A 57,671-nucleotide genomic window follows, 5' to 3' on the forward strand; every position below is an offset into this window, starting at 1 on the left:
GGATGCCTCAGATTTTTTAAAGGAATTTATCGAGCAAGCTCGATAAATTCTGGGCGCAAATACGTCAAGGCGAATTTGATTAACGTAAGAAAAAGACTGAACCAGGAGGATCAGTCTTTTTCTTACGTTATCTTACAATCGGGATAGCATTTTCGATTAATTTAAAGGGATCTTCCTTGTCAATATGATCATAAAACATAATTCCGTTTAGATGGTCAATCTCATGTTGGAATACAATGGAAAGAAGCCCTTTTAGACGAAGCTTAACTTCATTTCCCTCCAGTGTTGTTCCCTTCACTGTTATTCGTGCATACCTTGGAACAAATCCAGGTATCGCTTCATCTACAGATAAACAGCCTTCACCTGATGTCAAATAGGCACGTTCTACTGAATGGCTAATGATTTTTGGATTGAAAAGCGGATAACTATTAAGCACCCCGTTTTCATCCCAAACATGAACGGCGATCATTCTTTTTGAAATATTTATTTGCGGAGCGGCGAGTCCAATACCAGAGCGAAGACCGTATTTTTCCGCTATTTGTGGATTTTGGCTATTTTTCACATATTCTAATAAGCGCGTTAATGTTTGTTTATCACTTTCTGAAGGGGGAAGGGCTACTTCCTTAGCTACTTCCCTAAGTGTCGGATGACCATCCCGGATAATATCCTCCATTGTTATCATGAAACTCACTCCTGTAGTTATAAATATATTCATAAGTCTATCAGAGAGTATGTAAAAAGTTAATAAAAGAGAAGGTACTTTTTTGCACCTTCCCTAAAAATAAACTAAAATCTTATGCAAGTACAACCAATAATGATGAGAAGGATGAAGAGGACTACAATTATCGCGAAGCCTCCGCCGAATCCCACTCCGCCACATCCAACGCCGCCTACTGGATAGCCACATCCAACGCCGCCTACTGGATAGCCGCAGCCAAAACCGTATCCGCCATATCCGTACATGAAAGATAACCTCCCTAAAATTAGATTATCGTCGACATATGATTTATTTTGTATCGGACGATTAATACAGCCTATGTAGAAGGCAATTTATTTGTGTAGGCTCTCGCCCAAGTCATATCCGAAAAGTATCAGAATAGACTAACTGTATGGACAGGCTTATACCCCAGTCGTAATAATGCCTCTAAGTGTTGACCATTGTCAAAAACATAAACTACCGATATAGTAAGAATTGTTATTATAAGGAGGTTTCAACGTGTCGATTTTCCGCAAAAGCTACCTAGTTTTTATGTGTATTATTGGTATTCTTTTATTTTCAGGTTGTTCCAACAAGCAAACGCCCGTTGAAAAAATGTATGAAGTCCTAGAAAAAGTAGTATCTACTGAAAAAGCGTTTGAAGATCAGCAAGTTCCACTTGTCGAATTGGAAAAAAAGGAGAAGGGAATTTATGATCATATCATTTCCCTTGGAATGAAAGAATTTGAAGAAATCACCAAACTTTCAAATGAAGCTTCCGTAATTGTTGGTAAAAGGAAAAAACATATGGACATTGAGCAGGAAAGCATAGAAGCATCAAAAGCAGAATTTCAAACATTATCTGCCATAATAGAAGAAGTGGAAGAGCCTCTTCTTAAAGAAAAATCACTGGAATTATACGATATTATGATGGAAAGATATAATATTCATAATGATTTGTATCAACATTATTCGAATGCACTTAAATTAGATAAAGGGCTTTACGAGATGTTCAAAAAAGAAGACCTCCAGTTAGAACAACTCGAAAATCAAATTTCAAAAATTAATGAAGAATATGCAAAAGTATTAGAAGCAAATGAAATGTTTAATGAAAAAACAAATCAATATAATGAAACGAAATTATCCTTCTATAAAGAAGCTGGACTCGAAATTAAAACGAAGAAATAGGTATCCAAGTCAGCATTAATTGGTGCTGGCTTTTATTATTTTTAGGAAACTTAAGGCTTTAGCTTAGGCTATCTTCTTTTAGCTCAAACGCTACTGTTCCTTTCTATTCTCAAAGGCAAGGATCGTTAATATTTCTTTAATATAATAAAAGTTGTGACCTTTCTCACAAAGTTGTTATAACACATCTCGTAAATCTTCTTTATTTTATAATACAGTAAGCTGTGTTGAGTTAATACAGTATAAATAATAGGTGCATACATAAAAAATGTGAAAACAGTGTAAAACAAGAACCTTAGTAATTGGGGAGAGTGAATTCATCATGGAAACTAAAATTAACCAATTAATTCTGTATCAATTTTGTTGCAAAATTCATTGATACAGAATATGATGGTATTGGAAAAACAATAAAGACGTTTTTATTATGGATAAATGAAAAACTATTAAATTCAGCCCACCCGTTATCAAAGAATTAAACAAGAAAGGTTTTTGTCAATAATAGAAAACTTTCTAATTTGAATAAAGTTTGGGCAACCTATAATTTGTGGTATTTAACTCTTAAATAACGTCTTTTTAAAGAAAGGAAAGGGTGACTCACATGGCTTCTAAAACAAAGAATGTACAATTCGATGCGAAGAAACAGTTCGAAAAAATTGCAGAACAATTCCAAACGCTACAAATCCTAAATGAAGAAGGCAAAGTTGTTAATGAGTCAGCAATGCCGGATTTAAGTGATGATCAGCTACAAGAATTAATGAGTCGTATGGTCTATACGCGTATTTTGGATCAACGTTCGATTTCATTAAATAGACAAGGAAGACTTGGCTTCTATGCACCTACTGCTGGACAGGAAGCATCCCAATTAGCATCCCAATTTGCGTTAGAAAAAGAAGATTTCATTCTTCCTGGTTACCGTGATGTTCCACAAATGATTTGGCACGGCTTGCCGCTTTCACAGGCTTTCTTATGGTCTCGAGGCCATTTTGAAGGTGGAAATATTCCTGAAGGAGTAAATGTAATTGCTCCGCAAATTATTATTGGTGCTCAATACATTCAAGCTGCAGGTGTTGCGCTTGGAATGAAAAAACGTGGCGCAAAAGCAGTTGCGATTACGTATACAGGTGACGGAGGAGCTTCACAAGGTGATTTCTACGAAGGAATTAACTTTGCAGGTGCTTATAAAGCTCCGGCTATCTTTATTGTTCAGAATAACCGATTTGCTATTTCTACACCAGTTGAAAAGCAATCTGCAGCTCAGACAATCGCTCAAAAGGCTGTTGCAGCAGGAATTCCTGGTGTCCAAGTTGATGGAATGGATCCGCTTGCAGTATATGTTGCTGTTCGTGAAGCTCGTGAACGTGCATTAAATGGTGAAGGTCCAACATTAATTGAAACACTTACTTACCGTTACGGACCACATACAATGGCCGGTGATGATCCTACGAGATACCGTACATCTGACCTAGATAATGAGTGGGAGAAAAAAGATCCGCTTGTTCGCTTCCGTAAATTCCTAGAAGATAAAGGACTTTGGAACGAAGAGAAGGAAAATGAAATTATTGAAAAAGCAAAAGAAGATATTAAAGATGCAATTAAAAAGGCTGATGAAGCACCAAAGCAAAAGGTGACGGACTTAATTTCGATCATGTACGAAGAAATGCCTTATAACTTAAAAGAACAATATGAAATTTATAAAGAAAAGGAGTCGAAGTAAGCCATGGCGCAAATGACAATGATACAAGCAATCACAGATGCCCTACGCACTGAATTGCGAAATGATCCGAATGTTTTAATATTCGGTGAAGACGTGGGTGTTAACGGTGGTGTATTCCGTGCAACTGAAGGCCTTCAACAAGAATTTGGCGAAGAACGCGTATTTGATACACCACTTGCAGAATCTGGTATCGGTGGCTTAGCGGTGGGTCTTACTTTACAAGGTTACCGCCCGGTTCCTGAAATTCAGTTTTTCGGCTTTGTTTACGAAGTAATGGACTCTATTTCTGGACAGTTGGCACGTATGCGTTACCGTTCAGGAGGCCGCTACAATTCTCCTGTAACGATCCGCTCTCCGTTCGGAGGCGGCGTGCATACGCCTGAAATGCATGCTGACAGCTTAGAAGGACTAATGGCCCAACAACCTGGATTAAAGGTTGTCATCCCATCAACTCCATATGATGCAAAAGGTTTGCTGATCTCAGCAATTCGCGATAATGATCCAGTAATTTTCCTTGAGCATATGAAATTATATCGTTCTTTCCGTCAAGAAGTGCCTGAAGAGGAATACACGATTCCATTAGGAAAAGCGGAAGTGAAACGCGAAGGCTCTGACTTAACAATCATTACTTATGGTGCAATGGTTCACGAGTCACTAAAAGCGGCAGAGGAACTAGAAAAAGAAGGTCATTCTGCGGAAGTAATTGATTTACGTACGGTATCCCCAATTGATATCGAAACAATTATTGCATCGGTTGAGAAAACAGGTCGTGCAATTGTTGTTCAAGAGGCACAAAAACAAGCTGGGATTGCTGCAAATGTTGTCGCTGAAATCAGTGATCGTGCGATTTTAAGTCTTGAAGCCCCAGTTCTACGTGTAGCGGCTCCAGATACAGTATTCGCGTTCCCACAAGCGGAAACAGTCTGGCTTCCAAACTACAAAGACATCATTGAAACAAGTAAAAAAGTTTTAACTTTTTAATTGTTGGCTGTGTTAAAGATTAATCTTAATAATTGCACTTGTTGATTGTAGCGGAAGGCACGAGACTCCTGCGGGAAAAGCGTGTCAGGGGAGACCCCACAGGAGCGTTAGCGACGAGGAGGCTCCCCGACCGCCCGCGGAAAGCGAGTGCCTGCAGCGGAAATCAACAGCTACGTTTTACACAGCCTAATTGTTTACGGTAAAAGCAGGGGGTATGAATAAATTTGCCCCTGCTTATTTTCGGATAAGAAAGTATTAAATCAACGTAGGAGGGTGATTCCAAGTGTCATTTCAATTTAAATTGCCTGACATTGGTGAAGGTATTCATGAAGGTGAAATCGTCAAGTGGTTTGTGAAGCCAGGGGAAGAAGTCCAAGAAGACGACGTTTTATGTGAAGTGCAAAATGATAAAGCGGTAGTAGAAATTCCCTCTCCAGTTAAGGGTACTGTTGAAGAAATCTTAGTTGGTGAAGGAACAGTTGCAACGGTAGGACAAGTATTAATCACATTTGATGCACCGGGATATGAGAATATTAAGTTTAAAGGTGACGAAGAAACGGACGTTAAAGCTGAAGAAGTGGCTGCTGAGGCTCCTAAGCAGGAGAGTACGAATGCGAATACTGCAATTGCTCAGACTGAAGTAGACCAAGCTCGCCGCATCATCGCAATGCCTTCTGTTCGGAAATTTGCACGTGATAAAGGCGTAGAAATCCGCCTTGTCGCAGGAAGTGGCAAAAATGGCCGAATCTTAAAAGACGATATTGAGTCCTTCTTAAATGGCGGTGCTGTAGTTCAAACAGAAGTTGTTTCGAATCAAGAAGAAACAACGACTGCACAAGCAGAACCTAAAGCAGCAGCTCCTGCAGCAGCACAAGTCGTTCCACAAGGTCAATATCCTGAAACACGTGAAAAAATGAGCGGGATTCGCAAAGCGATTGCAAAAGCAATGGTTAACTCTAAACATACAGCTCCACATGTTACGTTAATGGATGAGATTGATGTTACAAAACTAGTCGCTCATCGCAAAAAGTTCAAAGAAGTGGCTGCAAGTAAAGGAATTAAACTTACTTTCCTTCCATATGTTGTGAAAGCATTAACAAGCGCACTGCGTGAGTTCCCTGCTTTGAATACATCCATTGATGACGCTGCAAGCGAAATTATCCAAAAGCATTATTATAATATCGGAATTGCTGCGGATACTGAAAAAGGACTATTAGTTCCTGTCATCAAAGATGCTGACCGCAAATCAACTTTTGCGATTTCTAATGAAATTAATGAACTAGCAACTAAGGCCCGTGATGGTAAATTAGCCCCTGATGAAATGAAAGGTGCTTCTTGCACAATCACAAATATCGGCTCTGCTGGCGGACAATGGTTTACTCCGGTTATTAACCATCCTGAGGTAGCTATTTTAGGAATTGGCCGGATCGCTGAAAAGCCAATTGTTAAAGATGGTGAGATTATTGCTGCACCAGTATTAGCATTATCATTAAGCTTTGACCACCGTATTATTGATGGAGCAACAGCTCAAAATGCGTTGAACCACATTAAACGTTTACTGAACGATCCAGAACTTTTGTTAATGGAGGCGTAAAAAATGGTTGTAGGAGATTTTCCAATTGATACTGATACAATCGTCATCGGTTCAGGCCCTGGCGGATATGTAGCTGCAATTCGGGCAGCGCAGCTTGGCCAAAAGGTGACTATCGTAGAAAAAGCAAACCTTGGTGGTGTTTGTTTAAACGTAGGATGTATTCCATCCAAGGCATTAATTGCTGCTGGCCACCGTTACGAAGTTGCTAAGCATTCCGATTCGATCGGGATAACAGCTGAAAATGTGAAGGTTGATTTTACAAAAGTACAAGAATTTAAAGCTGGTGTAGTTAAGAAATTGACAGGTGGGGTAGAAGGCCTGTTAAAAGGAAATAAGGTTGACATCGTACGCGGTGAAGCTTACTTTGTTGATGCGAATACACTTAGGGTAATGGATGAAAACTCAGCACAAACGTATACGTTTAAAAATGCAATTATTGCAACTGGTTCACGTCCAATCGAACTTCCTGCTTTTAAATACTCCAAACGTGTGCTCGATTCAACAGGTGCACTTGCACTTCAAGAGATACCGGAAAAAATCGTTGTTATTGGCGGCGGCGTAATCGGACTTGAGCTTGGTGGTGCTTACGCTAACTTCGGTACACAAGTAACCGTTCTTGAAGGTGCGGATGATATCCTTATTGGTTTTGAGAAGCAAATGAGTTCTCTCGTAAAACGTAATCTTAAGAAAAAAGGCGCCGAAATCATCACGAAAGCACTTGCAAAAGGTGTAGAAGAGAACGAAAATGGCGTAACGGTTAAATATGAAGTAAAAGGCGAAGAGATAGCAGTTGAGGCTGATTATGTATTCGTAATGGTTGGCAGACGCCCTAATACAGACGAATTAGGACTAGAACAAGTCGGCATTAACATGAGCGACCGCGGTGTTATTGAAATTGATAAGCAATGCCGAACAAATATCAACAATATTTATGCAATCGGTGATATTGTTCAAGGTCCTCAATTAGCGCATAAGGCTTCCTACGAAGGAAAAATTGCAGCGGAAGTAATAGCTGGCCATAGCTCTGAGATTGACTATTTAGGAATTCCAGCAGTTGTATTCTCGGATCCTGAACTTGCTTCAGTCGGCTACACGGAAAAGCAGGCTAAAGAAGAAGGAATAGAAGTTACAGCTGCCAAATTCCCATTTGCAGCCAATGGCCGTGCACTAGCCCTTGATAATACAGAAGGCTTTTTGAAGCTTGTTACACGCAAGGAAGATGGTCTGATCATTGGTGGCCAAATTGCCGGTGCCAGTGCATCAGATATGATTGCGGAAATAGGTTTAGCGATTGAAGCTGGAATGACAGCAGAAGACTTAGCAATGACCATTCATGCACATCCAACATTAGGTGAAATTACGATGGAAGCTGCAGAAGTCGCACTTGGAAGTCCCATTCATATTGTTAAATAACAAACAAAAAAGTCCTTTTCCAAGCGGAAAGGACTTTTTTGTTTTGATTAGGAATATTCCCCGTTATAATCCATTCCCAAGGGCATGAGAAAATGGCTGTACAATTTGGCTTTTTGTGGCTTCGCCTTTTATTTTAACAAGTATTTTTTCTTGGTAAATCAGTAAAATAGCCGGGCAATTTTGAATTTCAAACGTATTATAATATTTTTGGGCATTGGAGGCCGTAATGATTTTCATATTTTTGATTTCGTTCGGGAAATCTTTTTTAAGTTCAATAATCGCATCATAATAGGAAACTTCTTGCTCGTAATCTTTACCGTCCGTAAAAAAGATGATTTGTTTTGTGTTCTGATCAAAAATCAATTCTTCTTTCGTCTCAGTATTGACACATGAGGAGGTCACAAATAAGAGAGAAGCAATGAATAAAAGTGGCAACCCTTTCATTTACAATTCCTCACTTTACGATGTTATAAAAGTATTATTCAATAAAATCAAAATGCTCTTTTCGCATATATTGTCGTTTTTATCCTTCCAAGTTTGCCCGTTGCTTTCCGCGGGGAGGGACGGGAGCCCCCTCGGCTTAACCGCATGCGGGGGCTCCCGCTTCCCTCTATTCTCGCAGGATACTGAATTTACATCCTTGAATCTACCCACACACGAAGGAAATGCGATAGCATTTTCGAGGAGTCAAGTGCCCTCCGCTTCAATCAACCCAGATAGTTATATAAAAATCACACTAAAAAAGCAACAAACAAACTTTATGAAAATAGTCAATTGAAAAAATAGTCTGTATTTTCATCGGGTGATATTGAGTATTTTATCACATGAACAAATAAAAACATGGCTTGTCACCTAAATGTTACAGAAATGAAAAATAAGATTTCCGTTTTCTACATATATTACATAGACACCATGTTTTAGCAAAAAGGTAGGACGAAGGGATAAAATAACTGGTGGTGGAATGATGAAGATATATACAGCACTGCTTCTGCAGCTAATGATTTGGAGTGGCTACACCTTTATTGAATGGTTATCAAAATATGATCAGCCTGTCTATAAAATAATGATGTTCTTCGTTTTTTTTTATATCGCTGTCATTATTGGCAATAATATAATGAAATCAGTCAAGAAAACATTTTTTATTACTGCCCTAAGTCTAACTTTATATGGCTCTTTTCAATTCACAATGGCATTAATAGGCGTATAATGATAAAAAAATAGAAGAACAGCTAATTGCTGTTCTTCTATCGAAAATATTATTTCCTAGGATAGAAATACATAATTCTTCCATTAAATAAATGTAATTCTCCTTGAAGCTTTTGTGCTAAAAATCGGCAAAATTCATTTGCTTTTCCTTTGTCACCAAATGTAGATGATTCGGGTAGGGTTATTTGTATGTACGATTGTTCGCGTTCTAAACCATCATCTTCACGGATCGTTTCCTTATCTATTCCGAGTAAGATTGCATGATAGCGATCATGGTCGGAATGCAGGTAGAACCATTTGCCTTTTCCTTCTGGTTTCTCTTTCATTTCATATGGAAAAGCGGCTTCGTTATATTTCCAATCAATTTGGCTGCCAGTTTTTGCTGTTATTTTTTTAAAGTACTGAAATAATTCTTTTACCTCATCTGTGGTAATATTTTCTTTTGCTGATGAAGGCACGAGCTTAATGTATGCGTTACTTGCCAACATCCATCCCCCCATATTCCATTTATACTATCATCCCCATTCTAGCACTGAATAAAAACTTATGACAACTTAAATTGAGAATTTTCCTAAAAACACTTGTTAAATCGTAAATTATAAATTATAATAAGATTCTAAATATTCGAATAAAGGGAGGAGTAAAATGGAACTTTTCGAAAAGCTCTATGACGAGCACGAAAACGTTAAAGTTCGTTTTGTTGGTTTTACAACGGAGCTAACACGTTATGATTTTGGGATTGTATATACAAATCTTTTTTTTGGAAAACCCCTTGTCGTTTGTATGCAGACAGGCCGCTCAACACTCCTCGACCCTAATGACCTCGAAGATATTGAATATTTACAAAAAGTCTTTAAAATGGATAATTACCAACAGGCAGAAGATTTATGTGAATTCTTTAGAGAAGCCCTCCCAGGTTCTTATTTCGAAACCCAATATGAATAATTAAAAAATAAAACAGGCCGATTTTAGCCTGTTTTATTTTTATGTGCCATACTATTTTAACCGTATTTTTAAGGGGAGAGGGGTTTTTAAGAGATTTCTTTTAATAGGTTATACAATTAGGCTTGAAATTCTAATTGTGTTATATTATTATGTAATTAAAGATAAATAAACCGCTTTCAAAAATTGTGACTCAATGAAAAGGAGATTGAAAAGATGGGTACGATTGTATGCCAAGCTTGTAATTCCACTATTGATCATTTTGAAGATGAAAAAGTAACTGTGTTATATTCTAAATCCAAATGTAAATGCTGCGATGGAGAGCATCTTCCTTTGTCAGAGCAAAAATAATGTAGACGCTTTCTTCTAAATCATAAAAGAGCCTTCTCTCGACTCAGAGAAGGCTCTTTCCTTATCTAATTGCTCTATGCTCTTTAATGACCCGAAGATATTTAAAGTCGTAATCTTCAGGGCCCTGCACGGGTAACCCCGCTTCCATATTTGTTTTGATATAACGAAGATTTTCGCTCGTAATAATTTCTCCAGGAATAAAGATCGGGATACCAGGAGGGTAAACCATAATAAATTCTGCGATGATTCTTCCTTCTGATTCATCAAAAAGGACAAGTTCAGTTTCTGCATAAAAAGCGTCACGAGGCGAAACGGCTAAAACGGGAATATCCGGCAGAAGTACTTGAGCCTCAAGCTTTTCGGCATGGCCGTGGCGTTCATCGGATAATTCTTCTAGGGCAGTGATTAGAATATCAGCTTCTTTTTCCGTATCCCCTGGCGTAATAATACAAAGGATATTATATAAATCTGACATTTCAACCTCGATATGGTATTTTTTTCGCAGCCATTTTTCCACATCAAACCCGCTTAATCCTAAATCCTTAACAGAGATGATCAATTTTGTTGGATCGTAATCATAGGCAGCTTTAGTCTCCAAGATTTCTTCCCCAACGCAATAAATGTGCTCGATATTATTAATCCGACGTCTCATTGATTGGGCAAGAGCAATCGTCCTGTCAATTAGTTCCTTTCCTTCTGTCGCCAGGCGTTTCCTTGTTACATCCAAAGAGGCCAGCAACAAATAGGATGTAGAAGTTGTTGTTAGCATGCTAAGAATGGATTGTACCCTCTTTGGCGATACTAAATTGCCCCTCATATTTAAAATGGAACTTTGAGTCATGGAACCGCCGAGTTTATGCACGCTAGTTGCAGCCATATCTGCTCCTGCTTGCATAGCAGATAATGGCAGGTCATCATGGAAATGAATATGCACGCCGTGTGCTTCATCAACTAACACTGGAACATGATATGAATGAGCAATTTCGACAATCTTTTTTAAATCTGCTGAAACGCCGAAATAGGTCGGATTAATGACTAGAACCCCTTTTGCATCTGGATGCTGTTCAAGAGCTCTTGCTACCGAATCTGTCGTAATTCCATGTGAAATTCCTAGATTTACATCAATTTCAGGATGAATAAAGATCGGTGTTGCACCAGAAAAAACAATCGCTGACATGACTGATTTATGAACATTTCTCGGTACAATTATTTTATCCCCAGGTCCGCAAACAGCCATTACCATTGTCATGATAGCCCCACTTGTTCCCTGAACAGAGAAGAATGTTCGATCCGCTCCAAACGCTTCAGCTGCTAAATCCTGTGCCTCTTTAATGATTCCGCTTGGCTGATGAAGATCATCGAGCGGACCAATATTGATTAAATCGATTGCAAGGGCATTATCGCCAATATATTCTCTGAATTCCGGATCAATTCCCGCCCCTTTCTTATGACCGGGTATATGGAATTGAACAGGATTTTTTTTCGCGTGTGCCAGTAAACCGCTGAATAACGGTGTTTCATATTGAGACAATTGTTCCCCACACCTCTTTATATTAAGTTATCAACAAAACTGTCTAACAAAGTCAAATCATAAAACATTGAAATTATAGCATTATTCCTTTCCTTTGCATAGAAATTTTAAAATGAAAAAACATGAAAAATGCATTGTCTTATCCATTAGTTTAAGATTATAACAGGAAAATAACCCATTGAAATAGAAGATAAGAAGGGAATAGATGGATAGGGGGAATTAAATTGGACTGGAACACCCGAGTGACAGAGTTATTAAATATTAAGTATCCCATAATACAAGGAGGTCTCGCCCATCTTGCTTATTCGGATTTAGCTGCTGCTGTTTCAAATGCAGGAGGATTAGGGCAAGTGACCGCAATGTCGTTAGAAAGTCCGGAAGCTTTGCGGGAAGAGATTCAAAAAGTGAAGGCAATGACAGATAAGCCATTTGGTGTAAATTTTGCGATTGGACAGCACGGAAGGCCCTTTTCGCATTACTTAGATATTGCGATCGAAGAAGAAGTACCAGTCATCTCTATGACAGGTGGCAATCCCACGCCAATTTTTGACCAATTAAAGGGTGTAAACGTGAAAAAGCTCGTTCTTGTTGCTGCAAAACGACAAGCGATGAAAGCAGAAGAACTTGGGGCAGATGCAGTAATGGTCGTTGGCCAAGAAGGGGGCGGACACTTGGGCAGAGAGGATATCGGAACTTTTGTATTGATCCCGCAAGTAGTCGATGCCGTTTCTATTCCAGTCATTGCATCAGGTGGGATTGGAGATGGCAGAGGGTTAATGGCGGCACTCTCTTTAGGTGCGGAAGGAATTGAAATGGGGACAAGATTCATTGCTACGAAGGAATGTGTGCACGCAAGTGAAGCTTATAAAACAAGACTTGTGAACGGCAGTGAAAGTGATACAGTTGTTATTAAAAGATCAATAGGCGCACCTGCTAGGGTAATTGCAAATTCTTGGACAGATCGCATATTAGAAATTGAAAAAGAAAATGGCGGGTATGAACAATTAAAAGCCTATATTAGTGGGGAGGCTAATAAAAAATATATATATGAAGGGAAAGAAAATGAGGGATTTGCTTGGGCAGGTCAAGTTATGGGGCTTATAAAAGATGTTCCGACCGTTCAAGAGCTTTTTGATCGAATCATAACAGATTGCAAGAAAATTCGCCAAAATTGGGCCGATTCATAAGGTAACAGCGAAAAAACTTCAAGAACAACTATACGAGGTGGAGTAAAATGGAATATCAATATCCAATGGAACCAGATTGGTCAACCGATGAAATCATTGATGTCATCAACTATTTTCAAGTGATTGAAAGAGCTTATGAAAAAGGGGTAGATAGAGACTATTTTCTGGAAGTATATAGACGATTTAAGGAAATTGTCCCCGGGAAATCACAAGAAAAGAAAATTTGCGATGAGTTTGAAAGTATTAGCGGCTATTCATCTTATCGTACGGTTAAAACCGTCAAAGAAACAGAATCAGGCGGAAGAATAAAAATGAAAAAATGAGAGTACCGGAAAGCAATAAACCTCCTTAGCTAGGAGGTTTATTGCTTTAACTTTATCCAGCGGAAGTCACCCACATCAATAAGTGGCGAGATGAATGCAAAAAAGGTATTCAATTCATTGGGGGTTAAACCCCGGTTGAATAAAGTCAAGCCTTCGGCGGATGCCTCAGATTTTTTAAAGGAATTTTTCGAGAAAGCTAAGGTAAAAATCTGGGCGCAAATACGCCAAGGCGTATTTGATTGTTAATAAAAAGTACTTTAGGCAAAAGCACAAATTTGTTGCAACTATACAATATTCCTCATAATATAATAGTAAAAATAATCAGAAAACTAAAATTAGATTATTTGGAAGGGGTGTACTGTCAATGAAACAACTTATGAAATCAGTCAAGAATAAAGCTGGGGAGAAAGAAAGAACAGCTGTTCTTCGATTGGAAATGGATTATGAGCTTGCAACATTGTTTGATGCCATGAATGAACAAAATGAAGACTTAAAGACTGTAAGTAAACAAAAACTAGAAAAAATCAGGCAGGAACTTCTAAGACTTAAAGCACTTTAAGCGATTATTATATTCCGAACAACTAGCTAAAGGAGAAAGCTTGATCAGATGCATAATAAAAAAAGACTTAACCAATAATAACGAACGCCAAATTCAAATTTGGGGTTCGTTTATTTATTTGGCTGTTTTTTAAATGATTGCAGTTTTTAAATTTTGTATCAAGTTGATTGGAGCGGAAATCAACTATACCTCTTAAATAGCAACAAAGTTAGAGATAACTTGAAGAGAAATCCTTTTTACATTAAGCTAGTGTTAATTCTAATATGAATAGATCTGTCAATTTTTGGACGCTGGCAGCAAAGATGGAAGCGGAGGGGAACGAATGACGAATTGGTTTGAGATTGATAATTATGCAAAAAAGTGGATAAAAGAAGCTGGACAAAAGATAAAGCAATCATTCAGTAAAACCTTAATCATTCAAACAAAATCAAATGCAAACGATTTAGTTACCGACATTGATAAAAAAACGGAACAATTTTTCATCGAGAAAATTAAAGAAATATATCCGGATCATAAAATTCTAGGTGAAGAGGGTTTTGGGGATGACGTAACGGATCTTACGGGAGTTGTTTGGATCATCGATCCGATTGATGGAACGATGAATTTTATCCATCAGCAGCGAAATTTTGCAATATCCATTGGGATTTATGAAGAGGGAGTAGGGAAAATTGGTTTAATCTATGATGTTGTTCATGATGAACTATATCATGCGGTTAAAGGAAATGGGGCATTCTTTAATGATCTGCCGCTCCCCCAGCTAACAGAAGTGAATGTTTCTGAAGCGATTATTGGAATGAATGCGACGTGGGTGTCTGAAAATAAACATATTGATCGAACATTATTGGCACCGCTAGTAAGGAATGCACGTGGAACAAGATCCTACGGGTCGGCAGCAATCGAAATGGCCTATATCGCTTCCGGGAGAATCGATGCTTATATTACCCTGCGCCTTGCCCCATGGGATATTGCTGGAGGCATCATATTGATTGAGGAACTTGGTGGAATCGCTACTAACCTGAAAGGGGAACCGCTAAATCTATTAGAGAAAAATTCAGTTTTTGTCTCAAGGCCAGGCCTTCATCAAGAAGTCATGAAAGAATATTTGAAGGATGGAAAATGGTAATCCGCCATCATGGCAATCTCAACATGCAAATAATTTAACTTTATTTAGCAGAAGTCTTAAAACGATGTAAGTGGCGAGATGAATGCAAATAGGTATCTAATTCAGTGGGGGTTCTAACCTCGGCTGAATAAAGTTAAGCCTCCGGCGATCCTTTAGTTTTTTTAAAGGAATTTATCGAGCAAGCTAAGGTAAAAGTCTGCGTGCAAATACGCCAAGGCGAATTTGATAAAAAGATGACCGCCTAATTTTAGACGATCATCTTTTTGCGTTTGTCTCCTCTATAACAAACCATTTTCCCGCATTTTCTTTTTTGTTTTAAAGCCAAATCCCATGACAAATATTAATGCGAAAATGGACGCGGTAATTCCTAAGATGCTTCTTTCTGCCACAGCAACCCCGATCCCCATCATGCATAGTGCTGCGCCAATCGCAAAAGCTAATAAGGGCCATTTAATTTTTTTCATTTTAGAATCCCTCCCACCCGGAGAAAAATGATTGTTGTTAATAAATAGGTTTGTATGTAGTTGATTGGAGCGGAAGGTGCGAGACTCCAGCGGGAGCAGCGGGTCAGGTGAGACCCCACAGGCGCATGACGCCGAGGAGGCTCACCGCCCGCCCCGCGGAAAGCGAGCATCCTGGAGCGGAAATCAACTAGACCACTTTAAGCTTAAATAGCAACAAAGTTTACGATAACAGTCTAAATAAAAATATTTCCCTGTTTGATCCTATTTTACACAAAAAGCTTTTAGGTTTCCAGTTTATTTGTGGTATAATGTTTCAGTTATAGATTGTTTATAAAGCAGAAATGCTCTAGATTGTTAAATACAGGTAGGAGGAACTTGCTTGAAACTTAGAGAAGATCTACGTAATATTGCTATCATTGCTCACGTTGACCACGGGAAAACGACTATGGTTGACCAGCTTTTGAAACAAGCCGGGACATTCCGGACAAACGAGCACGTGGAAGAGCGTGCGATGGATTCAAATGATATCGAAAGAGAACGCGGTATTACTATTTTGGCAAAAAATACAGCGATCCAATATAAAGATACAAGAATTAATATTCTTGATACACCAGGTCATGCCGACTTTGGTGGAGAAGTAGAACGGATTATGAAAATGGTTGATGGGGTATTGCTTATCGTTGATGCATATGAAGGCTGTATGCCACAAACTCGTTTTGTATTGAAGAAAGCACTAGAACAGAAAATAACGCCAATCGTGGTTGTTAATAAAATTGACCGTGATTTTGCACGGCCTGAAGAAGTTGTTGACGAAGTATTGGATTTATTTATTGAGCTTGGTGCAAATGAAGAACAGCTTGAGTTCCCGGTCATTTACGCATCAGGAATTAACGGAACTGCAAGTACAGATCCTGATCCATCCAAACAGGATGACAACATGCAGTCACTATATGATGCGATTGTTGAGCATATTCCAGCTCCGATCGATAATCGTGACGAGCCGCTGCAATTTCAAGTATCATTGCTCGATTACAATGATTATGTTGGCAGAATTGGAATTGGCCGTGTTTTCCGGGGAACGATCCACGTTGGACAACAAGTGGCATTAATGAAACAGGATGGCTCTGTAAAGCAATTCCGTGTAACGAAAATTTTTGGTTTCTTTGGTCTTAAACGCCAAGAGATTCAAGAAGCACATGCAGGAGATTTAATTGCATTATCAGGCATGGAAGATATCAATGTAGGGGAAACCGTTTGTCCAGTTGAACATCAGGAGGCACTCCCGGTCCTTCATATCGATGAACCTACTTTACAGATGACATTCCTTGTCAATAACAGTCCTTTTGCTGGTAGAGAAGGAAAATATCTTACTTCAAGAAAAATCGAAGAGCGTTTACGTGCGCAACTGCAAACAGACGTCAGCCTTCGTGTTGATAACACGGATTCTCCTGATGCGTGGATTGTATCTGGACGCGGTGAACTTCACTTATCGATCTTAATTGAAAATATGCGCCGGGAAGGCTATGAGTTGCAAGTATCAAAGCCGGAAGTTATCGTAAGAGAAATTGATGGGGTTCGTTGTGAACCAATCGAACGTGTGCAAATTGATGTACCTGAAGAACATACTGGAGCTATTATGGAATCAATCGGTGCCCGTAAAGGTGAAATGCTCGATATGATTAATAATGGTAGCGGCCAAGTTCGTTTGATTTTTAATGTACCTGCTCGTGGATTAATTGGGTATTCTACGGAATTCTTAACATTGACACGTGGATACGGTATTATCAATCACACGTTTGACAGCTATCAGCCGATGGCTCAAGGTCAGGTTGGCGGAAGACGTCAAGGCGTGTTAGTATCAATGGAGAGTGGAAAATCGTCCACATATGGTATTATGCAGGTAGAAGATAGAGGAATCATCTTTGTTGAAGCAGGGACTGAAATTTACGAAGGTATGATTGTTGGTGAGCATACACGTGAAAATGACATCACAGTCAATATCACAAAAGTAAAACATGCGACAAATATCCGTTCAGCAAATAAAGATCAAACAGCAACAATGAAAAAACCTCGTATAATGACGCTAGAAGAGGCTTTAGAATACTTGAATGAAGATGAGTATTGCGAAATTACGCCTGAGACAATTCGTCTCCGCAAAAAAATTCTTGATAAAAGTGAACGTGAAAGAGTAGCTAAAAAGAAAAAGCTTGCAGAAATAAGCTAACGGCAGAAGGGAGAAGAGAAGGAGAAGAATGGATATAACAGAGCGTTTGTCTTTTTTCGCCGCTTTATTCAGAGTTGAACAAAATTCAACATTGGGGATGTGGCTCCTTTATTTAACAATCGTCGGTTTATCGATCCTTGTTTTTAAATTAGGATTTGCTAAAAAGCTGCCATTTGCGAAGTCAGTGGTTATTTATCTTTTTCTAATTCTTGGATGTACAGTCTTAACCTTTTTCGCCGTATTTCTCCCAATTGCGGAAGGTTTAGTTGTCGCAGCGTTAATTTTAATCACCTACAAAATCCGCCTTCATCAGCATAAAAAGAACGGATAAATACGGATAGTTTGGAGAGACCGTTATGAGATCATTGCAGGATGCCTTATATAATTGGTTAACGATTAAAATTGTCAGTGATGAACGACTGGAGGACCTTGCTGCAGCAGAAACGGAAAAAACGTTTTTGGAAATGCTGACCGAAGATCATGGTCTTTCAAATATTGAAATTGAGAAAGACGAAATTATGTATTATGTACACTATGATCAAGATGGGGAAAGAAAAAAGTCCCGCTTTCCACGGGAACTTATCGAAGTCATGCTGGATCAGATGAATGCAGAGCCGGAAAAGTTTGTGAATTATCCCCAAGAATAAAGACACAAACACGTGCCATTTGTTTTGTGTTCCGCATAATAAAAGAAAAGTCGCTCGTACTAAACGTACGAACGACTTTTTTTATATAACTTTTTTCAAGTTAGAGAACTGTCTAGCTCCAGGTGCCATCGGCTCGAGGTCATAATCCAATCCGTCAAGAAGGTTAAAGAACAACCTTCCTGCCGGCTCGTCTTATGCTTGTCGCCGATAAGCGGGCACCTTGCGCTTTTCTTTTTACCAGTCTTCTTCCTGTTTTTTACTCTGGTACAGTTTAAAGTGGCCTGTTTCCATTCTTTTTTGTGTTTTGTCGGTAATTCTTGCTTCACATTCCTTGCACATGTATGTGTGAATAGGACGGTTCCGAAGCTTCTTTGCTTGAAGAGATTCATTTTCAATGGATTCAATTTTATCACATAATACACATTTTACTCTAATTTCGGACACCTCAATTCTAGAAAATAACAGTTCTCGCTGCTTTAATAAATATTACTATCGCATCTAATAACAATAGCTGATAATTGAGCATATTTTTACGTCATTGCTTTATTATATACGATGTTCTGCATCTAATCGAATTTCTTTTTAACTTTCGATAAAGTATATTGGTTGAAAGTTCATGTCGGGCATACTATGATGAAACTATAAAGGAGTGAATAATATGGCAAATCAGGTAGAACCAAAATTGATTAAAGCGTTATATGATGAACTGCAGCATGAACGATTTGTTACATTGGCAACAATTGACCATGAATCAGGTGGTCCGAATGTAAGTGCAATATCATGGGTACTTGCAAAAAATGAGGAAACGATCTATTTCGCTGTTGATAATCGATCCCGAATTGTTCAAAACATAAATCAAAATAATAAAGTTGTTATTAATGTGATTGCAAACGAATCTACATACTCAATTGGCGGGGAAGCTACAGTAAAAGTAGAGAAAATGGATGGTGTTCCATTAAAGCTTGCCCTTATAGAAATTAGCATTAAAGAAGTAAGGGACGTTATGTTCTATGGTTCGAAAATAACTACTGAACCACAATACGACAAAACATACGATAAAGAAGCAGCTGCACGTTTAGATAAACAAGTTATGGATGCAATGAAAAAAGCTTAGTCTCCGGACTAAGCTTTTTATTGGCTAGTAGGAAAGTATAACTTTTATTGCGGGTAAAAGTAATTACTTCATGAAAGAAGCATTCTTTGTTATTGACCCCTATCCTTTTGAAAGTTTGACTGTTTATCTTGCTGGTTTTCTAATTCCCGATCCTCTTTGCTATTCAATTGCTTTTTAGGTTCTTGTGGAGCATTGTTATGTTTTGGTTCAATGATGTCTGCGGGAACTTCAGGCATAAGCCGGCCAGCGATATCAGCAAGCTCATTCATTATCCCTTGGATTGGTTTTCCGTTTCGGATATCATCTGAAATTTCTCTTAAACGTGCATTCATATCAGGATCTGCTATCACAATTGCCCTTGCCCCATATGGATCTTTTCTTAAGCTTTCGGCAACAGAATATTTAAGGGATCCTACTTCTGATCTATCCAGGTTTTTATTTACATCAATTCCGACAATCGCATATCTCCCTAAAACGACTGCGGTTGCATCATTGATACCAGGAATACTCGATGCTAAGCTTACGAGGTGTCTCGAGACTTCTTGTCCGGTTATCCTGTCAGTCTGCTGGATCGCACTATTTTTGACATGGACTAAATTTCGATTTTGACTTTCTTGCACTTGCTTGTTATTTACTCCGCAACCAGTTAATACAACTGCTCCAATAAGCATAAAAAGCCACTTTTTCACGTTATGAGCCGCCCCCTTAGGATTCTTTATCGTTATTGTGTAAAATTTCTTCTATCTTTATTCGGAAAAACATATATTTAAGCAAAAGTGCTATTCGTTCCACTGTTGGCAAAAGGCATTTATTATGACCCAAGAGGAGCAGGAGGCATCGGATTGAGTAGAATATATGTGTTAGATACCAACGTCTTGTTACAAGACCCAAATTCGATTTTCTCATTTGAAGAAAATGAAGTGGTTATTCCAGCCGTCGTATTAGAAGAGGTTGATTCAAAGAAAAGGTATATGGACGAGATAGGCAGGAATGCAAGACAAGTATCGAGACTGATCGACAGCCTAAGGGAGACAGGCAAACTGCATGAAAAAATCCCGCTGGAAAATGGCGGAAGTTTGCGAATCGAATTAAATCATCGATCCTTCCAACAATTACAGGATATATTTGTAGAAAAAACAAATGACAACCGAATTCTTGCCGTAGCCAAAAACCTTTCGCTGGAAGAAGATACGAAAGAAAATGGACGAACCGTCATCTTAGTAAGCAAAGATGCGCTTGTTAGGGTAAAAGCTGATGCAATCGGTTTGCTTAGTGAAGATTTCCTAAGTGATCGTGTCATTGAAAACGATCACTTATATACAGGGTTTTTGGAAGTTTTTATTGGGTTAGATTTATTAAATCGTTTTTATGAAAAGGGGGAACTGCCCCTTAAAGATGTCGCAAATCACCACTTCTATCCAAATCAATTCCTTGTGATGAAAGATGCTTTAGGATCTTCTTCTTCCGCAATTGGAGTTGTTGAAAAAACGGGGAAAAAGGTAAAGAAACTCACTTTTGCTTACGAACATATTTGGGGAATCAAGCCTCGTAATGTTCAACAAACAATTGCATTGGAGCTTTTATTGAGAAAGGATTTGCCTTTAGTAACATTAACAGGAAAAGCAGGTACGGGAAAAACCCTTATTGCGTTGGCATCTGGTTTAATGCAAACAGAGGATTTTGGATATTATAAAAAACTGCTTGTTGCTCGCCCGATCGTTCCTGTTGGAAAGGATCTCGGCTTTCTTCCAGGTGAAAAGGAAGAAAAGTTAAGGCCATGGATGCAGCCTATTTTTGATAACTTAGAGTATTTATTTAATGCGAAAAAGCCAGGGGAATTGGATGCGATATTAGCAGGGATGGGCTCAATTGAGGTCGAAGCCTTAACCTATATTCGGGGCAGGAGCATACCGGATCAATTTATTATCATTGATGAAGCCCAGAATTTGACGAAGCATGAAGTGAAAACAATCCTTACCCGAGTAGGAGAGGGGAGTAAAATTGTCTTAATGGGAGATCCGGATCAAATTGACCATCCATATTTGGATGCCTATAATAATGGGCTGACATATGTGGTAGAGCGTTTTAAGGATCAAACAATTTCCGGCCATGTAAAGCTTGTAAAAGGAGAAAGATCAGGGCTTGCCCAATTGGCAGCTGACCTTTTATAGCAGACATGAAAATGCACTCCATCCAAATTACCCATTTTTTTGCGGCAAAAGGGCGATAAAAACATCGCCCTTATTCGGTTTAATCCACTTTAAAAGCCTTCACTTTTTTGATCGGGGTTTCTTTATTCCGTCCATCACCAAAATAAACATAAACCGGGCCATCCTCAATTAATGGTTTCCCGTTTTTTGAGAATCCTAAAATTAATTCTTCAGCTTCTTTGAGGGGCACACGCATCTCGCCTTCTTCGCAGACAATTATAAGTGTGCTCGCATTTTTTTCTGGTTCTGCATTTTGAAGAAAAGGTTTAAAAGGAATTCCAAAAGTTCCTGTCAGCACTTTTTCCTTTTCGTATTTTTTTTCTGTTTTCAGTGTTGGAGGATATATAGCTCCCTCCATAATTTCCCGATCCCAGTGTTTTGATATGGTTTTTGTGTATTCTTCCAGTTCATCTTTTTTTTGTTGTGCTGAATCGAAATACGAATTTAAATCAATGCGCCGGTCATCGAAAATCCAAACTCCAGGATCAAGCGTAATCGAATATTTAACTTTGCCGCTAAACGAAATAATATTATCCATTATAATCCTCCTTATAAGGCCCGAAAAATGTTTTATCGCAGATTAACGGGAGTAAGTCCCCACTTTGAGACTTAGAAGAAACGAATAAGGAAAGGTGGGGAACAAACTGCCCGAAAAGGCCCGTCGACGGACAGGATGTCCTAGTCAGGCGAAAGCCACAGGACGTGGCATTCTGAGCGTGATTGGTGAATCTTCTATCAGTGGGGAATGAGAACCCCCGACTGATAGAAGATTCACCTTATTTACATTGGTAAGTATACAGATTAATATTAGAATTGTCATATTTTTTCCGAAATGCTAAAGTGGAAATTCAGTACATACAGATTATTCCTGCGATGTATGCAATTGCTAACATTCGTGCTTATTGAAAAAGGAGGAGAAGTTTTTGAAATGCAACTCAAATGAAGATTTACAGCAAATTGTAAATGAGGTCCGTTTCCTTGCAAAGGAAGGTAATGTTGCGGATTATATTCCGGCATTAGCAAAGAAAAATAAGAGTGACCTTGCAGTCGCTATTTTTGATATAAATCAAACCTGTTTATATGCAGGGGATTACACAAAGAAATTTACGCTGCAAAGTATCTCAAAGGTATTGATCCTGGCCTTGGCACTTCAGGATAGAGGGGTTGACTATGTTTTCGGAAAAGTGGGTATGGAGCCGACAGGGGATCCTTTTAACTCGATCTCAAAGCTCGAAACTTCCATTCCTTCTAAGCCGCTAAACCCAATGATTAATGCAGGTGCACTTGCTGTAACGAATATGATTCAAGGGGAAAACCTTGCTGAAAAGTGGGAGCGCATCATGAGCTTTGTTCAAATGCTTGCCAATGACAAGGAAATAAACTTTGACGAGGAAGTCGCACAATCGGAACTAGAAACAGCGATGCTTAATAGGGCGCTTTGTTATTTTATGAAACAGCATAATGTGATCGAAGGAGATATTGAGGAATTAATGCAGCTATATACCCGGCAATGTGCAATCGAAATGAATTGCTTTGATTTAGCTAGGATAGGAGCTGTATTCGCATTAAACGGATTAGACCCTAAAACAGGAGAAAGGCTCATTCCTTCTCATATCGCCCGGATTTGTAAAACCTTTATGGTCACTTGTGGAATGTATAATGCATCCGGAGAATTTGCCATTAAAGTTGGGATTCCAGCGAAAAGCGGTGTTTCAGGAGGAATTCTTGGCGTCGTACCTGAAAAATATGGTATTGGCATATTTGGTCCGTCACTAGACAGCAAGGGGAACAGTATTGCTGGTCAAAAGTTGCTTGAGATAATAGCTGCCAAATATGATTTTAGTATTTTTTAAGGCTGTTTTCTAAATGATTGTTGTTTTTAAATAGGTTTTGTATGAAGTTGATTGGAGCGGAAATCAACTAAACCTCTTTTTGGATAAGCAGCAACAAAGTTTACGAAAACAGCCTTTATTAATGTTTCTTATTCCCTCATAAAACTTGCTTTTTTCTTTACTTAAGTATAAAATTTATAGATAGATAATCGCTCGGAAACGGGGGGATTGAAAATTGGCTTCTGAAACGATCTTAGATCACATGGAAAAAGCAAATGCTTTATTAAAGGCTGATGCTGCTAAAATACTGAAATTAATTAAAGTGCAGATGGACAATCTTACCATGCCTCAATGTCCTCTTTATGAAGAGGTGCTTGATACGCAAATGTTCGGATTGTCTCGTGAAATAGATTTTGCAGTCCGCCTCGGTTTAATCGAAGGAACGGAAGGGAAGGCTATTTTAGCTGAATTAGAAAGAGAGCTTTCCATTTTGCACGAAGCGTCGGTAAGAAAATAAAGAAATGAAAACTCAAACATTCTAAATTAGATTGTTTGAGTTTTTTTTTAAAAGAGTAGTGAACTTCTTTTGCTGAGGAGAAGACAACTTAATTGTGTGTCATAATTAAGTTGTTTAGTGTAACATAATTCTGGATTACATCTAAATAGTATGTTACATTTATAAAAATCTTTCTTTTCTTCCGTGCAGGATATTTTAGCGCTTTAGTCGAATAAATAAAAACGTAGAAGATAAGGGAAGATTCTAATGTTAAAAAAAATACTAAAATCATATGATTATTCTTTAATTATTGCTGTTGTCCTTTTAGCTGTTTTTGGCTTGGTTATGATTTACAGTGCAAGTATGGTAACCGCTGTACAATGGTATAAGGTTGAAAGTGACCATTTTTACATTAAACAAAAAACTCATCTAGTAAAGTCTGCTATCGCTTTTTTCTTCATGGCATTTTTTCCCTATAAGGCTATGAAGAGTAATAAAGTTCTTGTTCCGATGGTGTGCCTGTCACTATTGGGATTATTTGCCCTTTTTATTTTTGGCCATGTGGCAGGGAATGCACAAAGCTGGATAAAAGTGGGTGGGGGGAGTGTGCAGCCTTCCGAATTCGTTAAACTTAGTGTGATTATTTATTTATCTGCGGTCTATGCGAAGAAACAGCCATACATTAACGAATTTAATAAAGGGGTTATGCCTCCGCTTGTTTACTTGTTCCTTGCATGCTTTCTTATTTTTATTGAGCCGGACTTTGGAACAGCAGCGATTATTTTTTTGATTGCCGCAACAATCGTTGTTTGTTCGGGAATGAACTTGAAAAATATTTTTAGGCTTGGGATGATTGGTCTTCTTGTTGCGATTCCATTTACTCTTTTGATGTGGAATAAATTATTCTCCCCGGTTCGACTAGCGAGGGTAGAAGCATTTATAAACCCTTTTTCTTCAGAGTTGGATATTGGCTACCAGCTTGTTAATTCCTATCTCGCGATTGGTTCGGGAGGAATAAAAGGGTTAGGGATCGGTCAAAGTGTTCAGAAACTGGGATACTTACCTGAAGCACATACAGATTTTATTATGGCTGTTATTGCGGAGGAACTGGGGACATTTGGTGTTTGCTTCGTACTATTTACACTTGCATATATCGTGCTAAGAGGGTATTATATCGCATTAAGATGCAAAGATCCGTTTGGAAGCCTGTTAGCGATCGGAGTATCCAGCATGATTGGAATCCAGTCCTTTATTAATCTAGCAGGAATATCAGGAGTGATCCCATTGACTGGCGTACCACTTCCTTTCGTAAGCTACGGCGGATCATCGCTTTTGCAATTATCACTAGCGATGGGGATTTTAGTAAATGTGTCTATGTTCGTTAATTACGAACAAAAATATAAACATAAAGAAGGAAAAAAACAGCCTGATCCCGTGCAAGAACCTTCAGGAAATGTATACTACTATCGTAAATAAACGCAGAGTATCACTCTGTGTTTGTTATAAAAATTAGGGGAGTTCTCTCCCCGTTAATTCATCATCCAGAAATGCGGAAATTGGACTTATAGAACCATTCCATCATTGTCTGGCTAATCGGGTTATCCGAGAATAAAAAAATAAAAAAGACGGGGTGTTATTCTTGAGTCGACGCATTAACAAAGTGTTAGTAGCAAACAGAGGCGAGATTGCCATCAGAGTATTTCGCGCTTGTACGGAACTGAATATTCGAACAGTTGCTATTTACTCGAAAGAAGATTCTGGTTCTTTTCACAGGTATAAAGCGGATGAAGCCTATTTAACGGGCGAAGGAAAAAAACCGATCGATGCCTATTTAGATATCGAGGGTATTATAGAAATTGCCAAAAGCAGTGATGTCGATGCCATCCATCCGGGCTATGGATTTTTAGCAGAAAATATTCATTTTGCGAGACGCTGTGAAGAAGAAGGGATCATATTTATTGGACCTGAATCCCGGCATTTAGATATGTTTGGTGATAAAGTTAAAGCAAGAACTCAGGCGCAACTGGCTAATATTCCTGTTATTCCAGGAAGCGACGGTCCAATTACAGGCTTGGAAGATGTAATAGCCTTTGGAAAAAGTCATGGCTTCCCAATCATTATTAAAGCTTCACTTGGCGGCGGCGGCAGAGGAATGAGAATCGTCAATAATCTTGATGAAGTAAAGGAATCATATGATAGAGCAAGATCAGAAGCGAAAGCAGCTTTTGGAAGTGATGAAGTATATGTAGAGAAGTTTATCCAGAAACCTAAGCATATAGAGGTTCAAATTATCGGTGATAAACATGGAAATATCATTCATCTCTTTGACCGGGACTGTTCAGTTCAGCGCCGTCATCAAAAAGTAGTCGAAGTGGCACCAAGCGTCTCGTTAACAGAAAGACAGAGACAGGAAATTTGTGAGGCTGCTGTAAGACTGATGAAAAATGTAGACTACTTAAATGCGGGGACTGTTGAATTTTTAGTTTCAGGTGAAGAGTTTTATTTCATTGAAGTAAATCCGCGCATTCAAGTTGAACATACAATAACCGAGATGATTACGGGTATTGATATTGTTCAAACGCAAATTCAAGTTGCAGAAGGACATCCTTTGCACGGTGATAAAGTTGGGATTCCATCTCAGGAAAATATCCATATTAACGGGTATGCGATTCAATCCCGTGTCACGACTGAAGATCCTTTGAATAACTTCATGCCAGATACAGGGAAAATTATGGCTTATCGTTCAGGCGGCGGTTTTGGTGTTCGTCTTGACGCCGGAAATGGCTTCCAAGGAGCTGTGATTACGCCATATTATGATTCACTACTTGTAAAATTATCGACACAGGCGATGACATTTGAACAAGCGGCTGCAAAAATGGTTCGGAATCTTCAAGAGTTTCGAATTAGAGGAATAAAAACGAATATTCCTTTTCTAGAAAATGTCGTGAAACATGAAAAGTTCATTAGCGGTGAATACGATACATCATTCATAGATCAAACACCTGAACTCTTCTTATTTTCAAAACGGAAAGACCGTGGAACCAAAATGCTCACCTATATCGCCAATGTTACAGTAAACGGATTTCCTGGAGTTGAGAAGAAAAAAAGACCTGTTTTTGATGAGCCAAGGGCCCCGAAATTGAAATATAATCAGGAATATCAGAGTGGAACAAAGCAAATTCTTGATCAATATGGAGCTGATGGTCTTGTAAAATGGGTGAAAGACCAGAAAGAAGTATTGCTCACAGATACGACATTCCGTGATGCTCATCAATCGCTGCTGGCAACCCGCGTAAGAACAAATGACATTAAGCATATTGCTGAGCCAACTGCAAAACTGCTTCCTGAGATGTTCTCATTTGAAATGTGGGGTGGAGCAACATTTGATGTAGCCTACCGCTTTTTGAAAGAGGATCCATGGGAAAGATTACTTACCTTAAGAGAAAAAATGCCAAACGTGCTTTTCCAAATGCTTTTAAGGGCATCAAATGCAGTTGGTTATAAAAACTATCCTGATAATGTGATTCGAGAATTTGTTGAAAAGTCTGCCCAAGCGGGAATTGATGTTTTCCGAATCTTCGATAGTTTAAACTGGGTTAAAGGGATGGAAGTTGCCATTGATGCTGTCCGTCAAACGGGTAAAATCGCTGAAGCAGCCATTTGCTATACAGGTGACATTTCCGATCCTGCCAAAACAAAGTATGATCTAAATTATTATAAAAATTTAGCAAAAGAACTTGAAAACCAAGGAGCTCATATTTTAGGGATTAAAGACATGGCTGGACTCCTTAAGCCACAAGCAGCGTATCGATTAATTTCAGAGCTTAAAGAAACGATTGATATTCCGATCCACCTTCATACACATGATACGAGCGGAAATGGTATTTACACTTATGCAAAAGCGATTGAGGCAGGAGTGGATATCGTTGATGTAGCGTTAAGTTCAATGGCTGGTTTAACATCACAGCCAAGTGCCAATTCCCTTTACTATGCATTAGAGGGAACTGACCGGAAACCGAATGTCAATATCCATGCACTAGAACAGTTATCTTATTATTGGGAAGATGTCCGAAAATACTACCAAGATTTCGAGAGCGGCATGATGTCCCCGCATTCAGAAGTTTATCAGCACGAAATGCCTGGCGGACAATATAGCAATCTTCAACAACAAGCAAAGGGAGTCGGACTCGGGGAAAAGTGGGATGATGTAAAAGAGATGTATTCCCGGGTGAATCAAATGTTTGGGGATATCGTCAAGGTAACGCCGTCTTCAAAAGTCGTAGGTGACATGGCTCTATATATGGTGCAAAACCAATTAACCGAAGAAGATGTAATAAGCAAGGGGAACTCTCTTGATTTTCCGGATTCCGTAGTTGAACTTTTTGAAGGCTATCTCGGACAGCCATATGGCGGATTTCCGAAAGAACTCCAAAAAGTCATTCTCAAAAATAAAGAACCAATCACTGTTCGTCCAGGTGAATTATTAGAAGATGTTGATTTTGAAGGGTTGAGTGAAAAGCTATTCAACGAACTTGGAAGACAAGTGACAAGCTTTGATAAACTTGCTTATGCCCTATACCCTAAAGTGTTTATGGATTATATAAAAACGTTTGAGCAATTCGGTGATATTTCTGTCTTAGATACGCCTACATTCCTTTTTGGAATGAGACTTGGTGAGGAAATAGAAGTAGAAATTGAAACTGGAAAAACTTTGATTGTCAAGCTAGTCTCAATTGGCCAGCCGCAAGCTGACGGAAATAGGGTTGTTTATTTTGAATTAAATGGACAGCCAAGGGAAGTAGTTATAAAAGATGAAAGCATTAAAGCGACGGTAGCCTCAAAAGTAAAGGCTGACCCTCATAGTGAAAGCCATATTGGGGCAACAATGCCTGGAACAGTTGTTAAGCTTCTAGTGGAAAAAGGGGAAAAGGTCGAAAAAGGTGATCATTTAATGATTACTGAAGCCATGAAAATGGAAACAACTGTACAAGCTCCATTTTCCGGAATTGTTAAAGATTTATATGTGAAAAATGGTGAAGCGATACAAACTGGTGATCTTTTAGTAGAACTAACAAAATAGGCTGAATGAACCAAAAAGAGCTACAGCCTTTGCTGTAGCTCTTTTTTTCATAACGAAAACTTTAATGGATGGTGACTGGAGGCGAGGCAACAGCTTTATCATCTTTTCTTTCAAGTTCCTCAAGCGCCAGTGCGTTTTTCTTGCTTCGTGATGATAATAAAATAAAATAACTTAAAACCCCGAATAAACAGGAGATGAAAAAAGCATGAGCCAGTGCGATATAAAGATTTAGTTTTGAGATAACAACGAGTGCACCGGCAGCAACCTGAAGGGATACGAGGATAAAGGAAATAATCCAACCCCAGTAAATGACCTTTTGGTCTTTATATTGCTTGATTGCGATAATGGTAATATAACCGATCCAAATAAAAATGAGTCCCGCAGCAGCGCGATGCCCCATTTGTACCCATTCATACATGTTAGTCGGTAGCGTAAATGAGCCATTTATACAAAAAGGCCAATCACGGCAGACTAAGCTTGCCTTCACATGTCGAACTAAAGCACCAGTATAGACGACGATATAACTATATAATGAAACTCCGATAATATGCTTCTGCATTTTACTATCTAGAACAATGTTCTCCGCTTCAAATTTCTTGTCGACTTCAAAAATAAGCAGAGTAAGCAGTAATACAGTGGCAAACGAAATGAGAGAAATTCCGAAATGAAGGGCAAGAACAAAATCAGATTGTCCCCATTTGACGGCAGCTGCTCCGATTAAACCTTGAAGCAGAAGGAAAAAGAAAGACGTTAATGATAGAAATTTCGTTTCCCGAATATGGCCGATTGAACGCCAAGTCCAAATGGAAAGAATGAGCACCATCATACCTACTCCACCAGATACTACCCTATGGGCTAGCTCGATAATTAGTTCGGGTGTAATATCTGTCGGTACCAACTCTCCGTTACAAAGGGGCCAAGATCTTCCGCATCCCATGCCCGAGTCGGTTTTTGTCACAAGGGCTCCACCCAATAAAATCAACAGCATTCCAACTGTTGTTAAAACGGCGAACCATTTTAATGATCGCTTCAAAGTATTTCACCTTCTTTTAAATAGTTCGTAAATTTGTCTTATATAAACCTTTGCATAGTGAAAGAAATAATAAATTGAAAGGATTTCCGTAACTATCATATCGGAATTGTGAAGAAAAGAACAGCATTTCGTGTAATTTCCCAGTGGAATAACGAGCGTTCTATTGGAATAGAAGAAATTTCAGTTTAACGTTTACTAGGCGATTAGTCATTTCTCCACAATGATTATACTATTTATCACTGTGTTTATAGTAATAACGAGTCTTTTTAGGCAGACAAGCATAAAATATATAGATGTGAAGTAACATAATCTATCAGGATATTAACGTTAACTCAAAATTTCATTAACCAAAATACTTTGCTATTATATTATGGCAAAAAAACAACATTATTTTAACTGAATAATCACATTGACACAAATTAGTCATATTTTAGTCAAAAATTATACACAAAAAAGTACAAAAGTGTGATTTAATATACAGAGGAAGGTTTGTTTTTCTACATATATAATTAACAGCTTTTTTACATTAACAATAGTAGAAAACTATTATTCCCATACCAATTGGGGAAGAACCCTTCGTTTTTTATTGCAAATATAGTAATGTAAGCTAGAATGCTTTATAGTAGTTGTAATGATATAGGCTTATTTGCGATAAGGGATAAAGGAGGAAGAAAATATGTCTAACTCGAGGGCTTTCATAGACACTGGAATAGAAAACAGTGATCGAAGCCTGCAAAACGATGTTCCAAAATCAACTGTGTGGAAGGACTTTTTGGCACTCATAAAAATTGGTATCGTTAATTCAAATCTAATTACAACGTTTACAGGATTATGGCTGGCACTCCATTTTACAGGAAAAGGCTTTTTGAATAACTTGGATATTGTGTTTTATACTTTAATCGGTTCTTCATTAATTATTGCAGGTTCATGTGCTCTTAATAACTATATCGATCGCGATATTGATCCTTTTATGGAAAGAACAAAGAGCAGGCCGACTGTAACAGGTAAAGTCAATCCGGCAAAAGTTGCAATTCTTGGTTTTTTATTTATTGGGGCAGGTACGCTCTTTCTAATGTTTACAACTGCCACCGCAGCCATCATTGGTTTAGTGGGTGTGTTCAGTTATATCGTTCTATATACGATGTGGTCAAAGCGCAGGTATGTATCGAATACCATTATCGGAAGTATTTCTGGTGCTGTACCGCCATTAATCGGATGGGCAGCAGTTGATGCTAATCTTGGTATGATGCCTTGGGCTCTATTCTTAATTATGTTTGTATGGCAGCCGCCACATTTTTACGCGCTTGCCATGCGAAGGGTTGAAGAATATCGGGCAGCGAATGTTCCGATGTTGCCTGTTGTTAAAGGATTTAAAAGAACGAAAATTTCCATTTATGCTTGGGTAGCTGCATTGCTTCCTCTTCCATTCTTGCTCCCTGCACTAGGCTTGCCATTCCTTATTCTTGCATCTGTACTTAATATTGGCTGGATTGCAACAGGAATATATGCAAGAAAGTTTAATGATGATATTAAATGGGCAAAATTAATGTTTGTATACTCACTACAATATCTGACTATTATGTTTGTAGCTATGGTAATTATCACACTTATATAAAAAAGGGAGAAATAAAGCTCATTATGATTCGATTGGGTAATAAAATCACTGTCTAAAAGACGAAGATGACATTATCTCAAAAGACAACGATGCTTTGCTGTACCTCCCAATTCCGATGTTTTTATTATGCCACCTCTTAATATACATAGATGGCATTCAGTGTTCAACTTGGTTTTGTTAGGAATTTCTTTCTATTCCTATATTATAGAAAGAATTTATTTATAATTTTTTCGATCAAACAATTCAAACAGAAATTTTTACGAAAGAGGGGTTTGATTAAGCTATGAAAAGGCTTGCAAAGTGGCGCCTAGTATCCTTATTCGCGATTCTAACGCTCATTCTTTCCGCCTGTGGTAAACCGTACCTATCTACGTTACAACCGGCCGGCGAAGTTGCACAAACACAATTTGATTTAATGGTTTTAAGTACTGCAGTCATGGTAGGGGTAATTGCAGTAGTAGCTGTGATTTTTGTTATTGTTTTGGTTAAATTCCGTCGTAAAGACGATAGGATTCCGAAGCAAGTAGAAGGAAATCACACTTTGGAAATCATCTGGACAGTAATTCCAATTTTATTAGTCTTTGTTTTGGCAATTCCTACTGTTAAAGCTACTTTTCATTTGGCTGATGTTTCTCCAATGGAATTGAAAAATGAAGATGGCAAAACAGATGCACTTGTTGTTAATGTCCGTGCGAATCTTTATTGGTGGGAATTTGAATATCCAAATGAAGAGATCGTTACAAGTCAGGAACTTGTTGTTCCTACGGATGAAAAAGTTTATTTTAACCTAATCGCTTCCGATGTTAAGCACTCTTTCTGGATACCAGCAATTGGAGGCAAATTGGATAATAACACGGAAAACGTTAATAAGTTTTGGTTAGAGTTCAATGGTAAAAAGGCTGATGAAGTTGATAATTTATTTTATGGGAAATGTGCTGAGCTTTGCGGACCATCCCATGCATTAATGGACTTTAAGGTTAAAGCGATTTCACGTGCGAATTTTGATGTATGGGTTAACGATATGCAAAAGGTTAAAGAACCAATGCTAGCTACATCAGATTTAGCAGTACAAGGTCAGGAAATATTTAACCAAAGCTGTATTGGCTGTCACGCAGTCACTCCAGCAAATACAACACCTGAAGCCGCAAGATTAGCTCCAAACTTAACAAACTTTGGAGAACGTAATCATATCGCAGGTTATTTAGAACACACAGATGAAAACTTGAAGAAATGGCTAGCTGATCCTGAAACATTTAAACCAGGCAATAAAATGACTGGTACTTATGGTGAATTAACGCCAGACCAATTAGATGCTTTAACTGCATACTTAATGGGCTTAAAAGTTCAGGAGTAGTAGCGAACTTGTTTAAAAGGGAGGTAAAATTGTGAGTACCATTGCTCAAAAAAAAGGATTTGCAGCAACTCTTTGGGATTATCTTACTACAGTAGACCATAAGAAAATTGCACACCTTTATCTTATAGCTGGTGGATTCTTCTTTATCCTTGGTGGAATAGAAGCGATGATTATCCGTATTCAGCTTTTAAAACCTAATAACGACTTTGTAAGTGCTGGTTTCTTTAATGAAATACTTACAATGCACGGAACAACGATGATTTTTTTGGCAGCTATGCCGCTTTTACTTGGTTTTATGAATGCCGTTATGCCACTGCAAATCGGTGCCCGTGACGTTGCATTTCCTTTTATTAATTCATTAGGATTTTGGTTGTTTTTCTTTGGGGGAGTTTTCCTAAACCTTTCTTGGTTTATGGGAGGGGCTCCTGATGCTGGATGGACATCTTATGCTTCATTATCAATTGCATCCAAAGGTCATGGAATTGATTTTTATGCACTGGGATTACAGATTTCTGGGTTTGGTACGTTAATGGGAGGAATAAACTTCCTTGTAACAATTATAAACATGCGTGCCCCTGGAATGACATTTATGCGGATGCCATTGTTTACATGGACAACATTCGTTGCATCTTCTCTCATTCTATTTGCTTTCCCGCCATTAACAGTTAGCATATTCTTAATGATTTTTGACCGTATGTTCGGTGCTAACTTCTTTGATGCATCAATGGGAGGAAATACAATAATTTGGGAGCATTTCTTCTGGATATTTGGACACCCGGAAGTATATATACTCATCTTACCAGCTTTCGGTATTTTCTCTGAGATCATTCCAGTTTTCTCAAAAAAGCGCTTATTCGGTTATTCTTCCATGGTTTTCGCAACTGTCTTAATCGGCTTTTTAGGATTCATGGTTTGGGCTCACCATATGTTTACAACTGGATTAGGTCCAGTAGCTAATGCTATTTTTGCCGTCGCAACAATGGCGATTGCAGTACCGACGGGAATTAAAATCTTTAACTGGTTATTCACAATGTGGGGCGGAAGTATTCAATTTACAACGCCAATGCTTTATGCGACTGCGTTCATTCCTTCTTTCTTAATGGGTGGAGTAACAGGGGTAATGCTTGGAGCCGCTGCTGCGGATTACCAGTACCATGACACGTATTTCGTTGTTGCTCACTTCCACTATGTAATCGTAGGTGGAGTAGTATTCGCTCTATTGGCAGGTACACATTTCTACTGGCCAAAAATGTTTGGAACTATGTTAAATGAAGCACTTGGAAAAATCACATTTTGGTTATTCTTTATTGGATTCCATTTAACATTCTTTATCCAGCACTTCCTTGGATTAATGGGTATGCCTCGACGTATATTTACATTCCTTCCAGGACAGGGACTTGAAACTGGAAACTTTATTAGTTCGATTGGTGCTTTCTTCATGGCAGCAGCAACGATTGTATTATTATTTAACATCATTATTACAAGTGTGAAAAATGTAAAAGTAGGAAATGATCCATGGGGAGACGGACGTACACTCGAATGGGCTATGTCTTCACCACCACCATATTATAACTTCAAGCAACTACCGCTTGTACGTGGTTTGGATCCGTACTGGATTGAAAAAATGGAAGGTAAAAAAGGAATGTCACCAGCAGAGCCACTTGGCGACATCCATATGCCAAACAATTCATTCATTCCGTTTCTGATCTCGCTCGGTCTTTTCATTGCTGCCTTCGGAGTAATGCATCATGCAGATGAAGGAAATACATGGGGCATCCCAGTATTGATTTTCGGTCTTTTGTTTACGTTTGGTTCGATGATGGCGCGTTCATTGAAAGACGACCATGGATATCATATTCATAAAGAGGAATTAATGGATGATGATGATGATCAGAAGGGGGTTAAGGCATAATGCACGCGGAAGAAAAAATGACGATTGAAAAATGGCCTGCGTCGCCTGAAAAACAAACCCTTGAGGGCAAGAATAAATTTTTAGGCTTTTGGTTATTCCTAGGAGGAGAGACGGTGCTTTTCGCCTCTCTCTTCGCAACCTATCTTGCATTAAAAGATTCAGTTCCAAGTACCGATATGAAATTAGCGAAGGACTTGTTTGAGATTCCACTTGTTTTTGCTATGACAATGATTCTTTTAACGAGCTCCTTAACAAGCGTGTATGCGATGTACCATATGAAAAACTTTAACTTTAAGAAAATGCAGCTTTGGTTGGGCATTACAGTTCTCCTTGGTCTGGCTTTCTTAGGTCTAGAAATTTATGAGTTCAATCATTACGTACACGCATACGACCATACTTTTACAAGTAGTGCCTTCGGGTCAGCATTCTATACGCTAGTTGGCTTTCATGGTGCCCACGTTGCCTTCGGATTAGTATGGATTACAGCATTAATTATTCGAAACAACAAAAGAGGCTTAAGCCTTTATAATGCGCCTAAATATTATGTGGCAAGCCTCTACTGGCATTTTATCGATGTTGTTTGGGTATTTATTTTTACAGTAGTATATTTAATGGGAATGGTGGGATAAACTGATGACAAATGAACAATTAAACTCAGGTAACCCTCGAGTAGACATTGAATATCGACTTAAAAAGAATGCTGAAGAAATGAAACACCATGTCATCTCATTTGCATTGATGATTTTCTTGACTTTAGTTGCTTTTGTTGCAGTAGGATATGAAGGATTTTCTGCATGGTTTATTGTTCCATTTATCTTAATCCTTGCGGGTGTTCAAGTGATTTTTCAATTGTATTATTTTATGCACATGAGCAATGAGGGGCATGAGGGACCTAAAATCTTCATGTATTCTGGAATGTTTATTGGGTTTATAACAATTCTTTGCTATATAACAATTATTTGGTGGTAAAAAAGAAAGAAAATCGGCTCAGCCGGTTTTCTTTTTGCGTACGCAGAATAGTTTTAATAATGTGAAATTATTTCTAGTAGTTTCTGCTCATGAATGATTAAGGGGTGATATACAATGGCAATTCAAATCTTCGGTTTTCGAGCGTTATGGAGCCCATACTTTTTTGTCATCTTAACGCTTGTTTTAATAGGTTATTTTCTTGTAACTATTAAATATAGAAATAGGTTTTCAAAAAGTGAGGCGTTAACAAAGGGGCAAGCGATTAATTTTTCGTTGGCAATCATCCTGTTATATATCATTAAAGGATCACCGATTGATTTAATGGGTCACCTCATGTTTTATGCACATATGATTCAAATGGCTTTTCTTTGTTTAATCATTCCACAATTTATTATTTGGGGCATTCCACCATGGATTTGGCGTACACTTCTAAATAAAAAGGTTTTTAATGCCGTTTTTACATTTATGACAAAGCCTATAGTTGCTTTGCTTTTATTTAATGGTGTATTCTCGATCTATCATGTTCCTTTTGTATTTGATTTAGTTAAGACTAATATTCTCATACATGCTGCTTATTCAAGCTTGTTATTTTTACTAGCAATTCTATTTTGGTGGCCATTAATAAATCGACTTGATGAGCATCAAGCATTAAATGGACTTAAGAAAGTAGGGTATATTTTCGCTGCTAGTGCCTTGCTGCTGCCTGCATGTGCGTTAATTATCTTTGCTTCTGAACCGATGTATGCTTCGTTTTCTGACCCAAAGGCGTGGGCGAAATCACTGGAACTTTGTGTTCCTGCAGGCATGCTTGCAGGCTTAAACTTGAGCGGCCCCGAAATGTTTAGCTCATTGTCTTTAATTGATGATCAGCAGCTTGGTGGAGTGATCATGAAGATTATTCAGGAGATTGTTTACGGTGTCGTTTTGGCGCAGATTTTCTACAACTGGTATCGGAAAGAACAAGAAGAAAATGAAATTGACAAGCAACATCAATTAAACCCTCAGCCTGTTGAGTGAAACTTTATCCCCATTCTTTGGATGGGGTTTTCATATCTAAAGGTAGTTTAGTTGTGTAAAGCTATATAAAATATCACAATTTTTTATTTAATATATGAACATTTAAGGAACTTTTGAGAAAAATGGCCTTTGTTTGTTGAGAAATGAGTTATACTCTAGAGTATTAACTATGTACGCTTTTTATTGGCGTGGCGGGCTATTCTAACTGATTGGAATAGTGTGGAAAAATATGATATAAAAGTGCGGAGAGGGAGTCATTATGGAATACTCATTGCCGATTTTACCAACAATAAGTACGTTTTTTATCGTGCTTAGTGCCATTACTGTCGCGATTGGGTGGACACAAATTCGACAGCGAAAGATTGAGGCACATAAAAAATCAATGATGCTGGCAGCCGTTTTTGCGATTATTTTCTTTATTATTTATGCGAGCAGAACCGTTTTTATCGGAAATACAGCTTTTGGTGGACCCGAAGAGATCAAAATTTATTATACAATTTTCTTAATATTTCATGTTACGTTAGCGACAACAGGGGCTATATTTGGCATTGTAACGCTAAGTACAGGATACAAAAATAATCTTAAAAGACATAGAAAGCTCGGTCCGATTACAAGTATTATTTGGTTTTTCACGGCCATTACAGGCGTTGCCGTATATCTTTTGTTATATGTTATCTATCATGGCGGGGAAACCACTTCCGTTATTAAAGCGATTTTAGGATTTTAAAAACTGCCGCGAATTTGCGGCAGTTTTTTAATACCGATCACTGGTTAAAAGATGAAAAAACGCATGTTCCCATGCGTTTTTTCTCATTATTTCGCAAATTGTTCAATTTCTGCTTTAATCTCACCAAGAATTTTTTCACATTGGCTTACAATCGTTTTCGGGAAGCTTTCTCCCTCGCCGTATTCAACACCATGCGGATAATAGTGTTTTCCAAGCAATGGCGTCATAAGTTGGATCAATGCCTTATTCGTGCCTACGTCACCTTCTGCAGTATAACCAAATACACGTAAATAGAAAACGCCTTCTTTTAATTCAAATTTGCGGTCGTATGTAACTCTCTCGTAGTCCCATTGGCCCTCACGAACAAGCCCATGGGCCAGCATTAATTCATCTAAGCGAATTAAATCTGCTTTTACCTTTTCTAGCCCCGTATTTTCAAATTTCATGTTTTTCCCTCCTGAAAACGTCCATCACTAGCTGTAAACAGCCTAATTAGGCAATATTTAAACAAGTATAATCCCAAATCTAATAATAGTAGAAAAGAGCAGAAGATGCAACGGATACATAAAAGAAAGCGTTTTAATCCTGTGAAATATTCCGGAACATATGATTCAAATGAACTTCCGTCCAAGAAAACAATGAAAATCGTTCATTTTTTTATGAACTTGGAAAACATAAGAATAAATTAAATGGAAGGAGTTCATGAATGAAGAAGATAATTGCTAACATTATTTGTCTATGGCTTTTTTTTTCTGCAGGAAAGGATGTTTTTGCTGGTACAAAATACATTGTTGTTCGTGGTGATACACTTTGGAAAATTGCACGAAGCAATCATTCGGACCTCAAACATTTGATTAAAAGCAATCCTCAAATCCAGAATGCGAATTTAATTTATCCTGGACAAGGAATCATGATTCCAATAAATGCTGATATTTTTTCGAGTGAAAAATTACTGAACAAAGGAGAAAGGGAACTTTTACAAATAACGAATGCGAAAAGAGCTGAATCAGGGTTAAGGCCATTTGCATTAGATCCTTTGTTATCACAGGCGGCAAGAAAAAAATCAATCGATATGAAGGAAAAGCAATATGTTTCGCATTATTCACCAACGTACGGGAATCCTGCGATGATGTTAAAAGAATTACAGATTCAATTCCGAAATATAAAAGAAAATATTGGTGCAGGACATCGGTCTGCTTATGAAATCTTTATAACATGGTTAAATACATCAGTAAATAGGGAAAATATACTTGATGAAAAGGGAACGCGAATCGGAATTGGCTATGCCGAAGGTGGTCTTCACGGCCATTATTGGACAATCCTTATCGCCGATTAACTGACATTACTTAAAGGGCTTCCCTCTTCAATCAAAAATCAAAAAACTTAGTCGGCATAACCATCACAATTTGGTAGCTGTTGTGAGCATTATTCCGTTTAAGAAAAAAGGAGGAAGTTAAATGGAAAAGATTCGTGATATCATGACTGATAATGTTGATAGTTGCTCATTATTAGACAATGTGTATGAAGTAGCAGTAAAGATGAAGGAGCTAAATGTAGGAGCGATCCCTATCGTCGACAATGAGAAACTTGTTGGTATGATCACAGACCGTGATATTGTATTGCGCTGTGTAGCTGAGAAGCATCCCGGTTCTTCTAAAGTGGAAGTGATTATGAGTAATGACTTAGTGACAGTCACTAAGGATACAACGACAAGGGAAGCAGCAAGACTAATGGCTGAACATCAAATACGCCGCTTGCCGGTAGTTGAAGGAGATCGATTAGTAGGAATTGTTTCACTTGGCGACTTTGCGGTCCGTCATTTAACTGATGAACAAGCAGGAGTAGCCCTTTCTGAAATATCAGAGACAAATGGAGAGGTTCAACATTAAGAAAGATTCTTTGCTTCCTTTTAATGGCGGGATATCAAAGGTGTGAATGGAGAAAATCGGCGTAATAGCCGATTTTCTCTTCTTATTTTATTTAGAGCCAATCTTAATGTTTGGCTGTTTTCGTAAACTTTGTTGCTTTATTAATGTGAATTTTATATATAAATCAACGGGCAAACTTTTAAAGCCAAAAACAACAAACTTTGCGAAAAGAGCCTAATGTTTTAAAAAAGCAATTATTAATTATTTATTAGAATTTTCCGCCCTTCTATTAAAAAGAAAGTTATTGATGATATACTATTAAATATGGACTAATCATATAATAGTAGAAAAGAATGAATGAGAGGAGGCAAACCCTCTGCATACCCTTGTACGAATTTTAATAATTATATCTGCTTTACTAGCAGTTGGATTTTTCATTAATGTGAATTCACATAATAATGGAGAAATGCTAGTAAACGAAGATAATTACAAGCCAAAAGTAGATCCTACTCTGGATGAGACGCTTCCCCCTTTAGATTCCTCAAAGATAGAGATGCCTAAGGAAGGTTTGACGAGTTTAATCGGGAAAACGAGCAACGAACTAATCAAAAACCTTGGTGAACCAGCAAGGAAGGATCCTTCCTTATATGGCTATGATTGGTGGATCTATCCTATAAATGATCATTATTATGTTCAGGCTGGTGTTGGTGATGGCAAGGTTGTGACTGTTTATGTAACTGGTTCGGATGTTCAAGTACCGCCATTTAAGATTGGACAGCCGATAGCGGAAATTTATACCTCGAATTTAATAGAAACAAATATCAATCTAGAATATCAAAATAGTTCCTATCGATTTGAACTTTCAGAAGATGATATGAACACCCGCCCACTTTTTATGGTAGGTGACGCATTTATGCAGCTATATGTTGATAAGTTTACCGGGACTTTGTCTAGTATTAGACTGATCGACGCGGCGACATTAATCAAGCAGCGACCATATGAAATGGTCTACCGAGGGGAACTGCTTGAAGAAAATCCGTCTGCAGAAGTAAACGAGGAGGAAGTCGAAAGGGGCAAGGAAAGACAAATTTTTGATATCACAAATATTTTCCGTGTTCGCTACGAAATGAAACCTCTCGAATGGGATCCCGAAACAGCAAAAGTTGCTTACGCCCACAGCAGAGACATGGTAGAAAGCAACATATTCTCCCATACATCGAAGAAATATGGTGAATTATCGGACCGATTAGAGGCAGGCAACGTAATCTATCAAATAGCAGGTGAAAATATCGCAGCGAATTATATGGATGCTCCGGCAGCAGTTGAAGGCTGGCTGAACAGTAAAGGCCACCGGGAAAGTCTCTTAAATGATCAGTTTACCCACTTAGGTGTTGGCGTATATAAAAAGCATTATACGCAAAACTTTATTGAAAAATGGCAGGAATAAGCAATCATACTTAATTATAAAAAAGAGCTTGAACAATTGTTCAAGTTTTTTTATTTAGCTCTTTTTTCAATCCTGTTGACATGGAAAGAATCCTCTTTCCAATTACCATAGGCGTTAATAAATTCCCCTATGGTTAAGTTAGGGATTTGAAAACCCTTTTCAATTGGGATTACTCTCTTTACTTGCCACTTTTTTAGCTCTGTTTGAATTGCCAGTTCAAGAACATACACGTAACGATAATAGGAAAACCGCTGTCTTTGTCCCTTTAAGTCGACAATAGTACCCGATATGACAGCTTCTTCTGTAACTTTTTTTAATTGCAGCCATTTTTCATTACTTTCGCGCATTTCTTTTTTGGTAAGCCAGTAAAAATAAAGACAAATAATAGGGATCAAAATAGCTGTTACCATATCGATTCACCTTTCATAAACATCATGCATTCATATATTATCATTAATGGAATCATTTTTATATTTTAGATAACATCATTAGCCTATGTTAAAAAATATGCAAAAAGGGTTCTCGCAGGACTATCGCCCCGTTGACCTTGCTTATTTAACAAGCTTAAAAATCAAATTGCCTTGGCGTATTTGCGCCCGGATTTTTACCTTAGCTAGCTCGATAAATTCCTTTAAAAAATCTGAGGCATCCGCCGGGGGAAGTTTAAGTTTTATTTCACCTTTTTTTCAATTATTCATAAAGTAATATAGGCATATGTAAACAGAACTGAGGTGAATGGGAATGACTAAGAAAAAGCTCCATCCTTCTGTTGGAAAGTTTAAAGAATTCGTTAAAGCCAACCCAAAGCTAGTCCAGGAAGTTAGAGAGGGAAAACATACATGGCAAGAGTTATTCGAAGATTGGTACTTACTCGGTGAGGATGATTCAAGGTGGGATTCCTTCAGGACGGAAACGAAGGATAAGGTTGAACCAGCCCCACAAGAAAAAAACACGGATTGGATGACAAATATTATGGGGTCATTAAAAAAAATGGATTCCAATCAAATGCAAGGGCATATGAATAATATTAGCAAGGCATTATCTGCGGTTCAAGGAGTTCTTGCTCAATTCTCAGGTGGCAGCCAAGTAAGTCCGCCAAAAAGCGGAATCCAGAAACCAGTCAATCCTTTTGTGTTCAAAAAAGATTAATAAAGGGGAAATCAGGATGAGAAAGGATATTGTTGACTATCTCGGACAGAATCCAGAATTGCAAAGGTTTATCCGCGAGCAGCCGCAGTGGTTTCGAAAATTGACGCGCAATCCAAATGAATTAAAATCGCTTGAAGTCGCAGCATTACATTATTACAAAAAAACAATTCCACATAAAGTTGAAAAGTTTACAAATGGAGTGCAGGTAGCTTCGATGATGATGAGCATGTTTCAATCGATGAATTCACAATCTTAATCTAATGCTTTCTCCTTAGACGAGAGAGCTTTTGTTTTTTAGAAGCATTTACAATCCAAAGAGTAAAAAGAGAAGGTGTAGCAAACAATAATTACATAAGAAATGATCTGTAGTGAATGTAAAATATTTTGGGAGTTGAGTCGGCTTATTTCTGGCCGATTCCATGCCCCTTGCGCTTTACCTATAAGAAAATAAAGGAGTGAGAGCAAATGCGAAGGGCAATATACCTGTTTCTCGGATGTTTGCTTCTAGCAGTGTCTGGCTGCCATAAGGAAATACCAGAACCTGAAGTGAAAATAATCGTACAACCTGTAAGCGACACGGATGTACCTTTAGTAGTTCCTGTATCGATAATTGAAAATACGAGCAAAGATCCTTTTTATGTCAGGCACCAAGTAAAAGGCAGAGAAGTACTGATTGAGTGTATCATCCAAGGGGTTACCTTTCGAGAATCAAATACAGGTAACAGAGGGAAAATGATCTTATATGTTGATGGAAAAAAGCGGGAAGAAATCGATTCTGCCGCCTTCATTGTAAGAGGCTTATCACCTGGTACTCATCGTCTTAAATTAGAGGTTGTTAAGGCAAATAATACCGCATACAAACTGAAAAAGGAATTTTATGTAACAATCCCATAGCCTTTTGATTTCCGCTGTTTCATGGTAAAATATGAAACGGAGGTGAGCCTTATTTTGCTTGCTACAATCGAAGGCATAGAAATTTTGGATCAGGCTGATCAATTAGCAGCAATGATTATTGATTCTGAGGAGGCGGAACATTACCGCCAGTGTTTATATAGATTGAAAAAAAACAAAGAAACGCAGCAAAAGATAAGCGACTTTGTGAAAATGAAGGAACGCTATGAAGAGGTTCAGCGTTTCGGAAAGTATCATCCTGATTATAAATCAGTGATGATGGTAACAAGAGAGTTAAAAAGAGAAGTCGATCTCGATGTTCATGTTGCTGAGTTTAAGAAGGCAGAAAATGATTTGCAAGGCATATTGGATGAAGTGAGTGTTTTGCTTGGCCGCTCTGTCTCTGAGCAAATTAAAGTTCCTACTGGCAATCCATATTTCGATAGTTTATCGAGCTGTGGAGGGGGATGCGGAACTGGAGGAAGCTGCGGTTGTTCTTAAGTCTTTACTTATAGGACGGCATGGATTATTCCGTGCCGTTTTTTAAACTTTCTGATAACTACGCATTTAGCCCATTGAAAAACATGGGTTTTTTATGCTAGACTATTTAAAACAATTGTTCATTGAAGGGGAAGAAATTATGCTGGGTCAACGGCAAGGTATAGTTGTCTGGCTTTATTCTTTAAAGCAGGCAAAAATGTTAAGAAGATTTGGAAATGTTCATTATGTTTCGAAACGGCTAAAGTACGTCGTTCTATATTGTGATCTTGTTGAAACAGAAGAACTAATTGAAAAAATCAACTCTTATTCATTTGTAAAAAAAGTCGAGCCATCTTACAAACCATTTCTTAAGACGGAATTCGAAAATTCTAAGCCTGACAAGGCAAAAGAATATGACTATAAAATGGGAATATGAAAGGCAGGAGGCCACCCTCTCGCCTTTTTTTTTGTAGGCTGTTTTCGTGAACTTTGTTGCTTTTTTAGCGTGGTATTATATAAAATCCGAGTTGATTGGAGCGGAGGGCAAGTGCCCGCAGCGGAAATCAACGAGCAATCTTAGAAGGATAAAAATAACAATATATGCGAAATGAGCCTTTTTGTAAAATTCATTTAAATTATATGTGACTGATGTCGAATGATTTGATATGGTAATAGAATAGGAATAATAGATTAAGGGGAATGTCAATGTGGAGAGCATTTATTCTAGTATTTATGATCCTGACAACGTCAATTGGCGGGATGCTATTCTGGCAGTGGAAAGCATATTCCAAGCAATACATCCCGATTAATGAGAATGATGAAAAAATAGTACAGGAAATTACGGTGCAAACGAGTAAAGAAGAATTACAAATTACCCAAAAACTAACAGGTTTAACAACTGGCAAGGAATATCGCATGACAATACCTGAAAGCCTTCTTCGTTGGTCATGTATTAAAGCGAAAGGGGAAGGATGCGAAACGAAGGATGAACATGCATTTTTATCAGAAAATAATGAAATCATGTTTGAATATAATATCTCGGTTTCAAACGAAAAAAAATCCTTTTTGCTAAATGATTGGACAACCGTGCTTCCAGAAGTGGAAATCAAAAGTACATCCATTGAAATTATTGATTCTGTTAGAAGAAAAGGGACATGGGTAACTGGCATGCCTTTAAAGGGACACAAGGAAATGGATTTAATCGATTATTATTATTTTACGGGTATTGGAGATACCCCATCGATATATTGGCAGTTAAGCCCGCTAGAAATAAAGCAAAGTCATAATGGTATCGTTTATTATACGAATCAGCTTGGATCAAGCGCCGATTATTCATTTAATGAAATTAAGGAATTAACCAACTTTCCCTCTGTTTCAGTTGTTTTATCTGATGAAAATGCCGAAATAACAGGAAAAAGGATTATCCTTACGCATGGCATAGATGAAGAAATGCTTAAAAGAAAATTGATCAATTATTTTTATGAAGAAAAATTTAAGGGTATTCCAAGTAATGAACAATGGATTTTGGATGTGTTTACTTCCGCTACAGCGAATCTGCCAGCGAAAACAGAAAAAGGGAAAGCAATATTGCTTGAAATGAACAAGAAGCTGTCAGAAGAAGAATTAACGCTCTTTTTCAAGCAATTAAATTCTGGTCCACAGAAATTAACAACACAAACATTGGACAACTTCATGGGTAAACTAAAAGGTTATAATACCCGCTTTTTTACCTTAAATAAAGATAAATCTGCGCCATTTGTTCCGCTTTATTTTTCCGATCCAAGAAAAGTTACGATAATGGGAAAAGAGAAGAAGGATATCAAAGTGATGATCGAAGAAGGGAATATGCTTTATCCTTTTATAGATACGATGCGTGAGCTAGGATTTGAGGTCAAGTCCCTTGCTGATCAGGAAATGATCCTGCTAACGAAAGGAAGCAACAGCTACCGATTTTATTTAAATCGCAATATTTTTATTTATAATGAAGAGGATTATGGATTATTGGAAAGTCCTCTAACCAACTTGAACGGAAAAATATATATGAATAAACAATGGATACAAACCATTTTTAATATTTCCATTAATGAAGGAACACAGGAAATCAGACTGTCATTGTAGACATTTCCTGTCTAAAAAAATAAGACTGTTTTCGTAAACGTTGTTACTTTATTAGTGTGATTTTATATCTATCAATCCGAGTTGATTGGAGCGGAGGGCACTTGACTCCAGCGGGAAATAGAGGGAAACGGGAGACCCCACAGGCGGTAACGCCGAGGAGGCTCCCGTCCCTCCCGCGGAAAGCAAGTGCCCGCAGCGGAAATCAACGGGCAAACTTTTAATGCCAAAAACAACAAACTATTCGAAAAGAGCCAAAAATAAAAAACCCTGCAGAAATCTGCAGGGTCCTTCTATATCCTTTATGAGGATAGAAGGCAAAGGGAGAGGAGAAACCGGAGGAAGAACTTATGGGGAAACGTAAGTCTTCTCCGCGGTTGGCAACAACATCCTCGAATAGATGCTGTTAATAACATTATTTCCACAAATGGGACGGATATACACAGGATTGGATATTTTTCTCTTGTTCACGTAAAATCGGATTAAATCGGTTGCGTGTTTAAGTAAAACAGGTTGGCGGCATATAACAATTATGATAGGATAGGAAGGAAAAATGATTAAATGTAAATGATTAGTGGTGATAAAATATGCGAGTAGTTTCAGGAACCCGGAAAGGGAAAATATTGAAGGCTGTACCTGGCAGTTCAACAAGACCTACAACAGACAAAGTAAAGGAAGCGATTTTCAATATAATTGGCCCATATTTAGATGGTGGAATAGGTCTTGATTTATTTGCTGGAAGTGGCGGGCTTGGAATAGAAGCTTTAAGCAGGGGAGCGGATAAAGTTATTTTTGTGGACAAGGACGGAAAAGCGATTCAGACTATTCACGAAAATGTAAAAATATGCGATCTTGATGAAAGAGCTGAAATTTATCGTAATGATGCTGAACGAGCACTCAAAGCAATTATGAAGAGAGAGCTGACTTTTGATGTTATTTTTTTGGATCCGCCATATAAAAAGCAGCAGCTTGTAAAACTTTTAGAAATGATTCATGCTGAGAAATTGCTAATCAGTGGTGGAACGATCGTATGTGAGCATGGTTCAGATATTCTATTGCCTGATACTGTCGGAAGTTTATTTCAGCGGAAATACGAAAAATACGGAGTGATCGCCATAACGATTTTTGAAATGGCGGATTAGAATAAGGGGGATATGTATGGGCGTAATCGCTATTTGCCCTGGGAGCTTTGATCCAATTACATATGGACATTTGGATATTATTCGACGTGGAGCAAAAGTTTTTGATCAAATTCATGTTGTTGTCTTAAATAATTCCGCGAAAAACGCGCTCTTCTCTGTGGATGAACGAGTAGAACTAATAAAAGAAGTAACAAAGGATATTCACAATGTAAAAGTTGCTTCCTTTTCGGGTTTGTTAATGGATTATGCTGAGAGTGTCAAGGCGAGCGCTATCATTCGGGGGCTCCGAGCCGTATCCGATTTTGAATATGAAATGCAAATTACATCCATGAACAGAGTACTAAATGATAAAATCGAAACCTTTTTTATTATGACAAACAATCAATACTCATTTTTAAGCTCTAGTATTGTGAAGGAAGTAGCCAAATACAACGGTAAAATCTCAGAGCTTGTACCCTCAACGGTAGAAAAAGCCCTGAAAATAAAATACGGTAACATGAACTGAACGAGCACCTAATGTGCTCGTTCAGTTTTCGGATCAGCTTTTTACTGGGAGATTTGTACATCGAACTCTCTCTATTGGTAGGTTCATTTAATTTGGCTGTTTTCGTAAACTTTGTTGCTTTATTAATGTGAATTTTATATGTAATTCTGAGTTGATTGGAGCGGAGGGCACTTGACTCCTCGAAAATGCTATCGCTTTTCCTTCGTGCGTGGGCAGATTCAAGGATGTAAATTCAGTATCCAGCGGGAGATAGAGGGAACGGGAGACCCCACAGGCGGTAACGCCGAGGAGGCTTCCGTCCCTCCCCGCGGAAAGCAAGTGCCCGCAGCGGAAATCAACGGGCAAACTTTTAAAGCCAAAAACAACGAACTATGCGAAAAGAGCCTTTAATAAAGAAATATTTAGTTTCTCCTTATTTAGCTAGTCGTCTGGCAAGCAAAATGGTATAAATGAATAATGCAAAGATCGTAATAAGAGGTCCTGAATCGATCATGATAATATAACATTTCTGCACCCAAGAGCCGTCTTCAAAGAAACCAACCGGGATTGCATTTGAAGGCTGTTCAGTGTTATAGAAGCGTTCAAAGATAGGTCCCCAAAGAAAATAAACATATACAGCGGCAAATATCCCATGCAGGATTCTTGCAAAAAAGAAGGGCTTAAAATCAATATCAGTCTGTGCGAGTATGCTCGCTGCTTGCGCTTGAACGCTAAAACCGCTAAACGCTAAAATAAAGCTTGTAATAACCGTTTGCTGCATTAGAGTTGCTTGCTGGACTTGGCTTGTCATCTGGCTTCCCAAAGTGATCTCAAAAAGACCGGATATAAATGGGATGCTTAATTCAACTGGAAAATGGAGAGCGGCTAAAATCATTTCGATTAATTTGGCTAATAGAGCTGTGATTCCAAGGTGAAAAAGCAATTTATTGATAACTGAAAAAAGGATAATAAATCCGCCAATCATCAGTAATGTCCGTATTGAAGACATGACTGCATCGCCAAGCAGCTTACCAATCGGCCGATTATCGCTAATTCTCGTTCGATGGAGGGCTGAAAATGCAAACCTTAAAGAAGGTTTTCTTTTTTTCACCATCCTCGTCGCATCTTCTGTCCTGCCATAAAACCTCATTAATAGCCCAACTGTTAAATTTCCGAGATAATGACCAATTGCTAGTATTACTCCAAGCTTGGCGTTATTGAAAAAACCGACAGATACTGCTCCAAAAATAAACAATGGGTTAGAGCAGTTGGTAAAGGAAACGAGACGCTCGGCTTCCGTTTTAGATAGCTGACCTTCCTGTCTGAGTCGTGCTGTCAGCTTTGCACCAGCTGGATAACCGGATGCCATCCCCATCGCCCAGACAAAACCGCCTACACCAGGAACTTTAAACAAAGGGCGCATTAGCGGTTCAAGGAGAATTCCGATGAATTTCACGACACCGAAGCCAATAAGCATTTCAGAAACAATAAAAAATGGTAATAAGGAAGGAAAGACGATTTCCCACCACATGTTCAGCCCTCTAATAGAAGCATCGACCGATTCTTGGGGAAATGAAATGAGGGAAATGGCCATCATGGATACAGAAAGGGCAAGTACAATTGTTTTTAATTTGGAACGAAACACGGGTCTAGCCTCCCTCAAAAGGTGAACTAACGATACAGCTTTTCGGAAAAAGAAAAAACAAAATAGACATCGTTTGAGCAATGCTACTTTTTTATCCCGATTTATTGATGTTTTTTTGAAAAATAATGAAATGTAAATTAAAATATAGCCTTTAACTTTATTCAGCAGAAGTCTCTAAACGATATAAGTGGTGAGATGAATGCAAACAGGTATCCAATTCAGTGGGGTTCAACCCCCGGCGAGCCTTTAGATTTTTTAAAGGAATTTATCTAGCCAGCTAAAGTGAAAATCTGGGCGAAAATACGCCAGGGCGAATTTGATTCTGTTTGTGCCGGCTAGTCTTGTCCTCATATAAATCAATATACTCATAGAATAATAAAATAGACCATAAGATTGAAATATAGAGGGCTAGTAAGCAGTCGTCACAAACGTTAATGGATTAATAAAAAGGCTGTTTTGGTAAAGTTTGTTGCTTTTATAATGTAATTTCTATTTAATAATCTGAGTTGATGGAGCGGAAATCAACGGGCAAACTTTGAAGGTTAAAACAACAATATATCTAAAACAGCCTATAAAAAGGTTCATATCATCAAGATTGATCGTTCTTTTTCCTGGATAACGCAATGAAATAAATTAAATGCTCTCAGGAGGTGGAATTCTTTTTGCAGCGGCCGAAAATAGGTTTAGCACTCGGTTCAGGCGGGGCACGGGGGTTTGCCCATTTGGGAGCCATCAAGGTATTAAAGGAAGAGGGAATTCCTATTGATTTGATCGCGGGAAGCAGCATGGGAGCAATGGTCGGCTGTTTTTATGGGGCGGGGCTGGACATTGACCGACTTTATAAATTATCAAAGGCATTTAAACGAAAGTATTATTTGGATTTTACTGTCCCAAAAATGGGCTTTATTGCTGGAAAACGCGTCAAGGAGCTCATTCGAATTTTCACCCATGGAAAAAGACTTGAGCAATTGGAGATTCCAGTTAGGGTCGTTGCGACAGATTTAATGACAGGTGAAAAAGTTATTTTTGACAAAGGGTCGATTGCGGATGCTGTTCGAGCAAGTATTTCCATCCCGGGTATTTTTGTACCGGAAAAGTTAAATGGCCGCCTTTTAGTTGATGGTGGCGTTGTCGATCGTATTCCCGTTTCTGTTGTAAAAGAGATGGGGGCTGATATTGTTATTGCCATTGATGTCTCCCATGTTAAAATATGTACAGAAATAACCTCGATTTATGATGTTATTATGCAAAGTCTCGACATTATGCAGATAGAATTGGTGGCAAACAGGGAGATTGCTTCTAATTTCATGATTAGGCCAATGGTTGAAATGTACAACTCGAGAGCCTACACAAATATTGAGGAAATTATCTCCATTGGGGAAGAAGAAACACGGAAGCACATCGATTCGATTAAAGAATTCTTGAACGAGTGGAAGGAGCCACCTATTTAATGCGAAATAAACATTTTTTTCGTACCTTCATTATCGCAACATTCATTATCATGCTCAGCTCCTTTTATCATTTGCCATATTATGTATCAAAACCTGGAATGGCTAAGGAGCTGGCTCCTATCATCCATGTTGAAGGTGGCTATGAAGAAGAAGGAAGCTTTATGTTAACGACTGTAAGAATGGGAAAAGCGAATATTTATTCATATGCATTGGCAAAACTAAGCAAGTATCAGGAGCTTTATCCCCTTGAAGTAATTAGAAAGAAAGATGAAACGGAAGAGGAGTATAACGTCCGTCAGCTTCATTTAATGGCTTCATCCAAGTTGGCTGCAATTGAAACTGCCTATAAAAAGGCAAAGATTCCTATTCAATATCACTATAATGGAGTTTATGTTTTAAGTGTCGTCCCAAATATGCCGGCTAATGGAAAACTGCAGGCCGGAGACCGTATTTTTCAAGTTGATGGGAATGAATTTCAATCATCGGAACAATTTATCCAATATGTTTCAGGCAAAAAGGCTGGAGAAAGCGTAAAATTAACCTTTGAACGCCGCAAAAAAACAGATGAGGTTACGATTCCGCTGCAGATGAATCCAGATACCGGAAAACTAGGTGTAGGGATTGGCCTTGTTGATGATAAAGAGGTCATAGTTAAACCAGTTGTAACGATCGAGAGCAAGGATATTGGTGGCCCTTCGGCAGGTTTAATGTTTTCATTGGAAATATACAACCAGCTTGTGAAAGAGGATTTGACGAGAGGCTATCAAATTGCGGGTACAGGAACAATTGACGCAAACGGAATTGTTGGAAGTATTGGCGGGATCGAACAGAAAATCATTGCCGCGGATAAAGCGGGAGCAGAGATATTTTTTGCTCCGAATGAAGAAGGGGCTGCTGATTCCAATTATCATGCAGCTGCAGAGACCGCAAAAGACATCAAAACAAAAATGAAGATTATCCCTGTAGATACGTTCGACGAAGCAATTGATTATTTACGTAATCTTAAATCAAAATAGCGGCATGTTGCCGCTATTTTAATTTATCGCAGATTAACGGGCAGTAAATCCCTAATTAAAAATAGTACGTTGCTATGAGATTAGAGGGGATAAACTGCCCGTAAAGGCCCGAAATGGAATCACAGACTAAGAGCGCCACGTCCTGTGGCAACGTCTGTGTGACCCACATCCTGTGGGACGCAACTAACCATCAGTGGGAAAACCCCACTGATGGAAGTTTCACTTTATCATAATGGGCGGCTGCTTAAATTCTTTTTCCAAGAGCTGAGCTTGGCCTTTACCTGCAGCACCCATCGCATAAACTCTCGATGCCCTAATATCTAGCATTAGCTGTCTATTTTGCTGTGAGGACACTCTTGAAATGAGTGGAAGAGCCAGCCGGCTTTTATTTTGGTTTAAGTATTCTCTCCCATTACTCGTCATCCCTAAAAGGCGAAGATAGGAAGCTTTTTCGTCTTTCAACGACAGCTCATCTTTTGTTGTATTCGTTAAAATGTGAACACATGCTCTTTGCAGTCTTGTCCAAGTATAACGTTTAGTTTTTAACTTTTCCATAAATTGGCGAAAACTGAATGCTCCTTGGACAGCAAGCAGCATTCTATTCTCAAGGCCTTCTTCCACCTCGTATATATTTTTTAATTCATTTGGAGTAGTATGTAGCAGGCGGAATTTTAAATATGAAAAGTATTGTTCCCACTCATGAAATAACCCGAACTCTTCCTTATATTTGAGAAGGGAATTATAGGTAGTTTCGGGCATATAATGCTGCACATCGGAAATTTGGCCATTATGAGAGAAGAGAGCTTTTCTTATACTCGTCGCACTCGCAATCGACTCAGATGCAAAATGCTCGTCATGGTAAGCAGCGTCTTTTCTTGTTACTGTTAAGACCTCAAGCGAAGCTTTCTGTTTTTGGGCAGCCATTAAATATTGATATCCCAAAATATTATTCGGCTTTGATAAATCGATCATTCCTTCATCCGGGGAAAGATCATCAAATGCCAAAGAGGATGCTTTTGGATAGCTATTTCCTTTTTGTAGGTGAAATTTCACCTGATTTTGATAGTGCTCGTTGTTATTTTTTAAAAATAACAGGGTTCTTTGGAAGCTATCCATATTTCCCGCCTCGCTTCCAAAGCAAAGGGACCGGCAGCCGGCAGCTTCAAGTATGGATACAGCTCCGCTAGCGAAGGTATCGGCCTGCTGTGTGGCAAATGCATAAGGCAGTTCAAAAACAATATCAACTCCGGCTTTCAACGCCATTTCGGTTCGCTTCCATTTTGAAACGATTGCTGGCTCGCCGCGCTGAAGGAAATTTCCGCTCATAACAGCGATGACAATTTCTGCTTTTGCTGCTTTTCTTGCCTCCTCAAGGTGAAAAGCATGACCATTATGGAAAGGATTATACTCAACTATCACGCCAACTGCATTCATATTATTATTCTCCTTAAAAAAGGCCGTTTTCGTAAACTTTGTTGCTTTATTAGTGTGATTTTATATAACAAGTTGAGTTGATTGGAGCAGAGGGCACTTGACTCCTCGAAAATGCTACCGCATTTCTTTCGTGCGTGAGCCGATTCAAGGATGAAAATTCAGTATCCTGCGGGAAATAAAGGGAATGGGAGACCCCACAGGCGGTAACGCCGAGGAGGCTCCCGTCACTCCCCGCGGAAAGCATGTGCACGCAGCGGAAATCAACGGGCAAATTTTGAAGGCTAAATCAACAAAATATACGCAAAGAGCCTAAAAAAATTTAAATAGTCAAAGATTAAAAGTGGGGTGTAAAGTGAAAGATAATTAATAAAAGCGGTTTTAGAGCCTTTCAAAAATTGCTAAAATAGGTTAAAGTAATCTAATAATGTTCACATTATACTGTAAAGAAATTTTATTGACAAATAATTATATGAAAGCTATAATTACCTTTGTTGCCTTGGGGTGATTCGTATGAAATGGACTTTAAGTCAGTTACAAAAATACCGAAACAAGGAAATGCTCATTGATGAAATAGTTCATGTTGACGAGATCAAAAAAACAGATCCGACAATTAGAGACGCTTCACCAATGAGAATTACTGGTCGTGCAGATATTGACTCGACCAAAGTGACTTTTCATTTAAAAATAAAAGGTCATTTAATTCTTCCTTGTTCTCGTACTTTAGTTGACGTAAATTTTCCAGTTAATGTTGAAACAACAGAAACTTTTCTCTTAAAAGGTTTGGATTATGAAACCGAAGAGGAAGTTCACCAAGTAAAAGGTGATCTGATTGATCTTATGCCGGTCATTCATGAGATCCTGTTACTCGAGGTTCCAATGCAAGTGTTCTGCGAAGATAGCAGCGAAGAAGGCGCTCCTCAATTCGGAAAGGATTGGGAGGTCATTCATGAGCAAGATAAAAAGGATAAAATCGATCCTCGTCTTGCTGGACTTGCTCAATTTTTTGATCAAAATGATCCTTCCTCTGATTCTTAATCGGAGGAAAAATAAGAAGCAATTGAAGAATCCAGCATGATCTGGCCTTCATAACTTTCTTAATTCTCTTTAAGGAGGTGGGAAGAATGGCTGTACCTTTTAGAAGAACTTCTAAAACCGCGAAAAGAAAGCGTCGTACCCATTTTAAATTACAGGTTCCTGGGATGGTATCATGCCCAAACTGTGGTGAAATGAAACTTGCTCACCGCGTTTGTAAAGCTTGCGGAACATACAAAGGAAAAGAAGTTGTAAACAACTAATTCTTTTCTAAGATAAAAAGCACAAGAACAATTTGTTCTTGTGCTTTTTTCGTGTCCTTTGCTACTATTTAAATAATCGGAAGAATCAAATAACCTAATGGAGGAAAATATGAAACCTTACATAATAGAAGAGCATGGTGATGGACTATTAGTGTTTATGATTAACAGGCCTGACAAAAGAAATGCAATCAGCTATGAAGTGATGGATGGGTTAGAGGAAGTGTTGGCAATCGCTATGGAGGATCGAATTAAAATCCTTGTGATTACAGGTGCGGGTGACAAGGCATTTTGTTCGGGTGGGGATTTATCAGCTTTTCATAGTTTAAAGACGTCAGATGCAGCATATGAAATGTTAAGCAAAATGTCCAATTTGCTAGTCAAGCTGCTTTTCCTTCCGAAACCAACTGTGGCACTAATGAATGGTACGGCTGTAGGTGGTGGGTGTGAGCTAGCATCAGCGTGCGATTTTCGGTTTGCAAGTAAGCATATAAAGGCCGGTTTTATTCAAGGGACATTAGCTATTACGACAGGCTGGGGCGGTGGTACGTTTCTATCGGAAAAGCTATTGCCTGCAAATGCTATGAAGATGTTAATGGAGGCATCCCTATATGATGCTGAACAATTACTGGAATTAGGATTTGTTCAGTCGGTTTTCAATGGTGATCCACTGGAAAATTGCCGGCTATTTTTAAACAAAATGCTCACACTTGAGGCGGATGTTTTAAAGTCATATAAAGGGCTGTTTACTAATAAATGGACAGCACAAAACATTGAAGAGAGAGTCGAGCAAGAAGTGCGCCGCTGTGCGATTTTATGGGAGGGCGAAGCACATCATCAAAAAGTTTCCAGCTTTTTGAGCGGTAAGTAGTTTGCTATCCAGTTTGTTTCTACTACGTATTTTCTGTGTAAATAATAAATCGTCGGTCGGCTTACGCAGAACTTGTCCTTTAGACATGCTGAATAACCAGCACAGTGAAAGAAAGCCGACCGATATTTACATACTGGGTTAGGAGTATACGCTCGTGAATGTTTTGAGTATAAACACGGAGGTAATCAGTCTATCTTTTCTAGCATAAGCATATGATAAATAAAAAACACTAGGAGGGATATTCTGATGCCTTCAACTCGTCAGGATGCTTGGTCTCATGATGAAGATTTGCTTCTTGCGGAATTGGTGCTTCGTCATATCAGAGAAGGAGGAACACAGCTGCAAGCATTTGAAAATGTAGGAAAGCAGCTTACTAGAACGGCTGCAGCCTGTGGATTTCGCTGGAATTCATTTGTAAGGAAACAATATAAATCAGGAATTGAACTCGCAAAAAGGCAACGAAAAGAAAGGAAACAAAACCCGTACCAAAAGGCTGAGGAGCTGAATGAAATTGAACAGGCATCAGCCAATCCCGAAGTTCACGATGCGGTTACAGAAGAAAAGGAAACGATGGTTGAATTTGAGGAAGTAATCTTTTATTTAAAAAACCTGTACGAAAAGGCAGAAAAATCTGATTTGGAAAATGAAGATATAAAAACATATGAAAATCGGATTCAGAATCTCGAAAAACAATTATATTATCTTGCAACAGAAAATGAAAAATTAATAAAAGAATTAAACACAATTGAGAAGGATTATAAAGCATTGATAGAAATAATGGAAAGAGCCAGGCAAATGGTTGGCATAAAAGAAGAGCACAGACAGCAAAAGGTTTAGTATAAATAAACAACCTGCCAAACGGTGGATCTTGTAAAAAAGCGGAAAATAAATTGTCCGCTTTTTATAAAAATAAGAAAGTATAACTTTTTCGAGTTAGGTGACTGTCTAGCTCCACAAGGAACGCTTCGGCAGCATAAGCATCGCACGAGTAAAAGCGGTAGCTTTTAGGAGGAGCGCCTCCCTCGACGTACAGGACGTACTGGTGTCTACAATGCGTCAGGACGTTGCGTTTTTGTTGATCTCGGGGTCACGAGCCTCAAGGAAAGGTAGAGCTCACCTTTCCTTGAGGCTCGTCTTGTGCTATGCCTGAAGCTGACCGCTAAGGAAAACTTTTAGAATAATCATCGCAGGAACAATCTGCTTTTTGAATGTTCCGAAGAAGCTTCCGTTATTCTAGTGAGTCTGCTCTTTAACACCTTCAGGAAACCAGACAAGCGGATTTTCTCCAAGATCTCTCCCCATCTCATATTGTACAGAGGAGAACCCCATTTTTTCCCAAAAATCATAGGATTTGACCCGCGGATTCGTTTTAATAGGAAGTCCAAATCCTTTGGCGAATTCGACAAGTGCTTTGCCGTAGCCTTTGTTTTGATAATCGGAAATAACCTCAAGCTTCCAAAGTTCTAAATAATCTTGGGCAGGATCGAAATAACGGTCGAATTTCTCATCAACTTGATAGAGGCTCATTCTGGCAACAAGTTTGTCACCGAAATATACTCCGTAAAATGGAGATTCGCTGTCGTTTTCAATAATATTGGCTTCTAGGTCTTCAAACATGGAAAGCTCCTGTAAGCCATATTCCCTAAATTTTTTAAACTCTTCTAGTGTTTTATAATTTACCATTAGCTTTTCAACTTTGTAATTCATGTAATACCCCTCCTCTATTGCTCCTCTAACCTGAAATGGATTTTATTTAAATTGCGCTAGTATTTTTAGGTGCGCTGTTATTAACTAATCATATTATATAACAAATAAACGAAAAATTCTGCCCATCTCCCAAAACTAAACGGGATTTCTTTTTATTTTCTCAATGGCTGTTTTCGTAAAGTTTGTTGTTATCGGGAATAAATAATGCCCGTTCCTTTCCGCTACAGGCACTTGCTTTCCGCAGGGAGGAAGTCGAGCCTCCTCGACGTTCCGTCTGCGGGGTCTCGCCTTTTCCTCTATCTCCCACAGGAGTCAAGTGCCTTCCGCTCCAATCCACTCACCGTTTTCAATGGTGATAAAAGCAATAATCTTTTAGAAAACATCCATCTCATAAACGAGAACAAAAAAATAAAAATCGAAAGCGTTTGCAATTTTTGCAGGGAAAAGCCATGGAATTGTAGAAATATAATATATTATCGGATTGTTAAGAAAAATGTAAGTTCCGCGAGCTGACTATAATGAAATGAAAGGGGACTTAGAGTGCAGAAAATATTAATTGCCAATAGGGGAGAAATTGCTTTAAGAATCATCAATACTTGTCATGAGATGGGAATTGAAACAGTAGCGATTTATTCTGATGCTGATAAAGATATGCCCTTTGTCAAACAAGCAACATATGCTTTCAGGGTGGGAGAACCACCGGTAAATAAATCATATTTGAAGACTGATGTCATTCTTGAGATAGCTAAAAATGAAGGCGTCGATGGCATTCATCCTGGATATGGATTCCTTTCAGAAAATGCAAATTTCGCAAGAGAGGTAATCAGAGAAGGAATTGCTTTTATCGGGCCGAACCCAGATACAATTGAATTAATGGGTGATAAAATCGTATCTAGAAGGACGATGATTGAAGCGGATGTTCCAGTTGTTCCCGGGAGTGAGGGAACTTCCACTCTTGAAGATGCATGCAGTCTAGCCGCATCGATGGGCTACCCGGTAATGCTTAAAGCAAGCGGCGGTGGGGGCGGGATTGGCATGGTATGCTGTGAAAATGAGCAAGCGCTCACCAAGTCGTTTTCATCCACTAAAGCCCGAGCTAAAGCTTATTTTGGTACAGAAGAAGTATTTGTAGAGAAATACATTAAAAATGCTAGGCATGTCGAAATTCAAGTTTTCGGG

The 57,671-nt window shown here is 38.4% G+C and carries 61 protein-coding genes (1 of these 61 cut by a window edge); 46 read left to right on the top strand and 15 right to left on the bottom strand.

The genetic code is table 11. The annotated features are described in order from the left end of the window. Positions 1–127: 127 nt before the first annotated feature. Together def and BGM26_RS01440 are read right to left on the bottom strand one after the other, a co-directional pair. On the bottom strand, positions 128–682 hold the full coding sequence (def, locus tag BGM26_RS01435; RefSeq protein ID WP_217037944.1) for a peptide deformylase: 555 nt from the start codon (positions 680–682) through the stop codon (positions 128–130). Between the two features lie 104 nt (positions 683–786). Beyond that, positions 787–963, bottom strand: coding sequence for a YjcZ family sporulation protein (locus BGM26_RS01440; protein WP_217037945.1), 177 nt, complete (start codon positions 961–963; stop codon positions 787–789). Positions 964–1,216: 253 nt separating this feature from the next. Here BGM26_RS01440 and BGM26_RS01445 point away from each other — a divergent pair, with 253 nt between their 5' ends. From BGM26_RS01445 to lpdA, 5 genes are all read left to right on the top strand, one after another. Further along, positions 1,217–1,885: a YkyA family protein gene (locus tag BGM26_RS01445; protein ID WP_367949256.1), complete on the top strand. Its 669-nt coding sequence runs from the start codon at positions 1,217–1,219 to the stop codon at positions 1,883–1,885. Positions 1,886–2,480: 595 nt separating this feature from the next. After that, positions 2,481–3,596, top strand: a complete 1,116-nt coding sequence (pdhA, locus tag BGM26_RS01450; RefSeq protein ID WP_217037946.1) for a pyruvate dehydrogenase (acetyl-transferring) E1 component subunit alpha — start codon at positions 2,481–2,483, stop codon at positions 3,594–3,596. 3 nt (positions 3,597–3,599) lie between these two features. Beyond that, a complete protein-coding gene (locus tag BGM26_RS01455) occupies positions 3,600–4,577 on the top strand; it encodes an alpha-ketoacid dehydrogenase subunit beta (RefSeq protein ID WP_217037947.1) in 978 nt (325 codons plus the stop codon). Positions 4,578–4,860: 283 nt separating this feature from the next. Then, positions 4,861–6,171, top strand: a complete 1,311-nt coding sequence (locus tag BGM26_RS01460) for a dihydrolipoamide acetyltransferase family protein (RefSeq protein ID WP_217037948.1) — start codon at positions 4,861–4,863, stop codon at positions 6,169–6,171. Between the two features lie 3 nt (positions 6,172–6,174). Continuing rightward, positions 6,175–7,584 carry a dihydrolipoyl dehydrogenase gene (gene lpdA / locus BGM26_RS01465; RefSeq protein WP_217037949.1) on the top strand — a complete coding sequence of 470 codons (1,410 nt, stop codon included), beginning with the start codon at positions 6,175–6,177 and terminating at the stop codon, positions 7,582–7,584. Between the two features lie 63 nt (positions 7,585–7,647). Here lpdA and BGM26_RS01470 read toward each other — a convergent pair whose 3' ends face one another. Then, positions 7,648–8,028 carry a small peptidoglycan-associated lipoprotein gene (locus BGM26_RS01470; RefSeq protein ID WP_217037950.1) on the bottom strand — a complete coding sequence of 127 codons (381 nt, stop codon included), beginning with the start codon at positions 8,026–8,028 and terminating at the stop codon, positions 7,648–7,650. Between the two features lie 520 nt (positions 8,029–8,548). Between BGM26_RS01470 and BGM26_RS01475 the strand changes: the two genes are divergently transcribed. After that, positions 8,549–8,791 (top strand): hypothetical protein, encoded by a 243-nt coding sequence (locus BGM26_RS01475; RefSeq protein ID WP_217037951.1) that lies wholly within the window; start codon positions 8,549–8,551, stop codon positions 8,789–8,791. Positions 8,792–8,840: 49 nt separating this feature from the next. Here BGM26_RS01475 and BGM26_RS01480 read toward each other — a convergent pair whose 3' ends face one another. Beyond that, the gene (locus BGM26_RS01480; protein WP_217037952.1) at positions 8,841–9,278 is read right to left on the bottom strand and encodes a DUF1885 family protein; all 438 of its coding nucleotides are present in this window, start codon (positions 9,276–9,278) and stop codon (positions 8,841–8,843) included. Positions 9,279–9,435: 157 nt separating this feature from the next. On the opposite strand from BGM26_RS01480, the gene BGM26_RS01485 reads away from it, so the two are divergent. Together BGM26_RS01485 and BGM26_RS01490 are read left to right on the top strand one after the other, a co-directional pair. Then, the gene (locus tag BGM26_RS01485) at positions 9,436–9,735 is read left to right on the top strand and encodes a DUF3055 domain-containing protein (RefSeq protein ID WP_217037953.1); all 300 of its coding nucleotides are present in this window, start codon (positions 9,436–9,438) and stop codon (positions 9,733–9,735) included. Between the two features lie 213 nt (positions 9,736–9,948). Then, positions 9,949–10,083: a GapA-binding peptide SR1P gene (locus BGM26_RS01490; protein WP_217037954.1), complete on the top strand. Its 135-nt coding sequence runs from the start codon at positions 9,949–9,951 to the stop codon at positions 10,081–10,083. 61 nt (positions 10,084–10,144) lie between these two features. Here the strand turns inward: BGM26_RS01490 and BGM26_RS01495 are convergent, their stop codons facing one another. Continuing rightward, on the bottom strand, positions 10,145–11,614 hold the full coding sequence (locus tag BGM26_RS01495) for an aminotransferase class I/II-fold pyridoxal phosphate-dependent enzyme (protein ID WP_217037955.1): 1,470 nt from the start codon (positions 11,612–11,614) through the stop codon (positions 10,145–10,147). A gap of 224 nt (positions 11,615–11,838) precedes the next feature. On the opposite strand from BGM26_RS01495, the gene BGM26_RS01500 reads away from it, so the two are divergent. From BGM26_RS01500 to BGM26_RS01515, 4 genes are all read left to right on the top strand, one after another. Further along, entirely contained in the window at positions 11,839–12,801 is a 963-nt protein-coding gene (locus tag BGM26_RS01500) for an NAD(P)H-dependent flavin oxidoreductase (RefSeq protein WP_217037956.1), read from the top strand. A 47-nt stretch (positions 12,802–12,848) separates the two neighbouring features. After that, complete coding sequence (locus tag BGM26_RS01505; RefSeq protein ID WP_217037957.1) at positions 12,849–13,124, top strand: UPF0223 family protein; 276 nt, start codon at positions 12,849–12,851, stop codon at positions 13,122–13,124. Positions 13,125–13,488: 364 nt separating this feature from the next. Then, complete coding sequence (locus BGM26_RS01510) at positions 13,489–13,683, top strand: hypothetical protein (protein WP_217037958.1); 195 nt, start codon at positions 13,489–13,491, stop codon at positions 13,681–13,683. Positions 13,684–14,005: 322 nt separating this feature from the next. Then, the gene (locus BGM26_RS01515) at positions 14,006–14,806 is read left to right on the top strand and encodes an inositol monophosphatase family protein (protein ID WP_217037959.1); all 801 of its coding nucleotides are present in this window, start codon (positions 14,006–14,008) and stop codon (positions 14,804–14,806) included. A 278-nt stretch (positions 14,807–15,084) separates the two neighbouring features. Here the strand turns inward: BGM26_RS01515 and BGM26_RS01520 are convergent, their stop codons facing one another. Then, positions 15,085–15,270, bottom strand: coding sequence for a YlaF family protein (locus BGM26_RS01520; protein ID WP_217037960.1), 186 nt, complete (start codon positions 15,268–15,270; stop codon positions 15,085–15,087). A 379-nt stretch (positions 15,271–15,649) separates the two neighbouring features. Here BGM26_RS01520 and typA point away from each other — a divergent pair, with 379 nt between their 5' ends. The 3 genes from typA to BGM26_RS01535 are packed head-to-tail and all read left to right on the top strand — an operon-like array spanning position 15,650 to position 18,141. Then, complete coding sequence (gene typA / locus BGM26_RS01525) at positions 15,650–17,494, top strand: translational GTPase TypA (RefSeq protein ID WP_217037961.1); 1,845 nt, start codon at positions 15,650–15,652, stop codon at positions 17,492–17,494. A gap of 28 nt (positions 17,495–17,522) precedes the next feature. Then, positions 17,523–17,825: a YlaH-like family protein gene (locus BGM26_RS01530; RefSeq protein ID WP_217037962.1), complete on the top strand. Its 303-nt coding sequence runs from the start codon at positions 17,523–17,525 to the stop codon at positions 17,823–17,825. 25 nt (positions 17,826–17,850) lie between these two features. After that, positions 17,851–18,141, top strand: coding sequence for a hypothetical protein (locus BGM26_RS01535; RefSeq protein ID WP_217037963.1), 291 nt, complete (start codon positions 17,851–17,853; stop codon positions 18,139–18,141). Positions 18,142–18,375: 234 nt separating this feature from the next. On the opposite strand, the gene BGM26_RS01540 is transcribed toward BGM26_RS01535, so the two are convergent. After that, entirely contained in the window at positions 18,376–18,576 is a 201-nt protein-coding gene (locus tag BGM26_RS01540) for a YlaI family protein (RefSeq protein ID WP_217040593.1), read from the bottom strand. Positions 18,577–18,799: 223 nt separating this feature from the next. On the opposite strand from BGM26_RS01540, the gene BGM26_RS01545 reads away from it, so the two are divergent. Further along, positions 18,800–19,255 (top strand): pyridoxamine 5'-phosphate oxidase family protein, encoded by a 456-nt coding sequence (locus tag BGM26_RS01545; RefSeq protein WP_217037964.1) that lies wholly within the window; start codon positions 18,800–18,802, stop codon positions 19,253–19,255. Between the two features lie 89 nt (positions 19,256–19,344). On the opposite strand, the gene BGM26_RS01550 is transcribed toward BGM26_RS01545, so the two are convergent. After that, positions 19,345–19,944 (bottom strand): YhcN/YlaJ family sporulation lipoprotein, encoded by a 600-nt coding sequence (locus BGM26_RS01550; protein ID WP_367949257.1) that lies wholly within the window; start codon positions 19,942–19,944, stop codon positions 19,345–19,347. A gap of 153 nt (positions 19,945–20,097) precedes the next feature. Between BGM26_RS01550 and BGM26_RS01555 the strand changes: the two genes are divergently transcribed. Further along, complete coding sequence (locus BGM26_RS01555) at positions 20,098–21,426, top strand: PhoH family protein (RefSeq protein ID WP_217037965.1); 1,329 nt, start codon at positions 20,098–20,100, stop codon at positions 21,424–21,426. Between the two features lie 79 nt (positions 21,427–21,505). Here BGM26_RS01555 and BGM26_RS01560 read toward each other — a convergent pair whose 3' ends face one another. Continuing rightward, a complete protein-coding gene (locus BGM26_RS01560) occupies positions 21,506–22,003 on the bottom strand; it encodes a molybdopterin-binding protein (RefSeq protein ID WP_217037966.1) in 498 nt (165 codons plus the stop codon). 385 nt (positions 22,004–22,388) lie between these two features. Between BGM26_RS01560 and glsA the strand changes: the two genes are divergently transcribed. From glsA to pyc, 4 genes are all read left to right on the top strand, one after another. Beyond that, positions 22,389–23,318, top strand: coding sequence for a glutaminase A (gene glsA, locus BGM26_RS01565; protein ID WP_217037967.1), 930 nt, complete (start codon positions 22,389–22,391; stop codon positions 23,316–23,318). Between the two features lie 214 nt (positions 23,319–23,532). After that, the gene (locus tag BGM26_RS01570) at positions 23,533–23,814 is read left to right on the top strand and encodes an Fpa/YlaN family protein (RefSeq protein ID WP_217037968.1); all 282 of its coding nucleotides are present in this window, start codon (positions 23,533–23,535) and stop codon (positions 23,812–23,814) included. Positions 23,815–24,060: 246 nt separating this feature from the next. Beyond that, the gene (locus tag BGM26_RS01575) at positions 24,061–25,269 is read left to right on the top strand and encodes an FtsW/RodA/SpoVE family cell cycle protein (RefSeq protein ID WP_217037969.1); all 1,209 of its coding nucleotides are present in this window, start codon (positions 24,061–24,063) and stop codon (positions 25,267–25,269) included. A gap of 163 nt (positions 25,270–25,432) precedes the next feature. Further along, complete coding sequence (gene pyc / locus BGM26_RS01580) at positions 25,433–28,873, top strand: pyruvate carboxylase (RefSeq protein ID WP_217037970.1); 3,441 nt, start codon at positions 25,433–25,435, stop codon at positions 28,871–28,873. A gap of 61 nt (positions 28,874–28,934) precedes the next feature. Here pyc and BGM26_RS01585 read toward each other — a convergent pair whose 3' ends face one another. Further along, positions 28,935–29,906: a COX15/CtaA family protein gene (locus BGM26_RS01585; protein WP_217037971.1), complete on the bottom strand. Its 972-nt coding sequence runs from the start codon at positions 29,904–29,906 to the stop codon at positions 28,935–28,937. Between the two features lie 676 nt (positions 29,907–30,582). Between BGM26_RS01585 and cyoE the strand changes: the two genes are divergently transcribed. The 7 genes from cyoE to BGM26_RS01620 all read left to right on the top strand — a co-directional run bounded on the left by cyoE (position 30,583) and on the right by BGM26_RS01620 (position 37,500). Continuing rightward, positions 30,583–31,521, top strand: a complete 939-nt coding sequence (gene cyoE, locus BGM26_RS01590; protein WP_217037972.1) for a heme o synthase — start codon at positions 30,583–30,585, stop codon at positions 31,519–31,521. A gap of 283 nt (positions 31,522–31,804) precedes the next feature. After that, positions 31,805–32,875 carry a cytochrome c oxidase subunit II gene (coxB, locus tag BGM26_RS01595; protein WP_217037973.1) on the top strand — a complete coding sequence of 357 codons (1,071 nt, stop codon included), beginning with the start codon at positions 31,805–31,807 and terminating at the stop codon, positions 32,873–32,875. A 31-nt stretch (positions 32,876–32,906) separates the two neighbouring features. Beyond that, positions 32,907–34,787 carry a cytochrome c oxidase subunit I gene (ctaD, locus tag BGM26_RS01600; RefSeq protein ID WP_483297766.1) on the top strand — a complete coding sequence of 627 codons (1,881 nt, stop codon included), beginning with the start codon at positions 32,907–32,909 and terminating at the stop codon, positions 34,785–34,787. Then, positions 34,787–35,416, top strand: a complete 630-nt coding sequence (locus BGM26_RS01605) for a cytochrome (ubi)quinol oxidase subunit III (protein ID WP_217037974.1) — start codon at positions 34,787–34,789, stop codon at positions 35,414–35,416. The genes ctaD and BGM26_RS01605 overlap by 1 nt, the downstream gene beginning before the upstream one ends. Positions 35,417–35,420: 4 nt before the next feature. Beyond that, the gene (gene ctaF, locus BGM26_RS01610; protein ID WP_217037975.1) at positions 35,421–35,756 is read left to right on the top strand and encodes a cytochrome c oxidase subunit IVB; all 336 of its coding nucleotides are present in this window, start codon (positions 35,421–35,423) and stop codon (positions 35,754–35,756) included. 114 nt (positions 35,757–35,870) lie between these two features. Beyond that, complete coding sequence (gene ctaG, locus BGM26_RS01615) at positions 35,871–36,773, top strand: cytochrome c oxidase assembly factor CtaG (RefSeq protein ID WP_217037976.1); 903 nt, start codon at positions 35,871–35,873, stop codon at positions 36,771–36,773. A 259-nt stretch (positions 36,774–37,032) separates the two neighbouring features. After that, positions 37,033–37,500: a DUF420 domain-containing protein gene (locus BGM26_RS01620; RefSeq protein ID WP_217037977.1), complete on the top strand. Its 468-nt coding sequence runs from the start codon at positions 37,033–37,035 to the stop codon at positions 37,498–37,500. 86 nt (positions 37,501–37,586) lie between these two features. On the opposite strand, the gene BGM26_RS01625 is transcribed toward BGM26_RS01620, so the two are convergent. Continuing rightward, positions 37,587–37,946 (bottom strand): YugN family protein, encoded by a 360-nt coding sequence (locus BGM26_RS01625; RefSeq protein WP_217037978.1) that lies wholly within the window; start codon positions 37,944–37,946, stop codon positions 37,587–37,589. 260 nt (positions 37,947–38,206) lie between these two features. Between BGM26_RS01625 and BGM26_RS01630 the strand changes: the two genes are divergently transcribed. The 3 genes from BGM26_RS01630 (at position 38,207) to BGM26_RS01640 (ending at position 40,815) form a co-directional block, all read left to right on the top strand. Continuing rightward, a complete protein-coding gene (locus tag BGM26_RS01630; protein ID WP_217037979.1) occupies positions 38,207–38,836 on the top strand; it encodes a CAP domain-containing protein in 630 nt (209 codons plus the stop codon). 121 nt (positions 38,837–38,957) lie between these two features. Beyond that, positions 38,958–39,389 carry a CBS domain-containing protein gene (locus BGM26_RS01635; RefSeq protein ID WP_217037980.1) on the top strand — a complete coding sequence of 144 codons (432 nt, stop codon included), beginning with the start codon at positions 38,958–38,960 and terminating at the stop codon, positions 39,387–39,389. 355 nt (positions 39,390–39,744) lie between these two features. Continuing rightward, positions 39,745–40,815, top strand: coding sequence for a CAP domain-containing protein (locus tag BGM26_RS01640; RefSeq protein WP_483297788.1), 1,071 nt, complete (start codon positions 39,745–39,747; stop codon positions 40,813–40,815). 50 nt (positions 40,816–40,865) lie between these two features. On the opposite strand, the gene BGM26_RS01645 is transcribed toward BGM26_RS01640, so the two are convergent. Continuing rightward, the gene (locus BGM26_RS01645) at positions 40,866–41,225 is read right to left on the bottom strand and encodes a hypothetical protein (protein WP_217037981.1); all 360 of its coding nucleotides are present in this window, start codon (positions 41,223–41,225) and stop codon (positions 40,866–40,868) included. A gap of 331 nt (positions 41,226–41,556) precedes the next feature. Here BGM26_RS01645 and BGM26_RS01650 point away from each other — a divergent pair, with 331 nt between their 5' ends. From BGM26_RS01650 to coaD, 8 genes are all read left to right on the top strand, one after another. Further along, complete coding sequence (locus BGM26_RS01650) at positions 41,557–41,964, top strand: YlbD family protein (protein WP_217037982.1); 408 nt, start codon at positions 41,557–41,559, stop codon at positions 41,962–41,964. A gap of 16 nt (positions 41,965–41,980) precedes the next feature. Beyond that, a complete protein-coding gene (locus tag BGM26_RS01655) occupies positions 41,981–42,220 on the top strand; it encodes a YlbE-like family protein (RefSeq protein ID WP_217037983.1) in 240 nt (79 codons plus the stop codon). A gap of 209 nt (positions 42,221–42,429) precedes the next feature. After that, on the top strand, positions 42,430–42,858 hold the full coding sequence (locus tag BGM26_RS01660) for a hypothetical protein (protein WP_217037984.1): 429 nt from the start codon (positions 42,430–42,432) through the stop codon (positions 42,856–42,858). A 54-nt stretch (positions 42,859–42,912) separates the two neighbouring features. Next, positions 42,913–43,356, top strand: a complete 444-nt coding sequence (locus BGM26_RS01665) for a YlbF/YmcA family competence regulator (RefSeq protein WP_217037986.1) — start codon at positions 42,913–42,915, stop codon at positions 43,354–43,356. A 139-nt stretch (positions 43,357–43,495) separates the two neighbouring features. Then, positions 43,496–43,771 carry a YlbG family protein gene (locus BGM26_RS01670; protein WP_217037987.1) on the top strand — a complete coding sequence of 92 codons (276 nt, stop codon included), beginning with the start codon at positions 43,496–43,498 and terminating at the stop codon, positions 43,769–43,771. A gap of 269 nt (positions 43,772–44,040) precedes the next feature. Further along, on the top strand, positions 44,041–45,453 hold the full coding sequence (locus BGM26_RS01675) for a stalk domain-containing protein (protein WP_217037989.1): 1,413 nt from the start codon (positions 44,041–44,043) through the stop codon (positions 45,451–45,453). Between the two features lie 584 nt (positions 45,454–46,037). Next, positions 46,038–46,592 carry a 16S rRNA (guanine(966)-N(2))-methyltransferase RsmD gene (gene rsmD / locus BGM26_RS01680; RefSeq protein WP_217037991.1) on the top strand — a complete coding sequence of 185 codons (555 nt, stop codon included), beginning with the start codon at positions 46,038–46,040 and terminating at the stop codon, positions 46,590–46,592. 16 nt (positions 46,593–46,608) lie between these two features. After that, complete coding sequence (gene coaD, locus BGM26_RS01685) at positions 46,609–47,097, top strand: pantetheine-phosphate adenylyltransferase (protein WP_217037993.1); 489 nt, start codon at positions 46,609–46,611, stop codon at positions 47,095–47,097. 412 nt (positions 47,098–47,509) lie between these two features. On the opposite strand, the gene ylbJ is transcribed toward coaD, so the two are convergent. After that, complete coding sequence (ylbJ, locus tag BGM26_RS01690; protein WP_217037995.1) at positions 47,510–48,721, bottom strand: sporulation integral membrane protein YlbJ; 1,212 nt, start codon at positions 48,719–48,721, stop codon at positions 47,510–47,512. Between the two features lie 662 nt (positions 48,722–49,383). Between ylbJ and BGM26_RS01695 the strand changes: the two genes are divergently transcribed. Together BGM26_RS01695 and BGM26_RS01700 are read left to right on the top strand one after the other, a co-directional pair. Further along, a complete protein-coding gene (locus BGM26_RS01695; RefSeq protein WP_217037997.1) occupies positions 49,384–50,172 on the top strand; it encodes a patatin-like phospholipase family protein in 789 nt (262 codons plus the stop codon). After that, positions 50,172–51,188, top strand: a complete 1,017-nt coding sequence (locus BGM26_RS01700; RefSeq protein WP_217037999.1) for a SepM family pheromone-processing serine protease — start codon at positions 50,172–50,174, stop codon at positions 51,186–51,188. Before BGM26_RS01695 ends, BGM26_RS01700 begins: the two co-directional genes overlap by 1 nt. Positions 51,189–51,407: 219 nt before the next feature. On the opposite strand, the gene BGM26_RS01705 is transcribed toward BGM26_RS01700, so the two are convergent. After that, positions 51,408–52,622 carry a nucleotidyltransferase gene (locus BGM26_RS01705; protein ID WP_217038001.1) on the bottom strand — a complete coding sequence of 405 codons (1,215 nt, stop codon included), beginning with the start codon at positions 52,620–52,622 and terminating at the stop codon, positions 51,408–51,410. 510 nt (positions 52,623–53,132) lie between these two features. Here BGM26_RS01705 and BGM26_RS01710 point away from each other — a divergent pair. The 4 genes from BGM26_RS01710 to BGM26_RS01725 all read left to right on the top strand — a co-directional run bounded on the left by BGM26_RS01710 (position 53,133) and on the right by BGM26_RS01725 (position 55,622). After that, positions 53,133–53,657 carry a YceD family protein gene (locus BGM26_RS01710; RefSeq protein WP_217038003.1) on the top strand — a complete coding sequence of 175 codons (525 nt, stop codon included), beginning with the start codon at positions 53,133–53,135 and terminating at the stop codon, positions 53,655–53,657. A gap of 86 nt (positions 53,658–53,743) precedes the next feature. Then, positions 53,744–53,917 carry a 50S ribosomal protein L32 gene (rpmF, locus tag BGM26_RS01715; RefSeq protein WP_053475556.1) on the top strand — a complete coding sequence of 58 codons (174 nt, stop codon included), beginning with the start codon at positions 53,744–53,746 and terminating at the stop codon, positions 53,915–53,917. Between the two features lie 109 nt (positions 53,918–54,026). Next, positions 54,027–54,785, top strand: coding sequence for an enoyl-CoA hydratase/isomerase family protein (locus BGM26_RS01720; protein WP_217038005.1), 759 nt, complete (start codon positions 54,027–54,029; stop codon positions 54,783–54,785). A 246-nt stretch (positions 54,786–55,031) separates the two neighbouring features. Next, entirely contained in the window at positions 55,032–55,622 is a 591-nt protein-coding gene (locus BGM26_RS01725) for an RsfA family transcriptional regulator (protein WP_217038007.1), read from the top strand. 396 nt (positions 55,623–56,018) lie between these two features. Here the strand turns inward: BGM26_RS01725 and BGM26_RS01730 are convergent, their stop codons facing one another. Then, positions 56,019–56,492: an N-acetyltransferase gene (locus BGM26_RS01730; RefSeq protein ID WP_217038009.1), complete on the bottom strand. Its 474-nt coding sequence runs from the start codon at positions 56,490–56,492 to the stop codon at positions 56,019–56,021. A gap of 540 nt (positions 56,493–57,032) precedes the next feature. On the opposite strand from BGM26_RS01730, the gene BGM26_RS01735 reads away from it, so the two are divergent. Next, a protein-coding gene (locus tag BGM26_RS01735; RefSeq protein WP_217038011.1) for an acetyl-CoA carboxylase biotin carboxylase subunit crosses the window boundary here: on the top strand, positions 57,033–57,671 show its beginning. It continues 705 nt past the right edge of the window; only the first 639 of its 1,344 coding nucleotides appear in the window; the start codon lies at positions 57,033–57,035; the stop codon falls past the right edge of the window.

The organism is Bacillus sp. FJAT-29790, assembly GCF_019039215.1.
In the GTDB taxonomy this organism is placed as follows: Bacteria; Bacillota; Bacilli; order Bacillales; family Cytobacillaceae; genus Cytobacillus.

Bases quoted from the DNA above. Each gene is read 5' to 3' on its own strand.
- def (WP_217037944.1), bottom strand. From the start codon at position 682: ATGATAACAATGGAGGATATTATCCGGGATGGTCATCCGACACTTAGG.
- BGM26_RS01440 (WP_217037945.1), bottom strand. From the start codon at position 963: ATGTACGGATATGGCGGATACGGTTTTGGCTGCGGCTATCCAGTAGGC.
- pdhA (WP_217037946.1), top strand. From the start codon at position 2,481: ATGGCTTCTAAAACAAAGAATGTACAATTCGATGCGAAGAAACAGTTC.
- BGM26_RS01455 (WP_217037947.1), top strand. From the start codon at position 3,600: ATGGCGCAAATGACAATGATACAAGCAATCACAGATGCCCTACGCACT.
- lpdA (WP_217037949.1), top strand. From the start codon at position 6,175: ATGGTTGTAGGAGATTTTCCAATTGATACTGATACAATCGTCATCGGT.
- BGM26_RS01470 (WP_217037950.1), bottom strand. From the start codon at position 8,028: ATGAAAGGGTTGCCACTTTTATTCATTGCTTCTCTCTTATTTGTGACC.
- BGM26_RS01475 (WP_217037951.1), top strand. From the start codon at position 8,549: ATGAAGATATATACAGCACTGCTTCTGCAGCTAATGATTTGGAGTGGC.
- BGM26_RS01480 (WP_217037952.1), bottom strand. From the start codon at position 9,278: ATGTTGGCAAGTAACGCATACATTAAGCTCGTGCCTTCATCAGCAAAA.
- BGM26_RS01485 (WP_217037953.1), top strand. From the start codon at position 9,436: ATGGAACTTTTCGAAAAGCTCTATGACGAGCACGAAAACGTTAAAGTT.
- BGM26_RS01490 (WP_217037954.1), top strand. From the start codon at position 9,949: ATGGGTACGATTGTATGCCAAGCTTGTAATTCCACTATTGATCATTTT.
- BGM26_RS01505 (WP_217037957.1), top strand. From the start codon at position 12,849: ATGGAATATCAATATCCAATGGAACCAGATTGGTCAACCGATGAAATC.
- BGM26_RS01510 (WP_217037958.1), top strand. From the start codon at position 13,489: ATGAAACAACTTATGAAATCAGTCAAGAATAAAGCTGGGGAGAAAGAA.
- BGM26_RS01515 (WP_217037959.1), top strand. From the start codon at position 14,006: ATGACGAATTGGTTTGAGATTGATAATTATGCAAAAAAGTGGATAAAA.
- BGM26_RS01520 (WP_217037960.1), bottom strand. From the start codon at position 15,270: ATGAAAAAAATTAAATGGCCCTTATTAGCTTTTGCGATTGGCGCAGCA.
- BGM26_RS01530 (WP_217037962.1), top strand. From the start codon at position 17,523: ATGGATATAACAGAGCGTTTGTCTTTTTTCGCCGCTTTATTCAGAGTT.
- BGM26_RS01535 (WP_217037963.1), top strand. From the start codon at position 17,851: ATGAGATCATTGCAGGATGCCTTATATAATTGGTTAACGATTAAAATT.
- BGM26_RS01545 (WP_217037964.1), top strand. From the start codon at position 18,800: ATGGCAAATCAGGTAGAACCAAAATTGATTAAAGCGTTATATGATGAA.
- BGM26_RS01560 (WP_217037966.1), bottom strand. From the start codon at position 22,003: ATGGATAATATTATTTCGTTTAGCGGCAAAGTTAAATATTCGATTACG.
- BGM26_RS01575 (WP_217037969.1), top strand. From the start codon at position 24,061: ATGTTAAAAAAAATACTAAAATCATATGATTATTCTTTAATTATTGCT.
- cyoE (WP_217037972.1), top strand. From the start codon at position 30,583: ATGTCTAACTCGAGGGCTTTCATAGACACTGGAATAGAAAACAGTGAT.
- coxB (WP_217037973.1), top strand. From the start codon at position 31,805: ATGAAAAGGCTTGCAAAGTGGCGCCTAGTATCCTTATTCGCGATTCTA.
- BGM26_RS01605 (WP_217037974.1), top strand. From the start codon at position 34,787: ATGCACGCGGAAGAAAAAATGACGATTGAAAAATGGCCTGCGTCGCCT.
- ctaF (WP_217037975.1), top strand. From the start codon at position 35,421: ATGACAAATGAACAATTAAACTCAGGTAACCCTCGAGTAGACATTGAA.
- ctaG (WP_217037976.1), top strand. From the start codon at position 35,871: ATGGCAATTCAAATCTTCGGTTTTCGAGCGTTATGGAGCCCATACTTT.
- BGM26_RS01620 (WP_217037977.1), top strand. From the start codon at position 37,033: ATGGAATACTCATTGCCGATTTTACCAACAATAAGTACGTTTTTTATC.
- BGM26_RS01625 (WP_217037978.1), bottom strand. From the start codon at position 37,946: ATGAAATTTGAAAATACGGGGCTAGAAAAGGTAAAAGCAGATTTAATT.
- BGM26_RS01630 (WP_217037979.1), top strand. From the start codon at position 38,207: ATGAAGAAGATAATTGCTAACATTATTTGTCTATGGCTTTTTTTTTCT.
- BGM26_RS01635 (WP_217037980.1), top strand. From the start codon at position 38,958: ATGGAAAAGATTCGTGATATCATGACTGATAATGTTGATAGTTGCTCA.
- BGM26_RS01645 (WP_217037981.1), bottom strand. From the start codon at position 41,225: ATGGTAACAGCTATTTTGATCCCTATTATTTGTCTTTATTTTTACTGG.
- BGM26_RS01650 (WP_217037982.1), top strand. From the start codon at position 41,557: ATGACTAAGAAAAAGCTCCATCCTTCTGTTGGAAAGTTTAAAGAATTC.
- BGM26_RS01655 (WP_217037983.1), top strand. From the start codon at position 41,981: ATGAGAAAGGATATTGTTGACTATCTCGGACAGAATCCAGAATTGCAA.
- BGM26_RS01660 (WP_217037984.1), top strand. From the start codon at position 42,430: ATGCGAAGGGCAATATACCTGTTTCTCGGATGTTTGCTTCTAGCAGTG.
- BGM26_RS01670 (WP_217037987.1), top strand. From the start codon at position 43,496: ATGCTGGGTCAACGGCAAGGTATAGTTGTCTGGCTTTATTCTTTAAAG.
- BGM26_RS01675 (WP_217037989.1), top strand. From the start codon at position 44,041: ATGTGGAGAGCATTTATTCTAGTATTTATGATCCTGACAACGTCAATT.
- rsmD (WP_217037991.1), top strand. From the start codon at position 46,038: ATGCGAGTAGTTTCAGGAACCCGGAAAGGGAAAATATTGAAGGCTGTA.
- coaD (WP_217037993.1), top strand. From the start codon at position 46,609: ATGGGCGTAATCGCTATTTGCCCTGGGAGCTTTGATCCAATTACATAT.
- BGM26_RS01700 (WP_217037999.1), top strand. From the start codon at position 50,172: ATGCGAAATAAACATTTTTTTCGTACCTTCATTATCGCAACATTCATT.
- BGM26_RS01705 (WP_217038001.1), bottom strand. From the start codon at position 52,622: ATGAATGCAGTTGGCGTGATAGTTGAGTATAATCCTTTCCATAATGGT.
- BGM26_RS01710 (WP_217038003.1), top strand. From the start codon at position 53,133: ATGAAATGGACTTTAAGTCAGTTACAAAAATACCGAAACAAGGAAATG.
- rpmF (WP_053475556.1), top strand. From the start codon at position 53,744: ATGGCTGTACCTTTTAGAAGAACTTCTAAAACCGCGAAAAGAAAGCGT.
- BGM26_RS01720 (WP_217038005.1), top strand. From the start codon at position 54,027: ATGAAACCTTACATAATAGAAGAGCATGGTGATGGACTATTAGTGTTT.
- BGM26_RS01725 (WP_217038007.1), top strand. From the start codon at position 55,032: ATGCCTTCAACTCGTCAGGATGCTTGGTCTCATGATGAAGATTTGCTT.
- BGM26_RS01730 (WP_217038009.1), bottom strand. From the start codon at position 56,492: ATGAATTACAAAGTTGAAAAGCTAATGGTAAATTATAAAACACTAGAA.